We start from the raw sequence: 51,849 nt of genomic DNA, 5'->3' as shown, positions 1-51,849 counted from the left end.
ACCCACACGAATTGCTTGATTCGATTGTTAAAGAGCGATTTGGTTAAGAGCGTTGTCTCAACCGAGGCCGCGCATTCTACGCTTTCCTCAAAGTCTGTCAAGCGTTTATTTTGAAGTTTCTTACGAGAAAGTCGTTCAACTTCAACCGCTTAACGCGCTGCGATCTCTCGTAGCGGGAGGCGAATCATACAGCGTTAAAACCTGCTGTCAACTGCCTTTTTCACCGCTGCCGATCTGTGAGACCGAAGCCTTCCGATACCACCTGAACCGTTCAACTCATTGAATCTCAAGGAGTTTTGCGTTTCTACTGCATCGGAAGTGGGGCGCATTATAGGCCCCTGAAACGGCACGTCAACCGTTATTTTCAAAAAACTTCGATATTGCCGAAAAACAAAGCGGGGAGGCCTACCGGCCTCCCCGCTTCAACCCACTCTATTTAAAGACTAGGAAACGCAAACTGCGAAGCCTCATGGCTCGCCCGCTGCGGCCAGCGCTGGGTAATGGCCTTGCGACGGGTATAGAAGCGCACCCCGTCCGGGCCATAGGCATGCAGGTCGCCAAACAACGAACGTTTCCAACCACCGAAGCTGTGGTAGGCCACCGGCACCGGCAGCGGCACGTTGACACCCACCATGCCCACCTCGATCTCATCGCAGAACAGGCGCGCTGCCTCACCGTCACGGGTGAAGATGCAAGTGCCGTTGCCGTACTCATGCTCGTTGATCAGGCGCATGGCATCTTCCAGGCTGTTCACACGCACCACGCACAGCACCGGGCCGAAGATCTCTTCTTTATAGATGCGCATTTGCGGGGTGACATGGTCGAACAGAGTGCCGCCAACGAAGTAGCCGTCCTCATGACCGCTCACGCGCAGGCCACGACCGTCGACCACCAGCTTGGCACCAGCAGCCACACCGTCATCGATATAGCCCACCACCTTGTCACGGGCTGCAGCAGTCACCAACGGGCCCATGTCCAGGCCACAGGAAGTACCGGCACCGATCTTCAGTGCCTTGATCTGCGGCTCAAGCTTGGCGATCAGCGCATCGGCAACCTGGTCGCCCACGCACACTGCGACCGAAATAGCCATGCAGCGCTCGCCGCAGGAACCGTAGGCCGCGCCCATCAGCGCGCTGACCGCGTTGTCCAGGTCGGCGTCGGGCATCAGCACGGCATGGTTCTTCGCGCCCCCCAAAGCCTGCACACGCTTGCCGCGCTTGGTGCCTTCGGCATAGATGTATTCGGCGATCGGGGTCGACCCCACGAAGCTCAGGGCCTTGACCTCTGGCGCCTCGATCAATGCATCGACCGCTTCCTTGTCGCCATGCACAACGTTGAGGATGCCTTTGGGCAAGCCTGCTTCGTGGAGCAACTGGGCGATGAACAGGGTCGAGCTCGGGTCACGCTCGGACGGCTTGAGGATGAAGGCGTTGCCACAGGCAATGGCCAGCGGGTACATCCACAGCGGCACCATGGCCGGGAAGTTGAACGGGGTGATGCCGGCGACGATGCCCAACGGCTGGAAGTCGGACCAGGCGTCGATGTTCGGGCCAACGTTGCGGCTGTACTCACCCTTGAGCAGCTCCGGCGCGGCGCAGGCGAACTCGACGTTCTCGATGCCGCGCTTGAGTTCACCGGCAGCGTCTTCCAGGGTCTTGCCGTGCTCTTCGCTGATCAGTTGCGAAATACGCGCTTCGTTCTGCTCCAGCAGTTGCTTGAAGCGGAACATCACCTGGGCACGCTTGGCCGGCGGCATGTTACGCCAGGCCGGGAATGCAGCTTTGGCCGAATCGATGGCTTCCTGGACGGTGGCGCGGCTGGCCAGTTCGACCTTGCGGGTACTCTCGCCCGTGGACGGGTTGAAGACATCGGCGGTGCGCTCGCCCTTGGAAACCAGCTCGCCGTTGATCAGGTGCTGAACGATGCTCATGCAGTACTCCAGATAAGAAGGTAGAGGCAGGCGCGTAGGAACGCGCCTGTCGTCAGAGTCGGAAAAGATCAGTCGATCTGGTTCAGGGCTTCACCCACCGCATCGAACAGGCGGTCCAGTTCCTGCGGCTGGGTGTTGAAGGTTGGGCCGAACTGCAGGGTGTCGCCACCGAAGCGGACATAGAAGCCGGCCTTCCACAGCTTCATCGCCGCCTCGTAGGGACGCACGATGGCATCGCCGTCACGCGCAGCGATCTGGATGGCACCGGCCAGGCCATAGTTGCGGATGTCGATGACATTCTTGGTGCCCTTGATGTCGTGCAGCACCTTCTCGAAGTGCGGCGCCAGCTCGGCAGCCGACTGCACCAGGCTTTCTTTTTGCAGAAGGTCCAGCGCGGCGATGCCAGCGGCGCAGGCCACCGGGTGGGCCGAATAGGTATAGCCATGGGGGAATTCCACAGCGTATTCGGGCGTCGGCTGGTTCATGAAGGTTTGGTAGATCTCGCTGCTCGCGATCACCGCGCCCATGGGAATGGCGCCGTTGGTGACCTGCTTGGCGATGCACATCAGGTCAGGGGTCACGCCGAAGGCTTCGGAGCCGGTCATGGCGCCCATGCGGCCGAAGCCGGTGATCACTTCGTCGAAGATCAGCAGGATGTTGTGCTGGGTGCAGATCTCGCGCAGGCGCTTGAGGTAGCCCTTCGGCGGCGGCAGCACGCCCGCGGAACCGGCCAGTGGCTCGACGATGACGGCGGCGATGTTCGAGGCGTCATGCAGCTCGATCAGCTTGAGCATCTCGTCGGCCAGGGCGATACCGCCCTCTTCCGGCATGCCCTTGGTGAAAGCGTTGCCCGGCAGAAGAGTGTGGGGCAGGTGGTCGACATCCAGCAACTGGCCGAACAGCTTGCGGTTGCCATTGACCCCACCCAGGCTGGTACCGGCGATGTTCACGCCGTGATAGCCACGGGCACGACCGATGATCTTGGTCTTGGTCGCCTGGCCTTTCAGGCGCCAATAGGCACGCACCATCTTCAGTGCGGTGTCGCAGCACTCGGAACCGGAGTTGGTGAAGAACACATGGTTCAGGTCGCCCGGGGTCAGCTCGGTGATTTTCTCGGCCAACTGGAAGGCCAGCGGATGGCCGAACTGGAACGCCGGGGAATAGTCCAGCACACCGACCTGGCGCGCCACCGCTTCGGAGATTTCCTTACGGGTATGCCCGGCGCCGCAGGTCCACAGACCCGACAAGGCATCGAAGACCTTGCGCCCCTTGTCGTCGACCAGGTAGCTGCCTTCGGCCGCGACGATCAAGCGCGGGTCGCGCTGGAAGTTGCGGTTGGCGGTGTAGGGCATCCAGTGGGCATCCAGCTTGAGCTGGCTGGCAATGCCGGTGGCGGCGGTTTCGGGCATGTTCATCGGCGGTTCCTCGGAAGACGATTAGGCAACGATGGATGTTGTTGCAGCTAAGGTGGCATGGGGATAACGTAAGAAAAACTCTGCTTTTCTAATCTTTGGATATGCACCCACTAAACTTAAAGCCCCTTGCCGGAAACACCTTGCCAATCAATGAGCTGCCCGCGGGCTGCACGCTCGCAACCCTGCGACTGCATGGGATCGACTGTTTTATCCACAAGGTTTGGCTTTAAGGTTGTGCTCCCGTCCCACTCCAACGAAGGCCCATCGTGAAACGTCCACAGCCACTCGCCCAGGTCAGCGACTTCGATATCCGCCTGCTGAAGATCTACCGCAGCGTGGTGGAATGCGGAGGATTCTCGGCAGCCGAGAATGTCCTCGGCATCGGTCGCTCGGCCATCAGCCAGCAGATGAACGACCTGGAGCAGCGCCTCGGCCTGCGCCTGTGCCAACGGGGCCGGGCCGGTTTCTCGCTGACCGAGGAAGGTCGCGAGGTCTATCACTCGGCGCTGCAACTGCTCAGCGCCCTGGAAACCTTCCGCACCGAAGTCAACGGGTTGCACCAACACCTGCGCGGCGAGCTGAACATTGGCCTGACCGACAACCTGGTCACCCTGCCGCACATGCGTATCACCCACGCCTTGGCCGAACTCAAGGACCGCGGCCCCGACGTGCGCATCCAGATCCGCATGATCGCCCCCAGCCAGGTCGAGCAGGGCGTGCTGGACGGCAGCCTGCATGTGGGTGTGGTGCCCCAGACCAGCCCGCTCTCGGGCCTGGAATACCAGCCCCTGTACAGCGAACGCTCGCTGCTCTATTGCGCCGTAGGCCACCCGTTGTTCTATGCCGACGACCAGCAGGTCGACGACCGGCGTCTCAACAGCCAGGATGCGATCGCGCCGACCTTCCGCCTGCCCGCCGACATCCAGGCGCACTACCAGGCCCTGCATTGCACGGCCAGCGCGTCGGACCGCGAAGGCATGGCGTTCCTGATTCTAACTGGGCGCTATATCGGCTACCTGCCCGACCACTACGCGTCCTTCTGGGTACAGCAGGGCCGCCTGCGCGCCTTGAAGCCGGCCGAGCGCTTCTACGACCTGAGCCTGAGCTGGGTGACCCGCAAGGGCCGCCGACCGAACCTGGTGCTGGAAAGCTTCCTCGAAAGCCTGGCTGCGACACGCTGATGCCTATGCATGCCGCCAGTGCTTGTCACTTCGGCACAGGAAGGTAATCTTGTCCGACATCCGTTGCCACTGAACCGTACGGAACCGTCCATGACCCTTGAAGTCCCTGCGCACCTACCTTCCACCTCGGGCAAACCCGCCGGCCGCATTCGTCAGAAAAACGAACAAGCCATCATCCAGGCCGCCGAAGACGAGTTCGCCCGCCATGGTTTCAAGGGCACCAGCATGAACACCATCGCCCTGAAGGCCGGCTTGCCCAAGGCCAACCTGCATTACTACTTCACCAACAAGCTTGGCCTGTACATCGCCGTGCTGAGCAACATCATCGAACTGTGGGACAGCACCTTCAACGCCCTGAGCGTCGAGGACGACCCGGCCCAGGCGCTGAGCCACTACATCCGCACCAAGATGGAGTTCTCCCGGCGCAACCCGCAGGCCTCGCGGATCTTCGCCATGGAGGTGATCAGCGGCGGCCAGTGCCTGAGCGAGTACTTCAGTGCCGACTACCGCGACTGGTTCCGTGGCCGGGCGGCGGTATTCCAAGCCTGGATCGATGCTGGCAAGATGGACCCGGTCGACCCGGTGCACCTGATCTTCCTGCTGTGGGGCAGCACCCAGCACTATGCCGACTTCGCCACCCAGATCTGCCAAGTCACCGGCCGCAGCCGCCTGACCAAGCAAGACATGGAAGACGCCAGCAACAACCTTATCCACATCATTCTCAAAGGCTGTGGCATCACCCCGACAGCCTGACCCGGACCTATGCCTTCTACCCTGCTCGACCTCTGCGAATTCCGCGAGGAAATCCGCAAGAGCCGCTTCATCACCCTCGCCGCGCCGATCAGCAGCCCGGCCGAGGCGATGAGCTTCATCGAACGCCACAGCGACTTGGCCGCCACCCATAACTGCTGGGCCTGGAAACTGGGCGCTCAATACCGCAGCAGCGACGACGGCGAACCTGGCGGCACCGCCGGCCGACCGATCCTCGCAGCCATCGAGGCCCAGGATTGCGACCAGGTGGTGGTGCTGGTGATCCGTTGGTATGGCGGCATCCAGCTGGGCACCGGCGGGCTGGCCCGCGCATACGGCGGCGGCGCCAACAAATGCCTGCAACAAGCGCCCAAACGGGTGCTGGTGCAGCGCAGCGAATACCGCTGCAGCTGCAGCTTCAGCGAACTGGCACTGCTCAAGCTGCGCCTGGCGGACGTAGACGGCCTGGTGTTGGACGAACAGTTCACGGCCAATGGCGTGGACTTGCAGGTCGCCCTCGGCGAGGCCCATCTCGAAGGGCTGCAGCAACAGTTGGCTGACCTGAGTCGCGGGCGGATCCGGCTGGAGCCGTGCGAGCGCTGAGAAGCCTGCAGATTGCTCACAACAACTGTGGGCCCACCTGTGGATAAGCTTGGGGCATTCACGCCCAGGCCTTGAACTACAAGGCCTGGAAGGCATTGATCATATTTTGATCACATTTTCATGACAGCGTTGAAAGTACCCGAATAACAGCGAGTTATCCCCAACCCCTGAGTGCTGTGACACACCTGCGGCACAGGTTTCCCCGATAAAGGCTTGCTCACAGATAATGTGGAATGTGCTGTGGATAACCCGTGAACCCCTGAGCGTAACGCGCGAATTCAAAGGGCTTGGGGCAACTGATCATTTTTTGAACAACCTCTACCAGGCGGCCTGCCCGCTTCTGGCGTATGCTCTGGACCTCACCCTCGGATGTTCAAGGAGTCTCCGCCATGCCCACCTCTAAAACCGCCCTGATCATCGGAGCCTCTCGCGGGCTGGGTCTGGGCCTGGTGCAACGTTTGCATGAAGATGGCTGGAAGGTCATTGCCACCGTGCGTGACCTGCAGAAGGCCGATGCACTACGTGCGCTGCCCGGTGTGCGCATCGAAACCCTCGAGATGAACGACACCGCCCAACTGGACGCCCTTCGCGAGCGCCTGCAAGACGAAGTCCTCGACTTGCTGTTCATCAACGCCGGCGTGATGGGGCCGCTGCCACAAGACCCAGAAACCGTCCGCACCGAGGCGCTGGGCAATCTGTTCATGACCAACGCCGTGGCACCGATCCGTGTCGCCCGACGCCTGGCGGGGCAGGTCCGCGAGGGCACAGGTGTACTGGCCTTCATGAGTTCCATCCTGGGCAGCGTGACCATCCCCGATGGCGGCGAGATCTGCCTGTACAAGGCCAGCAAGGCCGCCCTCAACTCGATGATCAACAGTTTCGTGGTCGACCTGCAACGTCCCGACCTGTGCGTGCTGGCCATGCACCCCGGCTGGGTGAAAACCGAAATGGGTGGCGAAGGTGCCGACATCGACGTCCTTACCAGCACCCGCGGCATGCTTGAGCAGGTCAAGGCCCAAAGCGGCCGCGCCGGCCTGCACTTCATCAACTACAAAGGCGAAAGCCTCATCTGGTGAATTGAAAGCCACGTGGCGAGGCAGTAGACTCCAAGCCTCGCCCCGGCGAACCTGGATCAGCAGACAGGGCAACACTGAGCTGGCTAACCTGAACCCACTTTCAGAGGAGCCGGCACCATGCCTGCGACCCGCATCTGGTTGAAATCCCCTCTTGCCATCTTCACCGCCAACGGCGCCGACGCCCGTGGTGGCCTGGTCATCGAAGACGGCCGTATTACCCAACTGCTCGCCCTTGGCGAAAGCCCCAGCACGCCTTGCGACCACGTCTTCGACGCGCGCGAGCATGTAGTACTGCCAGGCCTGATCAACACCCACCACCATTTCTATCAGACCCTCACCCGCGCCTGGGCGCCGGTGGTCAACCAGCCGTTGTTCCCCTGGCTCAAGACCCTCTACCCGGTCTGGGCACGGCTCACCCCAGCCAAGTTGGAACTGGCCAGCCAGGTCGCCCTGGCGGAGCTGCTGCTGTCGGGCTGCACCACCGCAGCGGACCACCACTACCTGTTCCCGACCGGCCTGGACAACGCCATCGACGTGCAGGTCGAGGCCGTGCGCAAACTGGGCATGCGCGCCATGCTGACCCGCGGCTCCATGAGCCTGGGCGAAGCCGATGGCGGCCTGCCACCGCAACAGACGGTGCAGGAAGGCGAAGTGATCCTCGCCGACAGCCAACGGCTTATCCACAGCTACCACGAGCGCGGCGATGGCGCCCACATCCAGATCGCCCTGGCGCCCTGCTCGCCCTTCTCGGTCACGCCCGAGATCATGCGCGCCAGTGCCACCCTCGCCGAAGAACTCGACGTACGCCTGCATACCCACCTGGCCGAGACCCTCGATGAAGAGGACTTCTGCCTGCAGCGTTTCGGCCTGCGCACGGTGGACTACCTGGACAGCGTAGGCTGGCTCGGCCCACGCACCTGGCTGGCCCACGGCATTCATTTCAACCCCGAGGAAATCACCCGCCTGGGCCAGGCCGGAACCGGTATCTGCCACTGCCCGAGCTCGAACATGCGCCTGGCGTCGGGCATCTGTCCAACCGTGGAACTGGAAACGGCAGGCGCACCCGTGGGCCTGGGTGTCGACGGCTCGGCTTCCAACGATGCGTCGAACATGATCCTTGAGGCGCGCCAAGCCCTGTACCTGCAACGCCTGCGCTACGGTGCCGAGCAGATCACCCCTGAACGCGCCCTGGGCTGGGCCACCCGCGGTTCGGCACGCCTGCTGGGGCGCAGCGACATCGGCGAGCTGGCCGTCGGCAAACAGGCCGACCTAGCCCTGTTCAAGCTCGACGAACTACGCTTCTCAGGCAGCCATGATCCTCTTTCGGCCCTGTTGTTGTGCGGCGCCGACCGTGCCGACCGGGTCATGGTCGGCGGCCAGTGGCGTGTCATCGACGGGCAGATCGAAGGCTTGGACGTACAAGGCCTGATCGCCGACCACCGCCAGGCGGCGGCCCAGCTGATCGCCGGTTGATCCAAACAGGAAAGGGCTGCCCGGCAGCCCTTTTCCCATGCATCGGGCCAGCCCCTGTAGAATGTCGGTAACCGTACCTGACCGAGATTGCACACATGTATGACTGGCTCAACGCCTTGCCCAAGGCTGAACTGCACATGCACCTGGAAGGCTCCCTGGAGCCCGAGCTGCTGTTCGCCCTGGCCGAGCGCAACAAGATCGCCTTGCCCTGGGCGGACGTTGAAACCCTGCGCAGCGCCTACGCTTTCAACAACCTGCAGGAATTTCTCGACCTCTATTACCAAGGCGCCGATGTCCTGCGCACCGAGCAGGACTTCTACGACCTGACCTGGGCCTACCTGCAACGCTGCAAGGCCCAGAACGTCATTCATACCGAACCCTTCTTCGACCCACAGACCCACACCGACCGGGGCATCCCCTTCGAAGTGGTGCTCGACGGCATCCGCCAGGCCCTTAAGGATGGTCGCGAGCAACTGGGCATCGGCAGCGGGTTGATCCTGAGCTTCCTGCGCCACCTGAGCGAAGAAGAAGCGCAAAAGACCCTCGACCAGGCCCTGCCCTTCCGTGATGCCTTCGTCGCCGTGGGCCTGGACAGCTCCGAGAAAGGCCACCCGCCCAGCAAGTTCCAGCGCGTCTTCGATCGAGCCCGCAGCGAAGGCTTCCTGACCGTGGCCCACGCCGGCGAGGAAGGCCCGCCCGAGTACATCTGGGAGGCCATCGACCTGCTGAAGGTCCAGCGTATCGACCATGGCGTACGCGCCATCGAAGACGAACGCCTGATGCAACGCATCATCGACGAGCAGATCCCGCTGACTGTCTGCCCGCTCTCGAACACCAAGCTCTGCGTGTTCGAGCACATGGGCCAGCACAACATCCTCGACATGCTCGAGCGCGGCGTGAAGGTAACGGTCAACTCCGACGACCCTGCCTATTTCGGTGGCTACGTCACCGAGAACTTCCACGCCCTGCACACCCACCTGGGCATGACCCAGGACCAGGCCCGGCGCCTGGCACAAAACAGCCTGGACGCACGCCTAGTACGTTGATGATCGCCTATGGCACCTTGCAGGTTCGGCCTAGCCCACCTGCAAGGACGGCAGACGGGCAATGCGGTTGATATTTTGGATACCCATCGCGGAAATCTGCAAAGCCCGCGACGCTTCCTGTTCACGCAGCCACCCCGATTGCATGAACAACCTGAACAGTGCATTTCCCAGTTTGCCGCCCAGGTGCGGGCCCTGGTCGCTCCACTCGTTGCAATGGCAGATCGCGCAACCGTGTCGCTCCCCGGGCGCCAGCGCTTCGATGAAGACGCCGATGGCAGCCAGCTGCGCGCGCCCCTCTGCAGTGACCCGCGGATGCTCCTGGCTACCCTCCAGCCATCCTGCCACGATCAGGCGATGGTAGAGCTCGGCCGCCAGTTCGCCACCGAGGTGGTCGCCACAACGTCGAGCCCTGCGCATGGACAAGGGTACCTGCAGCGAAGTCGTCTGCCCGCTGCGCTGGCCCCGGCGCTCGAGTCGCACACTGGCCAGGGCCTCGACCGCCGCACCGACTTCCGGCGTAGCCAGGCGGAAGTAGCGTTTCCGGCCGCGCGACTCCAGCCTCAGCAGGCCGGCCGAGGACAGCAATGAAAGATGGGCACAAGCCGATGACGAGGTCAGCCCGGTCATCACGGCCAGCTCATCGGCCGGGCGAGGTATGCCATCGATCAACGCCCATAACATGGCGCTGCGCTTGGGGTCGGCCATCAGGCCGGCGATCTGGGCAATACTGCTGACTGCTTTCATTTCAACTCCCTGGATGATCACGTCTGGTTCCGTGGCCAACCGGCGCAGCGGGAATGCCCCTCGGAAATGGCGTAATTGGATTTCGGGCGCTGGTGTTCGCGATAGGCGAGGCATTCCAGTCACGCTCGAAGAAACTCCTCACTTGCCATTCCCTGGCAGGGAAGTATCTCTCGCTGGCATTGGCCGCGGCAGCCAGTATAAGGCGCTCTAGCCCGTGCGCCTGCGCCGCGGCGCGGCTTTACAGGCCAAGACAGGCCGGGGTTGGCTGACCCTCGCCCCACCATCAGGCCCAAGGCTTATCGGCAAGCAGCCCCGCCAACATCGCCGGGCCCCCCGGCGCCGCGAGACCGCACCACACCTGAATGCCCTCGTGAAAGCGAAGCGTCGGAGGACAATGCCGACACCAGCCTTCCTCAAATATGGCAAGCCAAAGCGAAGGTTTCGCCATCTCCTGCAACAGGGCCTTATCCACAGGCCGGAGGCAGGCGGACAGAAGGTACGACCGCCAGTCAGAACAGCTGCGCCAGCACATGGCGCAGGCAAAGGGTGGCGCTACACTTCAGCGGCTCCCACCCACCGGAGGAATGCCGCGATGAAGATTGTCGTCACTACGTCGAACCGCAATCCCAACTGCCCGTGGCAGGTCCGGCTCGACCAGCATGTGGTGAGTTTTCGCAGCGAAGCCGAGGCGCGCCTGTTCGTCGCCACGCTGGAAAGCCGCCTGCAGGCTCCCCATACCCTTACGCCGAACGCCTGGCCTGCAAGCGTCGAGTCAACATTGCCACACTGACCACCAGTGCGCCGCACAGGCTGATCACCAGGGCCATGGGCACTGCACTACCGTCGTGCAGCACACCCACCAGTGCCGCCGCGCCCGCCGCGACGCTGAACTGCAGGCAGCCCATCAATGCCGAGGCGCTGCCGGCGCGGCCGCCCTGACCGCTCATGGCGCAGGCCGACGCGTTGGGGATGATACAACCCAGGCTTGCGATGCACACGAACAGCGGCACCAGTAGCGGCCACAGCTGCGCTGGGCGTAGCGCCGCCATGGTCAGCAGCACAAGTGCTGCCGCCAGGTACAACCACACCGCCCGTGCCAGCAGGAAGGCCGGGCCGCGCTTGGCCAACAAACGTGCGTTGACCTGAGCCATGAGAATGAAGCCTGCGGCATTGGTGCCGAACAGCCAGCCATAGTGTTCAGCCGGCACGTCATACAGCTTGATGAACACGAAGGGCGAGCCGGCGATGTAGGCGAACATGCCCGCAATGGCGATGCCGCCGGTCAATGCATGGCCCAGGAAAACCCGGTCGCCCAGCAAGCGCAGGTACTGGCGCAAAGCACCGGACAGCGGTTGGCGTGGCGTGTCTGCCGGCAGGCTTTCCGGCAACCCGAGGCTCACGGCCAGCAGGCAGGCCGCGCTGAACAGGCCCAAGGCCAGGAAGATCGACTGCCAGCCCGCCAGGTTGACCAGCACCCCGCCCAGCATCGGCGCCAGGATCGGCGCGAGCCCCATCACCAGCATCAGTTGCGAGAACACCTTGGCCGATGCCACCGCGTCGCACTTGTCGCTGACAATGGCGCGCGACAGCACCATTCCTGCGCAGCCGCCCAACGCCTGCACGAAGCGCGCAAGGATCAGCGTATCGAGGTTCGGTGCATAGGCGCAGGCCAGCGAGGCCAGGGTAAAGAGGGTTATGCCGAATAGCAGGGGTTTGCGCCGGCCGAAACGGTCAGCCACCGGGCCATAGGCCAGTTGGCCCAGGGACAGGCCGAGGAAATAGGCGGCCAGGGTGGTCTGGACGTGTCGTTCGTCCGTGGCGAAGGCATGCGCCATGGCGGGGAAGGCAGGCAGGTAGAAGTCGATCGCCAAGGGCCCGAACGCACTGAGGGCGCCCAGGATCAACACAATTCGCAGGTTCATCAGAAATCCATAGCAGGCTAAGCAAATGCGTAAGTGTACCTGCACCGAACGCTGTCAGTATGAAAACCTTTGTAATAATTGCAGGCCCAAGCGCTAGCGGGAGATCACCCAGCCCTTGCCAGGCGATGGTGTCATCAGGCCCGGCCTAATCGCGGGACAAGCCCGCTCCCACTAGCCATTTATTCTCTGCACGACAGCGCAGCCCGAAAGCTTGGGTGCTCTGTGGGAGCGGGCTTGTCCCGCGATTGGGCGATCCTGCTGCCGCAACTCATGGCAAGGACTACGCCTCGACCTCAGGCCACCTCGGCCTGGTAGCCCTCTTCACGAATCGCCGCCACGATCTGCTCGGCCGCCAGGCGGCTGTGCACCCTCACTTGCCTCGCGGCCAGGTCGACATCCACCTGGGCAGCGCCGTCCTGCTCCTGCACCGCACGGGTCACCGCCTTGACGCAATGGCCGCAGGTCATGCCTTGAACGTTGAATACATGCATTGGGTCTTGCTCCATTCAGGGGAATTGGTAGCAGTCTCAAGCTTGCCATCATGGCAAGGTCAAGTATTGACCGAACCGGCCGGGGTGGAAATCCGCGCGCGGCTCGGCCAAGCTGCGCCTTTGACGATCTGGCAAGCAGGAGATTCTTCATGTTCAGGGCAGCATTGGGCCTGGTTGGGCTGCTGGGGGCATTGGCCGCGGTACCACCGGCCAGCGCCGAGGGCAATTCGGACTACAGCGTGCTGATCATTTCCCGGGAGCGCCTGGAAGTCGCCACCAATTGCGAAATAGGTATCTACCTCAACGACCAGCTCTCCGGTCGCCTGTTCCAGGAGCAAGCGACCTCGTTCAACCTGCCGCCAGGGCCGGTGGACGTACGCCTGCGCCTATTGCCCGGCCAGGTGCCAGGCTGCGCCCCGGGCATCGAAAACCAACGCAGCACCCGCCTGACCCTGCAAGCCGGGCAGATCAGCAAGTACCGCATTGCCATGGGCCATGATGGCCTCCAGCTCAAGCGCGCGGGTCTCGGCTATTGACCTTACCCACGTGGCAAGGTTGATGCTGAAGGCCTGTCCAAGGAGGAGAGCCCATGTCCGCACCTACCACGTTCGACCTGCCGATCTCCGGCATGACCTGCGCCAGCTGTGCTGGCCGCGTCGAGCGCGCCCTGCGCAAGGTCACCGGCGCTGAACAAGTCAGCGTCAACCTCGCCACCGAACAGGCCCGGGTCCAGGCCCCGGCCGACAGCCTGCCCGCCCTGGTCGATGCAGTCCGCGGGGCCGGCTACGGCGTCCCCACCCGCACCGTCGAGCTGCAGATCGGCGGCATGACCTGCGCCAGCTGCGTGGGCCGCGTCGAACGCGCCCTGGGCAAGCTGCCGGGGGTCGAGCAGGTCAGCGTCAACCTGGCCAGCGAACGCGCCCACCTCGACGTGCTAACGGCACTGGACGACAGCCTGCTGATCGCGGCGGTGGAAAAAGCCGGCTACAGCGCCAGCCTGCCCGAGGCCACCCGCGAGGACCAGACCGACGCCCAGCGCCGCCTGCGCAACGAGCGCCTGGCGGTCGGCGCAGCGCTGCTGTTGGCCCTGCCGCTGGTGCTGCCGATGATCGTCCAGCCGTTCGGCCTGCACTGGATGCTGCCGGCCTGGGTGCAGTTCCTGCTGGCCACGCCGGTGCAGTTCGTACTCGGTGCACGCTTCTACGTCGCCGCCTGGAAAGCCGTGCGCGCCGGTACCGGCAACATGGACCTGCTGGTCGCCCTGGGCACCAGCGCCGGTTACGGCCTGAGCCTGTATGAATGGGCCCGGGATTCGGCGGGCATGGCGCCGCACCTGTACTTCGAGGCCAGCGCAGTGGTCATCGCCCTGGTACTGCTGGGCAAGTACCTGGAAAGCCGGGCCAAGCGCCAGACCGCCAGCGCCATCCGCGCCCTCGAGGCACTGCGCCCCGAGCGTGCCCTGCGCATGGTCGACGGCCGCGAGGAAGACGTCGCGATCAGCCAGCTGCGCCTGGGCGACCTGGTCCTGGTCAAGCCTGGCGAACGCTTCCCGGTCGATGGCGAGGTGCTCGAAGGCAGCAGCCATGCCGACGAGGCGCTGATCAGCGGGGAAAGCCTGCCTGTGCCCAAGCACCCCGGCGACCCGGTCACCGGCGGGGCCATCAATGGCGAAGGTCGCCTGCTGGTGCGCACTCAGGCCCTGGGTACCGAAACCGTACTGGCGCGCATCATTCGCTTGGTCGAGGACGCCCAGGCGGCCAAGGCGCCGATTCAGAAACTGGTAGACCGGGTCAGCCAAGTGTTCGTCCCGGCGGTACTGGTGCTGGCCTTGGCCACCTTGCTCGGCTGGTGGCTGGCCGGGGCACCGCTTGAAACCGCCTTGATCAATGCCGTCGCCGTGCTAGTGATTGCCTGCCCTTGCGCGCTCGGCCTGGCGACCCCGGCGGCGATCATGGCCGGTACCGGTGTCGCCGCCCGCCACGGCATCCTGATCAAGGACGCCGAAGCGCTGGAGCGTGCCCATGCCGTCAACCGGGTGGTCTTCGACAAGACCGGTACCCTCACCTCCGGCAGCCCGCGGGTGGTACACAGCCAGGCGGTGGACGGCAACACGGGCGACCTGCATCGCCTCGCCGGGGCCTTGCAACGCGGCAGCGAACACCCCTTGGCCAAAGCCGTGCTCGACGCCTGCGCAGAGCAGGGCCTGCAGGTGCCGCAGGTAACCAACAGCCAGTCCCTCACTGGCCGTGGCATCGCCGGGCACGTCGAGGGTCGTGAACTGGCCCTGGGCAACCGTCGCCTGCTCGAGGAGAGCGGCCTGCAAGCGGGCGAGCTGGCCCGCTGGGCGCAAACCTGGGAGGCTGAAGGTCGCACCTTGTCGTGGCTGATCGAGCGCGCACCGCAACCGCAGGTGCTGGGCCTGTTCGCGTTCGGCGACAGCCTCAAGCCCGGTGCTGACCAAGCCATCGCCGCGTTGCACGCACAGCACATCAGCAGCCACCTGCTGACCGGCGACAACCGCGGCAGCGCCCAGGTCGTGGCCAATGCCCTGGGCATCGACGACGTACACGCCGAAGTGCTGCCCGCCGACAAGGCCGCCACCGTGGCCGCGCTCAAGCGCGACGGCGTGGTGGCCATGGTCGGCGATGGCATCAATGACGCTCCGGCGCTGGCCGCCGCCGATATCGGCATCGCCATGGGCTCGGGTACCGACGTGGCCATGCAGGCTGCCGGTATCACCCTGATGCGTGGCGACCCGCGCCTGGTACCCGCTGCGCTGGAAATCAGCCGCAAGACCTACGCCAAGATCCGCCAGAACCTGTTCTGGGCCTTCATCTACAACCTGATCGGCATCCCCCTGGCCGCCTTCGGCCTGCTCAACCCCGTGCTGGCCGGCGCTGCCATGGCCCTGTCCAGCGTCAGCGTGGTGAGCAATGCCCTGTGGCTGAAGACCTGGAAACCCACCGACCACCGGCAGGAGTATCCATGAACATCGGCCAGGCCGCCCGCCGCAGCGGGCTCAGCACCAAGATGATCCGTTACTACGAGTCCATCGGCCTGCTCAAGCCGGCCCTGCGTAGCGACAGCGGCTACCGCCTGTACCAGGCCGACGACCTGCATACCCTGGCGTTCATCAAGCGCTCGCGCGACCTGGGCTTTTCCCTGGAGGAAGTAGCCCGGCTGCTCACCCTTTGGCAGGACCGCCAACGTGCCAGCGCCGATGTGAAAGCGCTGGCCATGCAGCACATCGACGAGCTGAACCGGCGAATCGAGGAGCTGGTCAGCCTGCGCGACACCCTGGGGGAGCTGGTCGCCCACTGCCAGGGCGATGATCGGCCGGACTGCCCGATCCTCAAGGACCTGGCCGAAGGCAAGGGGTGTTGTCACTGAGCAGGCGCGAACCTATGCACCTGTCTTGTGCAGTCTGGGCGGGCCTAGTCGCCGACAAGCCGGCTCCCACCTGGACAGCGCACCCACAGCTGTCGGCGAAATCGCTGCCGGACACCACCAAACACGACCAACCCACCTCCAAACACGACTTCATGCCATAAATACGGGGCGTCGGCCTATAAAAAAACCCACCGCTGCCGATCTAAAGATCACCTGCCTCTAGCAACGAACAAGAACAAGATCGGGAGCGTGGATGAACATCAAGCAGAAACTGACCTGGGCCTTCGCCGTCATCGCCGGCCTGCCCATCGTCCTCGTAGCCACATTGGTAGTCCTCAACCTGCGCGGCGAAGCCCGCGAGGATTTCCTCGACAACAGCAGCCGGGAAATCCGCCAGGTCGCCAACGCGATGAACATCTTCTTCCAGGGCATCGACCAGAACCTGGACTATCTGGCTGCCCAGCCCCTGTTGGCCGCTGCAGACGGCACGCTCAACAAGTACATGGACGCCAATCCGAGCAGCTCCCTGGGCGAGCAGGACCAGCAGATCTTCGACTTCTTCGCTCGGCTGGCCGAGGCCCACCCCAACTACGCCTACGTCTCCTACGGCGTCAGCGACGGCGGCTATGTCGGTTGGCCCGCCGGCCAGAAGTTCGCCAACTACGACCCTCGCCAGCGCCCCTGGTACCAGTTGGCCCTGGCCAACCCGGGCAAGACCGTACGCACCAGCGCCTACTACTGGGCAGCGGACGACACGGTGCTGGTCGGCACGGTTCGCGCCATCGCCAACCAGCTCGGCAACCCCGGTGGCGTGGTCAGCATCGATGTTTCCCTCAACGGCCTTACCGAAATCGTCAAGAAGATCAAGCTCGGCGAAAGCGGCTACCTGATGCTGGTGGAAAACAACGGCAACGTGATGGTCGACCCCCGCGATGCCAGCCACAACTTCAAATCACTGGCCAGCTTCGGCGACGGCTACGCCGCCCTGGCCAAGGCCGGCAAGGGCCTGGTGGAAGTGGAGCTGGGCGGCGAACACTACATGGCCAACGTCTACCCGGACGAGCAACTGGGCTGGACCTTCATCGGCCTGATCCGCCATGACGAAGTGATGCAGACCACCACCCGCCTGAGCTGGCTGATCGGCGGCATCGCCCTGGCCCTGGCCGTGCTCTTCGCGGCCGTGGGCACCGCCTTCGCCAAGCTGATCGTACGCCCGATCAACAGCGTCACCAGCGGCCTGGAGGACATCGCCCAGGGCGAGGGCGACCTGACCCGCAGCCTGGAAGTCCGCGGGCGCGACGAAACCGCCCAGCTGGCCAGCTGGTTCAACCAATTCCTCGGAGCCATTCGCAACCTGATCCAGCACATCGGCACGGCCGCCGGGCAGATCCTGCACACCTCCAGCAGCTCGACCCGCGTGTCCGGCGACATGGCCGAAGCCGCCGGGCGTCAGCGCGAGGCGGTGGACATGGTTTCCACTGCCTTCCATGAGATGGTCGCCACCGCCAACGAAGTGGCCCGCTCGTGCAGCCAGGCCGCCGACTCTGCCGACAGCGGCCAGCAGCAGGCTCGCGAAGGCCAGCAGCAGATCGACGCGGCGGTACAGAGTGTCGACCGCCTGAGCCAGGAGATCGAACAGTCGGCTCTGTCGATCCAGCAGCTCGAACGCGACAGCAACGCCATCCAGTCCATCCTGGGCACCATCCGCTCGATCGCCGAGCAGACCAACCTGCTGGCCCTCAACGCCGCCATCGAGGCGGCCCGCGCCGGAGAGCAGGGCCGTGGGTTCGCGGTGGTGGCCGACGAGGTGCGTGCCCTGGCCAAGCGCACCGCCGACTCCACGGCAGAGATCGACGGCCTGCTGGGCAACCTGGCCTCACGCACCGCCCAGGTGGCCGAGCAGATGCATGCCAGCCTCGAGGTCTCGCAACAATCGGTCAGCCGCATTGGCCTGGCCCGTGACAGCTTCGGGCAGATCCGCGAGTCGGTGGACATCATCCGCGACATGAACACCCAGATCGCCACTGCCGCCGAGGAGCAGCACCAGGTGGCCGAGGACATCAACCGGCATATCAGCCAGATCCACGGCGACGCACAGCTGGTGGCCGAACTGGCCCAAGCCGCGCGTAAGGACTCCGAAAGCCTGGCGGGCCTGTCCAACGAGCTCGATGCCCTGGTGCGCAGGTTCCGTACCTGATCACATCCAGCACGACCGCCCCCACAGGCCCCCTGTCGTACCTGTGGGGGCCACTGTCTTGAATGGCTTGTCCCGGCCCAATCGCCGACAAGCCGGCTACCACAGGTACGGCGGTGCTCTGAAACAGCGCAGGCCTGGTGGGAGCCGGCTTGCCGGCGATAGAGACAGCCTCTAACGCTCGACGATGACCGTCACCCCCTGCCCACCCGCCGCGCAGATCGAGATCAGCCCCCGCCCCTTGCCCGCCTTGGCCAGCAACTTGGCCATGTTGGCCAGGATCCGCCCGCCGGTCGCCGCGAACGGGTGCCCAGCCGCCAGTGAACTGCCCTTCACATTGAGCTTGCTGCGGTCGATGCTACCCAGCGCCCCATCCAGCCCCAGGCGGTCACGGCAATAGGCCGCGTCTTCCCAGGCTTTGAGCGTACACAGCACCTGGGCGGCGAACGCTTCGTGGATTTCGTAGTAGTCGAAGTCCTGCAGGCTCAGGCCGTTGCGCGCCAACAGGCGCGGCACGGCATACACCGGGGCCATCAGCAACCCCTCCTGCCCGGTGACGAAATCCACCGCAGCGGTTTCGCCATCGACCAGATAGGCCAGCACAGGCAAACCTTGATCCTGCGCCCACTGCTCGCTGCCGAGCAGCACCACCGAGGCGCCATCGGTCAGCGGCGTGGAGTTGCCTGGCGTCAGGGTACCCAAGCCGCTGCGGTCGAACACCGGCTTGAGCTTGGCCAACTGCTCCAGGGTCAGGTCCGGGCGCAGGTTGTTGTCCCGCGCCAGCCCCAGGTAGGGCGTAAGCAGGTCGTCATGCCAGCCTTCGTTGAACGATGCCAGCAGCTGCCGATGGCTCTGCAGGGCCAGCTCGTCCTGCTCGAGGCGCTCGATCTGCCAGGCTTGGGCCATGCGCTCGCAATGCTCGCCCATGGACAGCCCCGTGCGCGGCTCCTCGTTGCGCGGCAGCTCGGGTTTCAAGTGTTTCGGGCGCAACTTGAGGAAAGGCTGCAGCCGCTGTATCAGGTGCTTGCCACGGTTGGCCCGCAGCAAAATGCGCCGCAACCCTTCATTGATGGCGATCGGGGCGTCGGACGTGGTGTCCACGCCCCCGGCTATGCCGCAATCGATCTGCCCAAGGGCGATCTTGTTGGCTACCAGCAGCGCCGCCTCCAAGCCTGTGCCGCAGGCCTGCTGGACGTCATAGGCCGGGGTTTGCGCCGAAAGCCGCGAACCCAGCACGCACTCGCGGGTCAGGTTCATGTCCCGGGCATGCTTGAGCACCGCGCCGGCAGCCACCTCGCCCAGGCGCAGGCCATGCAGGCGATAGCGCTCGATGAGGCCTTCGAGCGCGGCGGTGAGCATCGCCTGGTTGCTGGCGTTGGCGTAGGCGCTATTGGAGCGTGCGAAAGGGATCCGGTTACCGCCCAGGATCGCGACCCGGCGAGGTGAAGCCATGCCCATGTTCCTCCTGAAACAATTTGATCCGTACAGTCTAGTGTCCTGTCTCGGAAATAAGCTGTTCACTTTTGGCGGCGTCTTGGGCGCCCGGTCGGCGTTGCCACTGGCCAAAAGAGAACGCATTTCAAAGACACACACTAGGTGTTTTTACCGCGTTCGAACGACCCTGACATAAAGATGGTCCACACTGCATGCTTGCCTTCAGGGAGACCCGTACATGAGCGATCGCTATCTCGGCTTTGCCAACTCCACCTTGGGCCGGCGTCTCGTCGATACCCTGGGCCTGCCACGCCCGGTGCCACTGGAGCGTTGGCAGGCAGGCCGCCTGCGCCCGGTGGAAGGCGCCCTGGTGCTGGGCGGTGGGCCGTTGGCTGCCACGGTCGAGGCCATCGCACCCTGCCTGACCGACACCTTCTACAGCTTCAACGGCGACGGCCTGCAGGCCCAGCCCTGGGTCGCAGGCCTAGGCCCGAAGGTCAAGGCCGTGGTGTTCGACGCCAGTCACCTGTCCGACATCGATGCGCTGCGTCAGTTGCGTGAATTCTTCCAGCCGCTGCTGCGCAGCCTGGCACCGTGCGCCCATGTCGTCATCCTTGGCCGTGCTCCGGAAAAGCTCGACGACCCGCTGGCCAGCGTGGCCCAGCGCGCCCTGGAAGGCTTCAGCCGCTCGCTGGGCAAGGAGCTGCGCAACGGTGCCACCGTGCAGCTGCTGTATGTCGACGAGGGCGCCGAAAGCCAGCTCGAAGGCGCCTTGCGCTTCTTCCTGTCACCACGCAGCGCGTTCATCTCAGGCCAGGTGCTGCGCCTGACGCCCTGCGCCGCCCAGGTGCAGGACTGGACCCGCCCGCTGGCCGGGCGCCGCGCATTGGTCACCGGTGCCGCCCGCGGCATCGGTGCAGCCATCGCCGAAACCCTGGCCCGCGATGGCGCCGAGGTCACCCTGCTGGACGTACCGGCAGCGCAGAAAGACCTCGACGCCCTCGCCGCCCGCCTCGGTGGCCGTGCCCTGGCCCTGGACATCTGCGCAACCGATGCCCCGGCGCAGTTGCTCGAGGCCTTGCCTGACGGCATCGACATCGTGGTGCACAACGCCGGTATCACCCGGGACAAGACCCTGCCCAACATGACGCCCGACTATTGGGATGCGGTCATGGCCGTCAACCTCAAGGCGCCCCAGGTACTGACCCAGGCTCTGTTCGAGGCCGGCAAGCTGCATGACGCCGCCCGCATCACCCTGCTCGCCTCGGTCAGCGGCATCGCCGGCAACCGCGGCCAGGCCAACTACGCCGCGAGCAAGGCCGGCCTGATCGGCCTGGCTCAGGCCTGGGCGCCGAAGCTGGCCGAGCATGGCGGCAGCATCAACGCCGTGGCGCCCGGTTTCATCGAAACGCACATGACCGCAGCCATGCCCATGGGCCTGCGCGAGGCCGGGCGACGCCTGAGCTCCCTGGGCCAGGGCGGTATGCCGCAGGATGTCGCCGAGGCCGTGGCCTGGCTCAGCCAGCCCGGCACCGGCGCGGTCAACGGCCAGGTCCTGCGGGTCTGTGGCCAGGCACTGATGGGAGCATGACGATGACACGGCCGTGGCACGACCTGCACAGCCCCGATTCACGCGCCAGCCTCTACCTGCGAGCCTTGGCCAAGCGCAAGATCAGCGGCGAGCGCCTGCCCGAAGCCGGCCTGCGCTGCTTCCTACGGGTACAGCCCGACAACCTGTCTGCCTACCGTCGGTTGTGCCACTACCCCGACCACGGCCGCCTGCCGCCGACCTATCCCCATGTCATGGCCTTTACCCTGCAGCTGCAGTTGCTCACTGCACCTGACTTCCCCTTCCCGTTGCTCGGCCTGGTGCACTTGCATAATGAAACCCAGGTGCATCGCCCGCTGGGCGGGGTCGATGGCCTGCGTTTCTCGGTTCATGCCGACAACCTGCGCCCGCACCCCAAGGGTGGCACCTTCGACTTGGTGACCGAAGCGCAGGACGTGCTCGGCCCGCTGTGGCGTGAAACCAGCCGGATGCTGGTACGCGGCCTGCACCTTGAAGGGCAGGCCGAAGAAGACGTGGATCTCGAGCCCGGCAATCTGCCCGAAGTCACGCGCTGGTACGCCGATGGCGACATCGGCCGGCGCTACGCCAAGGTATGTGGCGACTACAACCCGATCCACCTCGGCGCGGCCAGCGCCCGGCTGTTTGGCTTCCCCGCGGCCATCGCCCATGGCCTGTGGACCCAGGCCATGGCGATGGCCGCGCTGCAGGGCCACCTGCCCACCAGCGGCTATGCCTTCGAGGTGGACTTCCGCAAACCGGTGCGCCTGCCGTCGGAGGTCGTGCTCAGTTCCAGCGAGGCCGGCCCTGCCGGGGTGCTACGCCTGGATGGTCATGGCGGGCTGCTGCACATGCTCGGCCAGTGGCGCCCCCTCGCCCCTCTGTAGGCGCGGACTTGCCCCACGATCGGCCGCAAAGCGGCCCATCCCCCTTGCTTTGCCCCCACGCTCACCCGAAGCTATACGCCATCAGGAGAGCCCCAATGAATCTGCAAGAACTGACCGACCGCCTGCACCGGATCCGCGACAACAACGACTGGCGCGGCTTCCACAGCCCGAAGAACCTGGCCATGGCCGCCAGCGTCGAGATGGCCGAACTGGTGGAGATCTTCCAATGGCTGACCGAGGACCAGTCGCGCCAGTTGCCCCCGGAAACACTCGCCCACGCCGGCCAGGAAGTCGGCGACATCGTCCTGTACCTGTTGCTGCTGTGCAGCGAGTTGGGCCTGGACATGAACGAAGTGGTACGTGCCAAACTGGCCGACAGCGAGAGGCGTTTCGCCAAATGAACGACCGTCATTTCGATGAGCTGGCCACCCGCTTCGCCGAGAAGATCTACGGCGGAGCCAAGGGTGCGATCCGTCTGGCGGTGCTCCAGGCCGATCTCGCCGAAGCCCTGCCCGACCGCCCCCTGCGCGTGCTCGATATCGGCGCGGGCCTGGGCCACATGGCCCTGTGGCTGGCCGAACGCGGCCACCAGCTGACCCTGGCCGAACCGGCCGCGCCCATGCTCGAAGGCGCCCGCGCACGCTTTGCCGAGGCCGGCCAAGCGGCCACCTTCATCCAGGCGCCCTGGCAGTCCTTGCTCGGCCAGCTGACCGAGCCGTTCGACGTGGTGCTGTGCCACGCCGTGCTGGAATGGCTGGCAGAGCCCGAGAGCATCCTGCCAGTGCTGCACCAACTGACGGCCCCCGGTGGCTGGTTGTCGCTGGCCTTCTACAACCGCGATGCGCTGGTCTACCGCAACTTGCTCAAGGGCCATTTCCGCAAGCTGCGCAGCAACCGCCTGGCGGGCGAGAAACAGAGCCTGACCCCGCAAAAACCGCTTGATCCACGGGACCTCAAGGCGCAACTTGAACCCATGTGGCAGGTCGAAAGCGAAAGTGGCGTACGGGTGTTCCACGACTATATGCCCAAGGAATTCCAAGCCAAGGCCGAGCTGCTCGATTTGCTGGAAATGGAACTGGCGCACCGCCGTCACCCCAGTTTCGCCGGCCTGGGCCGCTACCTGCATTGGATCTGTCGCCCGCACTGACACCGCTTACCGGGAGGACCGCATGCCGTACCCGCAACTGTGCCTGGCACTGTTCACCCTGGCCTTGGCCGCGTGCCAGGGCAGCAACCCCTATGTCGCCAGCAGCCGGCCGCTGCCGCCTGCGCCGCCCCAGGCCGCGACCACGTTCGACGCCAGCGCCTACCCCACCGCCCCGCGCGACTATGGCCGCTATCGCAGCTGGAGCTGGCGCAACGGCCAGTTGCCCCACGCCAGCGCCAGCACCGACCCGGCGCAACTGGCCGACGCCATCAGCGGCGCCCTCGACCAGCACGGCCTGCGCCCGGCCCACAACGCCAGCGCCGACCTGCTGGTCAGCGCCGACGTACGCCTGGAACGGCGCTTGCGCCAGGTGCGCGACTACGATTACTACGACCCCTATTACGGCCCATACCCTTATGGAAGTGCCGGGTTTGGCGGCTACCACAATGGCTACGGTGCCTACGGCAGCGTGCCGGTGGTACGCACCTACGAAGTGGAAGTGATGGTAGTGCGCATCGACCTGTTCGATGCCCGCAACGGCCAGCCGGTGTGGAGCGCCAGTGCCGAAAGTGACAGCGGCAAGGACTCGCCACGGGCCCGTGAAGACGCCTTGCGCGCATCGGTGAGCAAGGCGCTCAGCGGCTATCCTCCCAGCTAGCGTTCAACGGAGAACCATCATGTTGCCCCGCCTCGCCCTGTTGTCTTTCACGTTGCTGCTCGCCGCGTGCGCCAACAACAACGTCACCCAGGACTTCGATGCCAGCCGCGATTTCGCCGCGTACCGCAGTTGGGCCTGGCAGGAGCCGGCGCTGCAGTACCGCCCGGATGACCCACGGATCAAGAGCGACCTGACCGAGCAGCGCATTCGCCAGGCCGTGGCCGGCCAGCTCGACCAGCGTGGCCTGCGCCCGGTACAGGGCACCGCGCGGCCTGATGTGCGGGTGCGCACCTATCTGATCGTCGAGGACCGCCAGCAGCAGATCACCACCCACTATGGCGGCGCCTGGGGTGGGTACTGGGGCGGCTATTGGGGCGGGCCGATGTACAACGAAACCCGCAGCGTCGACTACAAGGTGGCGACCATCCAGGTGGACCTGTTCGACGGCCGCGATGGCAAGCTGGTCTGGCGCGGCAGCGCCGAACAGATCATGAACAACTACCCACCCAGCCCGCAGGAGCGCAACGCCGCGATCCAGAAGACCGTCGCGCAGGTGATGGCCAACTATCCACCCCGCTGAGCAAGGGGCCGCTCCAGCAACCATCCACCACCAGACCAAGGCAATTCGCTATCACCTTTACTACACTCCTTTCACCGCCGCCGCGCTGCATGGCCCAAGGCCAGCAAAGGAGTGCTCCGTGGTTCCTCATTCCGCTACCCACCAACGCGGCGCGATCGGCCTGATGGCCGCCCTTACCCTGGGTTTGGCATTGCTGTTCATGTTGCTCGTGGTCGACAGCGGCAGGCTCTACCTGGAACAGCGCAAGTTGCAGCGGATTGCCGACATGGCGGCGTTGGAGGCCGCCGGGCAGAATGCCGTGTGCTCGGGTACCGGCCCCCAGGCCACCACCATCGCCCGCACCGCCGCCACGCGAAATGGCCACGATGCCGCCAATCCACTGGTGGCCAGTTGTGGATATGTGCAGACCGGTGCCGACCAGTTGCGAACGTTTACCGTTGATGCGTCGCGTAACGAGGCGATCAAGGTTGAAGTGGACAAGGCCGTTCCGGCTAGTGTCGCAGCGGGTGTATTCGCTTTGGTAGAAAGCGGCGACCTTTCCATGAAGACGACCTTGCGTGCCAGCGCAGTTGCATCCAAACCTCAGCCCCCTCAGGCCATGCTGAGCATCAAAAGCACGTTATTGACGCTCGACTCACGTCATTCCGCCTTGCTCAATGCCCTGTTACGAGCACTTGGCAGCGATGTGCAACTGGACCTGGCAAGCTGGCAAGGGATCGCCGATACGCAGATCAACGTGCTTGAGTATATGAAGCAACGCGCCATCGAGTTGAATGCGAACATTGGAAACTATCAGGAAGTTCTGAGCACCGATGCACAACTGTCCACCTTGTTGCACACGGCCGTGGAGGTATTGAAACAAAACAATGCTACAGCGAAAGTTACCGATGATTTGGGCCGCGTAGCAGCGACCCTCGATATACCTGGTCTGAACCTCGGAGACATACTCGCTATCCAGAATGGCACCGCCAGTGCAGGCCTGGATACGAGCGTGCAGCTACTTCAACTCGTTCAAAGCATGTTGTTGGCTGCCGCCAGCGAACACGCTTTGAGTATTGATCTTACAAGTGATGCACCCGGCCTGATCAATACACGTCTGCGGGTCAAAGTCATCGAGCCCCAACAGTTTTCCGCAATCGGCGATCCCCGAGTCGATGAAATAAAGATTCACACCGCTCAAATTCGGGCTCTCGTGTCTTTGGACCTGCCCCTGCTCAATCCAATTATCGGGCTCATCAATGCCGTGGCCGACCTTGCAGCGCCCCTGACCAATGTGCTCAACAATGTGCTGAAGCTAGACCTGCGCGGAACGATCACGTCATTGACCTGTGCGCTGGGCGTACCGTGCAAGGTAAGCGACATAAAGCTGGTTCCCGATCAATTGCATGTAGATATTGGTTTGCAAGTCGGGCAGGCAAGCAGCCGAGTCCTGACGCCACCCGATGGATTCAGCTGTGCCCCAAAACGATTAACGACCAGCAACCAGAGTTCGGCGGTAAAACTGGCGCTTGGCAAGATTCCAGAGGATTTTCTCAACGATGAGAACACTCCAGTGGATGCCCTGCGCTTGATTGATATCGGTACCAATATCTGTACCAGTATCCTTGGGCTGTTTCCAACGTGTGGGACTCGTGTTCCCAGCGTTGGTGGCGGCATTGGAGTACGCATCGATACCCAGATCTTGAGCGCAAGTCACGAAGGGACAATCTTGGATTTTACGGGGGCTTCGGTTCCCGACATCGGCCTCCCGCCTGCCTACAAAGCTATTCCGAACGTCAATGACCATATCGTCGCGAGTGTGAGCGAAACCCTGCAAGGTATTCATCTGGAGGCTTACAAACCCACCGTCAGCAATGGCCTGGGGGATATCCTGACAGGCGCTGCATCGCTGCTCGGTGGCGTCAGGGCCATCCTGGAGCCCATACTTCGCAACCTGCTGAGCCCGCTGGTCGATCCGCTGGTCAATAGTCTGCTCAAAATACTAGGCATCGACCTGGTCAACGCCGAAGTCGGCGCCAACCTCACCTGCTCCAGCGGCCACGCTCAACTGGTGATGTGAGTCGGCAAACAAACCTTGAAACACGCCCCTTCCGCCCCGTTAACCACACTCAAGCTCCCGCCCATCCCTTCGACAATCCCATAGCTCACCGACAACCCCAAGCCGGTCCCCACCCCTGCCGGCTTGGTGGTGAAGAACGGCTCGAAGATGCGGGTCAACAGCCGAGGGTCGATACCGCCGCCGTTGTCCTCTACCCATAGGCACAACTCCCCGGGCTGCACGGTCTGGCGAATGCTGATCCAGGCCTCGCCCCGGCGCTGTTCGAGCAACGCGTCGCGGGCATTGATCATCAGGTTGATCAGCACCTGCTCCAGCTGGTCCTGATGCCCGAGCACCGCAGGCTGCTCGTCGGGCACTTCGATGCGCAGCTCTACTCCCTTGCCTCGCAGGTTGTCCTGCAGCAGCGCCGCCGCCTCGGCCACTGCCCCCCAGGCGACGAAGCACTGGCGTTCGATCTCCGAGCGGCGACCGAACACGCGCATATGGTCCACCAGGCGTGCGGTGCGTTCGATCTGCGTCTCGATGCGGTGCAGCTTGTCTTGCAGATAAGCGGGCTCGGCCGTGCCGTTTTCCAGGCGCTTGAGCGCATTGGCGGTGGCCATGCGCATCACGTTGAGCGGCTGGTTGATCTCGTGCAGCAAGCCGGTGGTCAGCTCGCCCAGGGTGGCCATCTTGGCGCCTTGGAACAATTGCCGCTGGCTGCGCCGCACCTCGGTGTTGTCGCGGCCCACGGCCTGGATCTCCAACAACCGCCCCTGCTCGTCGAACAGCCCGCGGTCGGCCCAAACCCACCAGGCATGCTCGCGGCCGGGCAACTGCAGGCAGATCTCCGCGCTGCTCACCGGGTGCTCCGGGGTCAGCGCCGCAAGGCGTGCCAGGAATGCCTCGCGCTGCTCGTCCGACAGCCACTGGCCCAGGTTCATGCCCACCAGGTCGGCCGGTGCGCATTGCAGGTAATCGGCCAAGGGCCGATTGCCGAACACCAGGCCAAGGTCCGGGCGGTAGCGGCAGATCATCGCCGGGGAGTCCTCTACCAACACGCGATAGCGTTCCTCGCTCTGGCGCACCCGCTCGGCGGCCTCGGTCGCCTCAGTGACGTCCAGCCACAGGCCGACCACCTCCACCGGCTGGCCGAGGTCATTGCGCAACAGGCGCGCTTCGTCCAGCACCCAGTGATACCCGCCCAGGTTGTCGCACAGCCGGTAGCGGCAACGGGCCTGGCCGTCGCGCAGCAGGGTGCGGGTACGCTCGAGCCACAGCGGGCGGTCCTGCGGGTGAACCGCCAGGCCCGGCTGGCGGGCCTGCTCGCTGTCCATCGCCCAGCCGAGCAGAGGCATCAGGCTGGCGCTGAAGAATTCACTGTGCAGCGCGCCCTCGGCATAGCGCTGGATGTAGATCACCGCTGGCGAGCTGGCGATCAGGTTTTCCAGGCGTGCCCGGGCCGCGCCCGCCTGCAGCTCCTGGGCCTTGAGTGCGCTGATGTCGAGCAGAAAACCTTGCAGTTGGCGGTTCTGCCAACGCCCTACCCAATGGAACCAACTCACCGCCTGCTCGTCGCCTTGCGGTATTCGCACGCTCAGGCTCAGATCCGCACCGCTGCGGGCCTGCTCGAGGGCCAATTGCGCCGGCTCACGATCGGCCGGGTGCAGGCGAGCCAGCCAGTGTTCCAACCCAGCCTGGCTGGGCAGCTCGAAGCGCGATGCCAAGATCGGGTCCAGGTGCAGGCCACTTTCGGCCGACCATGCCCACCAACCGGCTCCCAACTGCTGCTGCAGCTCATCCAGGTAGTGGGCCTGGCGTTGCAACCGGGCAAGGCGGTAGCGGCTCAGCAACGTCTGCGCCAGGGCATGCCACACCCTGTTCGGGCCTTCGCCCCCGGGCATCGTACCGCCGGCACAGAGCAACCAGGCCTGGATATCCGGGCCTTCGCAAAACGGCAGGAGACTCAGCGAAACGCCGCCGCACAACGCCAGCAACTCAGGCGCAACGACACCGTCCAGGCGCGGAGCCGACAGCCAGGGTTGCAGGCGCGCATCCTCGGGCCAGGGCCAATCGCACGCATTGTCGGCGAAGCTGCGCCAACCTGCGGCTTCGTGCAACAGCACACGCAGCGCCCGCACCTGCCAACGCTCGGCCAGTTGTTGCAGTTGCTCGGTGACGCAGGGCACCAAGTGGTCTTCGCTACACTCCCGCACGGCACGGCCAATCTCCAGCGCCAGCTGAGCGTGCTCCTGGGCCTGCCTGGCGTGGGCACTTTCGAGCAGCAGGTCACCGATATCGAACAGCTGCAGCAACCAACCCTCGCCTTGGCGCATAAGCCAGCCTCGGGTGCGCAGCGGGTGGCCGGTGACTGTATGGAAATCCAAGTCCAGCGGTTGCCCTTGCCAGTCTGCGGGTTCCCCTTCGAGCACCAGCCAGCTGTGCCGCTCCAGGTAGTCGTGCACGCGGCCACCCCCTTTGAGCGGCAATGCCAGTAGCGTACGCAGGGGGCCGGACAACCGCAGCACGGCGCCCTGCGGGTCGAGCCACAGCTGCAGGCCGACCGCCGCGGGCACCTCGGGCTCGGATGCCGGCGGCGGCGTCCCCAGCCAGCGGTCGAACAGGCCCGTCACAGTTGCAGGCTCGCTTCGGCCTGCAAGTGCTCGGGCAATCGAGGTACTTCGCCTATCACAGGCAGCACCAGGACCGGCAGCACATTGGTCAATTGCTCTCGGGGGTAGTCGATCGAGACCGTCAGCAGATTGTCCACCAACGCCACCCGCGCATGGCTGGCGGCAGTGAAGCCCAGCGCCGCAGGCATCCACGCCAGTTGCTGGTCAATCACCTGGCGCGCCAGGGCCTCGTAGCCAGCGCTGCCGCTGCCCGGCTCCAGCGCCACGCAGCGGCGTACCGCCTCGCTGGTGGCCTGGTTGAACGACTGCAGCATGAGCATCGGCAGCGCGTAGCTGACCAATCCGTAGAACACTGCGAAGAACACCATGAAGACTGCGACAAACTCGATGGCTGCCGCGCCTTTTTGCCGTCTCGCCAGGCTTGCTTTCATGTTCGCGTCTACCCTGACTATGACACCTGCTGAAAGCATAGAACCGTTCAACGAATAGGGATGGCAATTTGCCAATGCAAAGCATTGTTCTCCTGATGTGGCTTGCCTTGTGCACCGAACAAGATCTCCGTGAACGCCAGCTTTCCAACACCCTCACCCTGGGTGTCGCAGCCTGTGCACTGGCCTGGCTGTTCGGCACCGGCCACAGCTGGATCGGCGCCGATGCCAGCGAGGCGGGCTGGGCGCTGGCCATCGTCATGCTGCTCACCCTGCCCGGCTACATGCTCGGCCGTTTCGGCGCCGGCGACGTCAAGCTGATGGGCGCCCTGGCCCTGGCCACCAGCCCGCAATATGTCCTGGGGACCTTCATAGGGGCCGGGCTGACCGTGGTCGCCTGGCTGCTGGGCCGGCGCAGGCTCTGGCTGCTGCTCAACCCCAAGGTGAAGAAGCGCCTGCAAGCCTTGGCCGAGGAAGTCGGCGACAAACAACCCTTCGCTCCGTACGTGTTGATGGGGTTCCTGTTGACTGCGGTATGGATTCAATAGTGACCTAGTGGTCATTTCGCTTGTACAACCCTTGTACATAATTGCAAAGTGCGACTACTTTCTTAGGCGGCCAAGGCACAGATGCGACGGCCGAAGCGAACAGGGAGTTGATCGTGAATAAGTACGCCAGCGCCGTAAAAATACTGGTTGTCGATGACGAGCCATTGGTTGTCGAAGAGTTATGCGAGTTTCTTGAAGGCAATGGCTACACCTGCATCCCGGCCCACTCAGCGATCGAGGCCATCGAAAGCTACCAGGCCGACGAGCAGATCGGCCTGGTACTCTGCGACCTGGACATGCCCGACATCGATGGCGTCGAGATGGTCCGTGCATTGAAAGGGATCAATGGCCGCCAGCGCGTGTTCGAGGCGATCATGCTGACGGGCCGCGCCGAGAAGCAGGACGTGATCCGCGCGCTGCGCGAAGGCTTTGCCGACTATTACCAAAAGCCCATCGACCTGAAGGAGCTGCTCGAAGGCGTGCGCCGCCAGGAGCAGGCGCTGGTCGAGCGGCGCCGCAACGTGCGGGAACTGGGCAACCTCAACCAGCGGCTGCAGGAGCTGGCCGAATCCATCGACGGGCTCTACCAGGACCTGGAAAAAGCCCGTGGGCAGGGCCTGCATCGGCGCGCGACGGATGTCGAGGAAGCCGAGCCCGAGCTGCCGCCGGCCTTCGAGAAGCTCTCGCCGCGTCAGTTGGAAGTCGCCAGGCTGGTGGGCAAGGGCAAGACCAACTACCAGATCGCCTGTGAACTGGGCATCACCGAGAACACCGTGAAGCTGTACGTCTCCCAGGTGCTACGCCTGACCCACATGCACAACCGCACGCAGCTGGCCCTGGCGCTAGCGCCACGCTCGTCGCCGGTGCACCAGCGTTTTACCGCCCATTAAACCGCCCCGTGGCCTGCGCCGCCCCTGTAAAAGCGCTGCATGGCACCGGCCACGCCGGTAATCGCGGGGCAAGCCCGCTCTCATAGAACAACGCATAACTATTTGATTTTGCGGGCCTTGTGGGAGCGGGCTTGTCCCGCGATTGGGCCGGGCCGGATATCACCGTCGCCCTTGATCGCGGGACAAGTCGGACCGCCGCACCGCCGCTCCCACAGGGGGGCGGCGCTAGCCGCTTGTTCTCTGCGCGACAGCGCAGCCCGAAGGGCTGGGTAATCTCCCACAAGAACCTGCTCGCGCCGCCCCTGTAGGAGCGGCCTTGTGCCGCGATGGGCTGCATCGCAGCCCCGACCATCCAACCCTGCAAGAACGGTTTACCCGCGAGTCATCCAATGCGCTGCATGGCACCGGCCACGCCGGTAATCGCGGGGCAAGCCCGCGCCTACAGAGGCCGGCGTGGCCTTCAATCATCCGACGAACTCACCTTCTGCCACCGGAATATCTCGGGGATTGGATACTTGTAGCTGTCCAGCCAACGTTGCATGGAGGCATCCCGCTCCGCCGCGGTCTGCACTTGCACCCTGGGCGAGGCCTGCTGGTTGCTCGCCTGCACACGCAACCAGGCTTCTGCAGCCGAATCCGGCGGCGCCTGGCGAAGGGGCTCGTCGGCCAGGGCCGGCAAGGGGCTGGCCACCAGGGCCAAGGTCATCAACAATTTGTACATGGCTACGCCCTCCTCGCCCTCAACCGACCGTGCCACGCCCGGTCGCCTTCAACTGCCTGGCCCGTGCCTGCGCCTCGGCGAACTGCTCCGGCTTGAGCCGCAGCCGGGCCACCAGGTCGGTGGCCTGCTGCCAGTTGTCCTCGACCAGCGACAAGGTCACCAGGTTGACCGCCGGCAATGGGTTGTCGTCCTTGAGTTCGATCGCTGTAAGAAACTCGAACCGCGCCTGCTCGTGATTGCCCAGGTTCATCAGCACCACGCCCAGGTCGTTGCGCACCTTCTCGTCGGTCGGCGCCAGGCGCACGGCCCGTTGCAGGTTGCGCAAGGCCTGCACATCGTCGCCACGGGCCGAGGCAAGCTGCCCCAGGCCATGCTCGCCTTCTGCCGCCAGGCAGCCGCCCAACAGGCTGCGGTACAACGGCTCGGCCTCGCTGCGCCCCAACAAACGCAGCACGCGCGCCTTGCGCAGGCGCACCTGATCGAGGTCGTCCGGCAACTGCTGCAAGTGCGCAAGGCTGGCATGCGGGCGGCCATCGTTGAGCACCTCGTCGGCCAGGTTCAGGGCCAACTGCTGATCAGCGTTGGGCTTGCCGCACGCGGGCGTTCCCAGCAACCGGGCGATGCCTTCAGGTGGTTGGCCCGCGCAGCCGCCAAGCAGCAACAGGCCGGTGAACAACAGGATCGCTTTCATTCACTTCCCCTCCCCTCAGGACGCCAAGGCCCGCGTCAGTGCGGTGAACCCCGGCCCGGCCAGGACAATGAGCAAGGCCGGGAACAAGAACATCATCATCACGGCCGACATCTTCGCCGACATCTTCGAGACCCGTTCCTGCAAACGGGTCAGGCGCCGGTCGTCGAGCAGGGCCTTGAGCGCCTGCAGCGACTTCATCGCGCCGCTGCCCTGCACCAGCAACTGGCGCAGGATCACGCAGGTGTCGATGAACTCGTCCACCGCCAGAAGCTGGGCGGTCTTTTCCAGCTCCGGGCCCAAAGCCAGGCCCGAGTCCACCCGTTGCAGGACCAAACGCAGCTCCTCGCTGATTTCCGGCACTAGGGTGCGGCCCTCATGGCTGAGTACTCGCAGCGCCTGCTCCACCGCAAGGCCAGTCTCGAACAGGATGCGCAACAGCGGAATCAACAGGCTCACCTCCAGGGCGATGCGCTGCTGGCGCCGCAACGCCGCCACCGCCAATACACGCTTGGGCAACAGGTAGCCGATGCACAGGGCACACAAGGGCAGAACCAGCCAGTGACCGACACGGCCGCCGGCAAGGCCATGCTGCAGCAACAGCGCCAAGGCCACCGCCACCACCGGCAGCCCCAATTGCAGGGCGGCGAACAAGGCTCGCTGGCGGCTGCGGCGCCAGCCCACCCGGTCCAGCAGGGCCTGGGTTTCGCCATCGAGCTGCTGCAGACGCTGGCCCAGCGAGGTACTGCCCAACCAATGCAGCCAGTCCCCAAGGCGTTCCTCACGCACCAACCGCCCCTGCAGGCGGCGGGCGACCAGCTGCCGTGCACGCAACTGGCGCAGGGCCTGGACGCCGAACAGAACGGACGCCGCGAACAGGCACAAGGCACAGAGCAGCAAGGCCATGGTCACAGGCTCCTCATCATGCGCCAGAGCACCAGGCAACCGACCGCCTGCAACACGAAGGCGAACAACAACATCATCTGCCCATGGCTGTCGCGCCACATGGCCAGCAGGTAGCCCGGATTGCCCAACAGGAAGTAGCCGACCATCGCCAGCGGCAGTGCGCCGAGAATCCATGCCGTGACCCGTGTCTCACCGGTCATGGCCTTGAGCTGACGCGCCCCCTGTTCACGTTCGCGAATCAGCTTGATCAGGTTCTCCAGCAGCTCGCTGGCGTTACCGCCATAGTGCTGGTTGATGCGCAGCCCCAGGGCGAACAGGCGCAGCTCGTCCTGCTCGTACAACTCTGCCAGTTCGCTCACCGCCTCTTCCAGGGGCACGCCCAGCTGTACATTGCGCCGCACCCGGCCCATGGCCGAACGCAAAGGCTCGCGGGTGCCGTCGATGCCACCGAGCACCGCGTCGCTCAAGGTACGCCCGGCCTTGAGGCTGCGCACGCTGTAGTCCAGCAAGCCAGGTAACTGGGTGATGATCTGCGCCACCCGGCGGCGATAGCGCAGGCTCAGGTAGAGGTAGCCAAGCAGCGGCAGCCCCACCAGCAGCATCAGCGCCGCGACCCAGCCGGCCAGCCATGCGGCCAGTGCGACCACCACCAGCCAGCCGAGCAGCCATGGACGCAGGCTGAGCTCGCCCGGGGCCAGCCCCGCCCGTTGCAACAGCGGGTCGAGCCAATCGCGCCGGGCGTTACCCGTGCGCACCGCCTGGTAGGCACGCCCCAGGCGCTGGAGGATGCGCTCCTCGCCACGCTTGTGCAGGCCCAGGCGCCACAGCAGCAAGGCGATGCCCAGCAGCAGCGGCGACAACCCCAGCAACAGCGGGCCCATCACAACAGGCCCTCGTTGCGCAGCTTGGCGCCCGCCGGGTTCGGCGCCTCGCGCAGGAAACTGTCGCCGCCGCGTCGGTCAAGGCGGAACAAGGTGTTGGTGACATACACGTCATCGCGCACCCCGACGACCTCGAGCACTTCGCTGACACAGCGGCGCCCATCGGCCAGGCGGGTCAGCTGAATCACCACGTCGAGCGCCGCGCAGATCATCTGCCGCAGGGTCTTCTCGGCGATCTGCCGCCCGGTCAGGCCCACCAGGGTCTCCAGGCGCAGCAAGGCATCCTGGGCGGTGTTGGCGTGCACCGTACTCATCGACCCGTCGTGCCCGGTGTTCATCGCGGTGAGCACATCGAGCACCTCGGCGCCGCGGATCTCGCCGAGCAGGATGCGGTCCGGGCGCATACGCAACGCGTTGCGGATCAGCTCGCTGGCCTTGATCTCGCCATGCCCCTCGGCATTCGGTGGACGGGTTTCCAGTCGCACCACATGGGGGTGATGCAGTTGCAGTTCGGCCACGTCCTCGATGGTCACCAGACGCTCATGGGGCGCGATCATCTGGCTGAGGATGTTGAGCAGCGTGGTTTTGCCGGTGCCGGTGCCGCCGCTGACCAGGATGTTGCAACGGCGCCCCACGGCATTTTCGAAGAAATCGAATATCGCCTGGTCGATGGCCCGCGTAGCCAGCAGGTCGGCACTCTTGAGCATGTCCTGGCGGAACTTGCGGATCGACAGGCAGGGCCCGTCCAGCGCCACCGGCGGGATGATCGCATTGACCCGGCTGCCATCGGGCAGGCGCGCGTCGACCATTGGCGAAGACTCGTCCAGGCGCCGACCGAGCGGTGCGAGGATGCGTTGCATCACCCGCTCCACATGGTGCGCATCGATGAAGCGCAGGTCAGTGCGCTGCAGCAGCCCGCCCCGCTCGACGAATACCCGGTGCGGGCCGTTGACCAGGATCTCGGTGACGCTGGGATCGCGCAACAACACCTCCAACGGGCCGAAGCCGGTGAGCTCGTCTACCAGCTCCTCGGCCAGGCGCTCGGTCTCATAGCGCGACAGGGCCAGGTGCAGGCGCGCGATGTAGTCGCCCACCTGCTCCATGACGAACTGGGTCAGCGCCGGCCGTGCGCCTTCGAGCAGGTTGCGGCCGCTGTCCTCCAGGGCGTCGATGACGAAACGGTGCAGGGCTCGCTTGAGCGCCTGAGGGTCGGCCGTGGCATGGCGTGGGCCGCCAAAGGGTTCGTCGGCGCTCATTTGCTACCCCACAGCCGGCGCAGCCAGGTGAAGGTCGGTGTCGGGAGCTTCTCGGAACGCCGTGCCAGGCGCTCGCCCAGGCCTCGCAGGGCCTGGGTCAGGCTCTCGCGCGGAGCCAGCTCGAACAGGCTCAAGCCCTGGTTCTTGGCGTTCAGGCGCACTTCGGGGCTGTAGGGCAACGCCTTGAGCAGCGCCAGGCCATAGCGCTTGGCCAGGGCATCGGCGTCGGGCGCCACATTGCGCAGGTAGCGATCCACCAGCAGCACCGCGTGTTCGAGCTTGATACCGCGATCGCGCCATTGCTCGAGCACGTCCAAGGTGCGGCGGCAGTCGAGGATGTTCTGGTCGGTGTAGACGATCAGCTTGTCGCAATGGCTGACGATGGTGCGCAAGGCTTCGCTGTCGGCTTGCCCGGTGAGGTTGATCACGATGTGCTGGAAGTGCTGGCGCAAGGCGCTGAGCAACATGTACAGCTCGGCCGCGCTGGTCTGTTGCAGCGGATCGTCGCTGTCGGCGTAGGCCAGGATGCGCAGGCCGCCCTTGTCACGGGCGAACGCGCTGTCGATCAAGGTGGCGTCGAGCCTGCGCAGGTGGCGCAGGGCATCGCCGAAGTAGAACGACTCCTCCATCCCGAGCAAAGCCAGGCTGTCGCCGCGCGGCAGGCCGAGGTCGAGCAACAGGGTCTGCTGCCCGCTTTCCTGCACCACCCGCGCCAGGTGGGAGGTGAGCAGCGCACCGTCGGCACCAGGCTGGGCGCCATAGAGCACCGTGAGGCCGCCCAGGTTGGGGTTGCTGGCCACCGCCGGCAGGCGCTTGCCAAGCCGGCGTACCAACCCGGCCACTTCGCTGGCACGCGAGCCGTAGGCCACGAAGTCGCGGGCGCCAGCGCGCATGGCATGCAGCACCAACTGGTTGTCCATGCCATCGCCCAGGGCGACGATCGCCAGCATCGGCTTGGCCTCCAGCACACCTTCGATCAAGGCGCACTGGTTGACCAGCTGCTCGCGGTCCAGGCCGATGAACACCAGGTTGCTGAAGGTCACGTCGACCAGCGCCAGCAGCTCGTCGAGGCTGCCGCTGTTGGCGCCGATCACCTGGCCCAGCGGGGTCAGGGCACCTTGCAGCCACTGCAGGTCTTCTTCGTTGCGGGTAATGGCCAGGTAGGTCTGGTTCAGCTCGTTCATCGCGATAACCCGCTACGGCCTTCGAAATTGCCGTTTTCCAGGAAGAACAGCTGGCCCCAGCTGGGGTCGTAGGTGCGCAGACGCTCGCCCGGCAGCTCCGGCAGGCGCGCATTGGCGGCCAGCGGCTGGACCAGGTGCGGGGTGACGATCATCAAGAGCTCGGTGTCTTCGCGGTTGAGCGTCGACTGGCGGAAGAACGCGCCGAGGATCGGCAGGTTGCCAAGGCCGGGCAGCTTGTCCACGGCCGAACGCGTGTTGCTGCTGACCAGGCCGCTGATGATGAAGCTCTCGCCATCGGCCAGGGAAATGCTGGTGTCGGTGCGCCGCACCTTCAGGCCCGGTACCAGGGTGCCGGCGATGTTCACGGCGTTGCTGTAATCCAGTTCGCTGACTTCCGGTGCCACCTTCAGGGTGATGCGGTCGCGGCTGACCACCGTGGGGGTCAATGCCAGACGCACGCCGAATTCCTTGTATTCGATCGAGACGTTGTCGCTGCCGCTGCTGGGCACGGGGATGGGAATTTCACCGCCGGCCAGGAAGCTTGCGGTCAGGCCGCTGAGCACGGTCAGGCTGGGGCGCGCCAGGGTGTAGGCGAAGCCGCTGTTCTCCAGGGCGTTGATCGCGGCCAGGAAGCGGCTGCTGCCACCGCCCCAGACGATGTTGAACACGTTGTTGTCGAGCGGGATCACCGGGCGGTTGATCGGCACTTCGCCCGGGCTCACTCCGGTGACCGGCACGGTGCCAGGCGATCCGATCAGGCTGTTGTTGGACCCCTTGAAGAACAGCCGCGCCCCGGCCTCCTTGTACTTGACGCGCTGCACTTCGACGAAGCGGATATCGGCCTGCACCTGGCTGGGCAACTGCTCGTCCTGGGACGGCAGCAGCGCGCCTTCGGCCATATCCGCGCTGGCTCTGCCTTTGACGAACAACATGGCCCGGTGAGGCTGCGGGGCGCAGGCGGTCCACAGCATCAGGCTAGTGTTGCCCGGCCCCACCGCAGTCAATAGCACGGCACGCTCGCCGCTGGCCTGGACGTCTGCGACCTTGGGCTCGCCTATCGCCACCCGGGTGATGGTCACCGGCAGGCGCAGCTCCTGCTGCAGGCCCTGGTCCATCTCGATCACCGACGGCAACTCGCCGAACGCCGAGCAGCCATTGGCGGCCGCCTGGGCAAGGGGCACTGCCAGTATCAACGGCAGGGCCTGGCACAACTGTCTGAGTATCCGCTCGATACTACGCATGGCGGCGTCCTTGCTGGGTCACGGAGTCTTGGGAGTGTCGTCGGCCTGGGCGCCGCGGATGATCTGCATACCGGGCGCACTGTTGCCGGGCACCACCGCCTTGGCGATGGGTACCTGGGACAACTGGCTGAAGCGATAGAGTTCGCGGTTGGCGTTTTCCACCTGGGCAGCGCCCTGCGGGTCGGACCAGTAGCGCGCCAGCAACTGCTCGTCGGCGCTGCGCACCGCCAGGCGCAAGGTACCGGCCTGGGCCGCCAGCATCAGGCGGCTGGCCAAGGCCTGCGGCACGGCCAGGACCACGGTCTTGGTGGCGACACCCATCTGGCTGCGCTGCGCCTTCTGTTCGTCGGCGGTCTGCGCCGGGCGGCCATCGTTGGCCAGGCCCGTCTGCTCGCCGACACTGAGCACCCGCAGGGCCGGAAGCACGACCTGGGCGGAGGATTGCGGGTTGTTGTTCTCTTCACGCAGGAACAGCAGCACATCCACATAGTCGCCCGGGCGCACCTGCCCGGCGGCACCGGCCACATCGTCGACCGCCACGGCTACCGCACGCTCGTGGCGGCGGATCATCCGCGCCAACGGCCCACCAGCCTGGAAGCTGTATTCATCGAGCCAATTGCCTGCAGCCAAAGGGCGGCTGCTACTACGCCCCACGGCCTGTTCGATACGTTGGAAAGCACCGGCGGGCACCACCTGCAGGCGCTCGAGCAGCAGGTCGTCCGCGGTCAGGGGCGTATTGGCGGGGATGTCGCGGCGTACCACGACGATCTGCGAACGAGCGGGTTCTTCGACCTTGGCCGGTACCGGTGCGGCGACAGGCACCGTCCCTTGGGCCTGCGCGGGGGCCGGTTGCGCGACAGGCGCTGGAGGACGGCTGAGCACAAGGCCCCAGTATCCGGCCAGGATCGCCGCGACCAGAAACACGCCGGCGAGAACCATGGTCAAGCGACTACTCATATCCGCTAACCCCTTGCACCCACTGCCGAGAACAATGATGGCAAAAAGTAACCATCTTGCTAATGGAAGGTAGCCGAGGGCGTCTGTTTCGCCATTTTTTCAGACCACTATTTCGGGACGTAAAATTGACGCATAGGCAAAACAGCAGCTTAGCGCTCCTGTTTCAAATCAATACTTTAGGATTAATACCTTCTTACATTTGCAGGTTTTCTTGGGTTGGCGATTCTGTGATGGCAAAGGGGTATCACTCAGGCGAATCCCCCGCTACCGGCGCTTGATCGCGCAAGGAGTTGTGCCATGCTGCTGAAACTGTTTGTCCACTGCAAAGTCTTCCTGCAACGCAAGGATGGAGCGTCTGGTATCGAATATGCGTTGATCGCGGCGATGGTCGCGGTGGTGCTGGCGGGGTTCACGACGGACATTTCCGCCCAGGTCGACCGAATCATGGAAGCCATCAAGACGGGTATCACCCCTGCCACTCCTTGAATCCATGCCTGTTGTTTTCCTCTGGAAGGAACCCACCATGCCAACCTCTTCCTCGCGTCAACAGATTCTCCTGGTAGACGACGAGGAAGAGGCCCTGCTCGAACTCGCCGAACTGCTGGAAAACGAAGGCTTCATCTGCCACACCGCCAGCTCGGTCAAGGGCGCCCTACTCCAGCTCACCCGCCACCCGGACATGGCGCTGGTCATCACCGACCTGCGCATGCCCGAGGAGAGTGGCATCGGCCTGATCAAACGCCTGCGCGACCACACCGCCCGGCAGCATTTGCCGGTGATCGTCATGTCCGGCCACGCCGACATGGATGACATCAGCGACTTGCTGCGCCTGCAAGTGCTGGACCTGTTCCGCAAGCCGATCTACCACGCGCGCTTGCTGGAAACCTTGGACAACCTGTTCCCAAAGCCGCGGATGTTGGTGGCGGGCTGAAGCCATGATGTCAATCAGCGCTTTGGCCAACGACACCTGATAGATACGTGAGTTAAAACCCTCCAGCCTCCGCCATTACCCTCCTTTGCTCATTTTTTGCAAAGGAAAGAACAATGAAACATTGGCATTACCTCGGCGTTTTACTCACCCTCTGTCTATCTAGCACGGCTGTCTTGGCCAAAGACATGACGGTGACGATCAGCACGGTCATCAACAACAAAGTCGGCGAGGACCAGTGCATGGACCTGGCGTCCGACAAAACGAAAGTCATATTCAATCGCTGTGACACCTCGCCGACCCAGCAATGGGTCATGCAAAACTCCGGTGTTTTCAGCACCCTCAAGAACAGCACCCTGCCCGATGATATCTGCCTGTTCAGCACTACCAATGGGTCACGTGTGGACATGCGCCGATGCAACAGCGGCACCTATACCTCTCAAACGCTATGGCGTATGACCCCCAAGCCAAACGAGACATTCACGATCACCAGCAAAGTACAGAATGACTATGGCCGTAACGGTCAACTTTCCGTGGACGAAGATGGCAACCTGACGCTCAACGACCCGGCAGGAGCCGTGGGCAATTGGAAGGTGCCCCATTATGTTGCGCCAAAGCGAAACATGAAGGGCGTCGTAAAGGTGCTGTTGCTCAACACCCATTTCACCGGCACCCCCGAGCAACCGACGGAAAGAATCCGCAACGCCCTGTTCGGCGGCAATGGCCCCTACACGTCATTGAAGGAATACCTGAACCTGGCGTCCCGGGGGGCCTTGATACTCGAGGAAGGCAAGACCCTCGACGGCCTGGATATCGGCCCACGCGGTGACGGCTGCAATTACGGCGCCTACCGGAGCAAGGCCCTCGAACTGGCCAGGGCACGGGGTATCGACCCTGCCGAGTACGATGTCATCTACCTGGAACATACCCCCAACAGCAAGTGCAAATATGCGGGTATCGCCAACTATCCGACGCGCCTCGATGCGCCAGGAAAGTACATTACCTCCAACGCAGCCGGCCACAAGTATTGGATGTGGACACACGAGTTCGGCCATACGCTCGGTTTCAAGCATGGCCGCATGCTAGCAAAATGCGCGGCCACGTCGACAGGCGTAAAAATCGATGACAATTGCGTGCTCACGGGCGGGAGCGACAGTACCGATACCATGAGCGGCGGGGGCGGCAGGATGCTCCCGGTCAATTACATGCATGAGGCCGGCTGGCTAACGGACGAAGAACTGCCTGTCGTGGGCAATGGCACTTATACAATCGCTCCGCTGCTCAGTGAAAAAGAGGGCTATCCAGGCATTCGCATTGCCCGCAACGATGCCCACTTTCCTTATTTGGTACTCGAATTCCGCCAACCTACCCATTTCGATCAGGTTTGGCCAGCCGATTCGCCATTCATCAATGGCGTCGTCGTCAGGGCGATCAATCCTTCGGCTTTGACAAGTTCCAATGCCATCGTTAATACGGCACCCGGCTCGAGCGACAGCAAGACATCGCCATTGATGCCTGGAAAGACGCTGCACGATACGTATTCGGGCAAACTCATAACCGTCGACTCCGTGGGCCCTGAAGGCGCCGTAGTCACGATATCCGACGCAACGTAATAGCGCCCTGAAAGATATAGGAGTTAACGCCCCCGTGGCGACCACGTACGCTCACTGACTCATGTTTTTATTGAAGGATTCACACGATGAAATCAATGGGTTATCTCAGCATTTCGCTGGTCGCGGCTTTTCCCTATTTGTTCAATTACCTGTCCATCGACAACGACTTTTCCACAACCGAGCGCGGAGAAAAAGGCCTGGACACTCGCCAGGACCTCCCGTCCAGCGACGCTGCGAACCCCCGGAAACGGGAAGTCGCGGCAAGGAAGGACACAGATCGGAACAGCACTGATCGTCCCTTGCCAGGCGATGTCTGTCTTTTCTCTTCATTCAATGGCAATGAAATCCAGGCTCGTGAGTGCGGCAGTGGCCATTACTCATCGCAAGAACTGGGGGAATTGATAGGCGCAGACGACCGCCAACACGCCCTGCGCAGCACGGTTCAAGTCGAGCGGGCAAGAAGCGAGTCACTGGAGGTCTGCGAGGGCAGGCTCGCTTGAAATGCCACCAGGCTCATAGCGCAAAAGCAAAACGGATGGTCAAGCGCGGTTCTCGCCCCCGATTGTCCAGTGCCACATCCGCCAGCGGCTTGGCCATCTCCAGGGCAAGATTGGAACCCTGCCCATCCCCCAGGCGCAGGCCCACGGCAACGGACGCCATGCGCGCATCTTCCGTATCGAGGCCATTGGACCAGGCCCGGGCGGCATCGAGCACAACATATGGCTGCACCAGCCGCGCCCGTCGGGAGCCGGGGTGAAAGCTGCGGTTCAGCTCATACGCCATCCCCCATCCTTTGTCGCCCGACGCCTGATCGGCGGGGTATCCCCGGCCAAAATGCTGGCCGCCGAACAGCACGCGCTCGCTGTCAGGCAAGTCGTTCGCACTCCAGTAAAAAGCCGCCGAGGCCACCCCCTGCCAATTGCCCGGGAAGGAATCGCTCTGCAACGCACCCAGTCGCAGGCGCAGGAAATCCACATCGCGATCACTGTCGCTGCGCGCGCCCAGCTGATCCAGACCTTGATACACGCCCGCGCTGACGATGCGTAGCCGACCGGCATCCACCTTGCGCCAGTCGCCTTCGAAAGACACGACCCGGGCGTAGGTGTCGCGGTCGTCCAAACGCGCTCGGTAGCCGACATGATCGGTCGCCGTATAGAAACGCCCGACCACATCCAGCCACTCCCCGGGCTTGGCGATCAAGGCCTGGCTGATGCCGATGCCGAAACGCTCGTTCTCCCAGCGTTGGCGCACATCACCGCCATGGGCGAGGCGCATATAGGTACGCGGCTCGCTGCGATAGCGCGAAGCCCAGAGCAGCAACCGGCTGCCTTCGTCGTCCAGGTACTGGCTGTAGTCGAGCCGGTAGAAGCGTGCCTTGCCATCGCCCGGCGGCCACGACACACGCGCCGCCATTTGCTCGGCGAAGCGGGTCTGGGCATGGCTGGCGATGCCTGCCAAGGCCTGGACCGATTCGCGGCTGCCATCGGTCATCGTCAATTGGCCGGCAAACGCTTTGCGTGATACCCGCAATACCAGGCGCATGGCCCCTTCACGCCCCGTGCCTGGGGCCAGCTCGGCCTCGGCACTCACCCCTGGCATGCGATCGATCAGGCCGAGGTAACGCTCGAAGGATTCGCGCGTCAGCGGCCGCTCTGCCGTGAGCTTGCCCAGCAAACGCTCCACGTACGCCGCTGCGGGGCCGAGGTCGCCCTGCAACTGGTAATCACTGATGTAACCCTCCACCAGCACCACCTGCACACGGCCATCGGCAAAGTCCTGGGGGGGCAGGTAGGCGCGGGAGAGGATGTAGCCGTCCTGCCGGTAGCGCTGGGTCAGGCGCTCGGTCACCGCCAGCAGTTCGGCCAACGTCACCTCTCGCCCCACCAGCGGCTGGTAATGCTCGCGCAGTTCGCTCAGCAGGTACACGGTACCGCCTTCGAAGCGCACCTTGTGCACGGGTATCGGCGCGTTCAAGGTCATGAGGCCGTGCTGCTGGCTGGCCTGTGTCGGCACCGGCACACCGTACAAGGCAGGGCGGTAGGCATCCGCCGGCAGGTTCGGCACAGGCAGGCGGCCTGCGACCGCGTCGCTGTCGAGGGCGGGCGGCAGAGGGCCGGCACGGCAGGTCAAGGACAGCATCAGCAGGGTGATGGCCAGAGAACGCATGGAACGCTCCGTGATCCAGCGAAGACGGGGCGCGTCGACACCGCCCTCGGGCTCAAGCTTAGGTGCTGGCATGACGGTCGTCGAACATTTGACTGGCTAGGGCGAAGCCTTTGCCAGGCGACGGTGATATCGGGTCCGGCCCAATCGCGGGACAAGCCCCACCCACCAGGCCTGCGCTGTTTTCAGAGACACCGCCGTACCTGTGGGAGCTGGCTTGCCAGCGATAGGACCGGGGCAAGCCACTCAAGACAGTTGGCTCCCACAAGGGACCCTATGAGAGCGGGCTCGTCCCGCGAAAGGGCTGCAAAATGGCCCCCGGGCGTTCCGGTCACTCGCTGACCTGAAACTCCACCCGCGCCGTCTCGCCACTTTCATCCAGGGCGCTGAGCTCGATGCGCCCGGCCTGCTCGAAACGCACCAGCAGGCTGTCCTGGCCACGGGTTTCGCCCAGAGGCCGACCATTGAGGAACCACCAGCGCTGCCCACCGCCGCCCAGCGCAGAGACATACAGCTGCAACGGCTCGCGGCTGGTGGCCGGACGGCGCAGGTTATCGCCGGGCCGCACGCCGACGATCGACAGGGGTGGCGCACGGGTTGGTGTCTGCGGCGGGCAAGCGTCATCTACCGCAGGCAGGCGCGCGGCACGCCGTTCGACGCGGGGCAACCAAGGCTCCAGGGGCGCCGGCCACAGCGCCACGTCCCGAGCCTTGGCACCGGGGCATCCGGCATCCACGCGCAAACCCCGGTCATTGACCCAGATGGCCTCGCGCAGGCCCAGCCCCAGGGGTTGGTCGGCGGCCTGCAGCGTCGGCGGCGTGGTCCCGTCCAAAGTCCATGCAAAGCGCTGGCGCCGGCAATTCGGGTCTTGTCGGTTCATCGGCTGGCCCAGAGGCCAGCACACAGCCGCCACGCCGACACTCGCCGGCACCCGCGCCACCGGAGCGCCGATGCCTCGCTGGTTGTCACGGTTGCTCAACAGATCGTGCACCTGCAGCATCAACGGCGCCGCCGAGGCCAGGCCGAACTGCCCCGGCACCGGCGTGCCGTCCGGGCGGCCGATCCATACCCCGATCAGGTAGCGCGGCCCGACGCCCACCGACCAGGCATCGCGAAAGCCATAGCTGGTACCGGTCTTCCAGGCCAGTTGCGGACGCTGCACCAGCTCGGCATGGGGGTCGCGGTCCGGGCGGGCCTGGCCGCTGAGGATACGCCGCACGATCCAGGCCGCCCCGGGCGAGAGCAGCCTGCGCTCCACCAGCGGGTCCGTCGGCTGCATGCGGATCCGCGCACTCTTGCCGTCACGGGCGAAAGCCGCATAGCCCCCGACCAGGTCCTCCAGGCGGCTGCCGGCTCCGCCCAGGATCAACGACAGGTTCGGCTCGGCGAGCGGCGGCAGCACCAGCGGCATGCCACCCATGCGCATCTGCGCGGCAAAGCGTTTCGGCCCGTAGGCTTCCAGCAGCTGCACCGCCGGCAGGTTCAGCGACAGGGCCAGGGCAGCGCTGGCCGAGACCGGGCCGCTGAAGCCCATCGAGAAGTTGCCGGGGCGGTAGTCGCCATAACGGCGCGGCACATCCTGTAGCAGCGACTCGGAGTGGATCAGGCCATCGTCCATGGCCATGGCGTAGAGGAACGGCTTGAGGGTCGAGCCTGGCGAGCGCAGGGCATGGATCATGTCGACATGGCCGAAGCGACGCGCATCGCTCAGGTCGATCGAGCCCAGGTAGGCGCGCACCGCCATGGTCTGTGCCTCCACCACCAGCACCGCTGCCGAGGTGCGCTCCGGCAGGCGGGCGCGCCAGCCCAGCAGCAGGTCTTCCAGGCGCCGTTGCAATGCTGCATCGAGGGTGGTGCGAATCAGCGGCGGGCTGTCGGCAGTGTTCAAACGCCGGGCCAGCAACGGTGCCAGCGCAGGCTCCTGACGCGGCGCCAGCAACAAGGCCTCCTCCCGTGCTTCCTGGATGCGCTGGGCCGGCCAGACCTGGTAGTCGGCCAGGCGCTGCAGCACCTTGTCCCGTGCCCGCTGGGCGCGCTCGGGGTGCCGGTCAGGGCGCAGGCGGCTGGGCGCCTGGGGCAGCACCGCGAGCAGCGCCGCCTCGGCCGGCGTGAGGTGCCTGGGCGACTTGCCGAGGTAGGCCCAACTGGCGGCTGCCACGCCTTGCAGCGTGCCACCGAAGGGGGCGCGGTTGAGGTAAAGCTGGAGAATCTCGCGCTTGGACAGGTGCCATTCCAGCTGCGCCGTGCGCCACAGTTGGCGCAGCTTGCCCGGTACGGTGCGGTCGTGTGGATCGAGCAACCGCGCCACCTGCATCGACAAGGTACTGCCCCCGGACACCACGCGCCCGCCTCGCAGGTTCAGCCAGGCGGCTCGTGCCAGGGCCAGCGGATTGACCCCCGGGTGGCTGTAGAACCAACGGTCCTCGTAGGTGAGCAGCGCCTCCAGGTACAGCGGCGAGACCTCGTCGGGGCTGACCGGATAACGCCACACGCCATCGGCATCGGCGAAGCGCCACAAGGGCGTGCCGTCCTCGGCCAACACCACCCGTGCCAGGTCATCGTCCGGCATGGGCAATGGCCACAGACGGTCGGCCAGCCACACGCCTCCCATCACCAGCAGGCCAGCGATGGCGATAATACGCAGGGCCCTTGCGGTACGCGTGGGCAGGCAGGCTAACATGAGCACCGGGAACCGACTGGGCCAGGTAATGGCCAAAGGCTAGGGAACGGTACCCACGCCGATTCGATCATCAGGAAGCAACTATGCATGTAGAAGGTTTTTTCGAGTGGCTGGGCCAGGCACTGGGTTCGTTGATCCGTTTCATCGTCGACGCATTGAGTGGTCTGTTCAACCTGCTGGCCAATGCGGGGGGCAATTTCATCGATGGCCTGGCACGCACCCTGGGCATGGACACCTCGCTGGTCAGCATCCTGGCCCTGGTGGTCGGCCTTATGCTGCTGTACTCGGCAATCCGCGCCTTCATGCGCGCCTCGGTCATCCTCGGGATCGTCTGGTTGCTGCTGGGGTTGTGGGTGTTGAGCTGGGTGGTTCACTGAAGTTCAGGTCTTGAGGTCGGTGGTGGCTTTGGAATCGAGCGCCGCGCGGGCGGCGCGCGATCTCACCAGCACCGAAGTTGCTGCGGCGGACTAACGCCCGCGCACCACCATTTCTCCCTGCCCTTCCCCAACCGCCTGCAGGTTCGGCCGGTACATCGACTCCACCTGCGGCGGCGGCACGCGATAGGTGCCCGGCGTCACCGCCCGGGCCAGGTACAGCAAGTGGCGAGTGCCATAGCCATCGAGCTTGAGCGCCGCCACGTACCGGTCATCACGGTACTCCTGGTGCACCAGGTTGGCGTTCTGCATCGACTCTCGCCACTCCTTCACGGCACTGCTGGCGCTCTCCAGGCTGGCCGCGCTCTGGGCCAGGTTCTGGTTCTCCAGCTCGAGGCCAGCTGGCAACAGGTCCACCACCAACGCATCCGGCACCTGGGTATCGGCCTTCAGCGCCAGGTGTACCAACACCAGATCGCCACTGCGCAGGTTGCGTACATCCAGCGGCTGGCCGTTCATGCCCAGGTACTCGCGGCGCACCTGCATGCCGTTGCCCCCCGCCGGCGGTGCCTGGCGTGGGTAGCCGGAGAGCGTCAGCTGTTGGTAGAGCGTCTCGCTGCCTTGGTTCTGCACGGTCAGCGGCGACCTCAACAGCGGCCCCGTAAGCGTCATGCCCGCCTCGGCATTATTGAACTGGCGAACCTCGCCGGCGCTGTCCAGGCGCGCCTGCCACTGGCCTTCCGGCTTGCCCAGCAAGCCGCGACCCGCCAGGAACAGGGCATTGCGCTCCTGGGTCGACAGCCAGCGGTTGGCGGCCAACTCATCCGAGAGGGCGAACAGGCGCTGGTCGACCTGGTTGCTGGCCAGCGTGTTCTCCTGCAGCAATGCCAGGATCAGCGCCTGGTCACGCAGCTCGCTGCCATAGTCGGCCAGCCAGCCTTCGCCACGGCCGATACCCAGGCCCGCCTGCAGGGCCTGCTGGGCACGTGGCTTATCGCCCATCTTGTCCAGCGCCACTGCCAGTTGCACCAGCGGCAGGCCGGAGCGGGCGTCGCTGCGGCGCTCGAACAGGCTACGCAACGCGCCCAACGGCGCCTGCTGGTTGCGCGACAGGACCAGGCCCGCGTAAGCCTGTACGGCGAAACGGGTGTGGTCGGCATTCTGGCTGTAGTCCACCTCGATCAGGTTGCGCTCCTGCAGGTAGCGCAGCAGGCGTTCGTTGGCCTTCTTCAACGCTTCGGCAGGCACGCCGAAGCCTTGCTCGCGGGCGCGCGACAGGAAGTCGGTGACATAGGCGGTAAGCCAGTATTCCTCTTCGCTGTCCGAACTCCATAGGCCGAAGCTGCCGTTATAGCGCTGCATGCCCAGCAGGTGCTCGATACCCATCTCGATCTTGCGCTTGCGCACCTCGGCCGGCTCGCCCTTGATCCCCAGGCGCTTCAGGCTTTCGACGTCGGCATAGAGCGACGGGTACAGGCCGCTGGTGGTCTGCTCCAGGCAGCCATACGGGTAGGCCTCGAGCGCGCGGATCTGCTCGGCCAGGTTCAGCGGTGGGCGGCTCGAGAGCACCAGGCTGGCCTCCAGGCCCGCAGGCTCGAATTCGGCCAACTCATGTTCCGGCAGGGTCCAGGGCTGGTCCTTCAAGGCGACCCGATAGTGCTTGAGCATCGCCGGGTACGCCGGGCGCACGCCCAGGGTCCATTCCCGCTCGAAGGCATTGCTCGGCTCGCCCGGCAACTGCAGGCCGTTGACCCGCACCACCACCTTGCCTTGACCAAGGCCACCTTGGGCCTGCACCGGGATCATCAAGGTCTTGCGCTGGCCCTCGGCCAGGTTGACGTTCTGCTGCCCCTCGCCGGCCAGGGCCAATTGGCCGGAGGCGCTGACCTGCACGTTCAGTTGCTGGGTACGGCCAGACAGGTTGGCCAGGTCCAGGGCCAGGCTGGTGCGGTCTCCACCAGCCAGGAAACGCGGTGCCGACAGCTCTGCGATCAACGGCGCGGCGACCACGGTCTTGCCTTCGGCCATGCCGAAGTGCTCGTCGGTCCAGGCCTGAGCCATCAGCCGCAGTTCGCCGTTGAAGTCAGGGATGTCGACGCTCGCCTCGCCCTCGCCCTGCTCGTTCAAGGTCACCGGCAGGCTTTGCTGGGCAACGATGGTTACCGTGGTGTTGGGGCGCTTTCCGCCCTTGGCCATGGCCGCGTCGCCACCGAAGGCCAGACTGGCCAGGCGGCCCTGGCCGGCCTCGATCAGTTGGCCGTAGATATCCAACTGGTCGGCGCCGTAGGCCTTGCGGCCGAACAGGCTGGCATACGGGTCCGGGGTCTTGAAGTCGGTGATGTTGAGGATACCTACGTCCACTGCCGACAGCAGAACATGCACCTGCTTCGGCACACTGCCGTCGGCGTTGGTCGCCTTGAACTTCACGGTCAATGGCTGCTTGGGTCGCATCTTCTCAGGCGCCTGCAGGGTCACGGCGAGCTTACGCTCGGCACGGTCCAACGGCAGGTGCAGCACACCCACGGCACGCTTGGGCGTGGCGTTGGCCTTACGCTCGCCGGGGCGTATCACCAGGGCGCTGATGTACAGGTCATGGCGTGCCCATTGCTCGTCCAGCTGCACATCGAAGGTCTTGCCCTCGGCGGGCACCTCGATCTCCTGCCACCACAACGGGCCGTCGCTGGACTCGATCATCAGGTAACCGCTGCCTGCGGCGGGTGGCGTGACCGTGACCTTGGCCGTGGCGCCGTCGGCGTAGGAGGGTTTGTTTAGCGCCAGCTTGACCTGGTCCGGGCGCACCGCGCCGCCCTCGGCGTTGTCCTGGGCGCGGTAGCCGGCCCAGAAGCGTTGGCTGGATACCAGCCCGGTCTGCGGGTCCTCCACCTCGACACGGTAGGGCCCCCACTCCACTTGGAAATTCAGCTTGGCCGTGGCGCCGGCCTGGACGCTGACCGTTTCCTCGCTCTGGGTGAGGAATTTTTCGTTGTAGTTGTAGCTCCAGCCATCGCTCTCGGAGTAGTTCCAGTAATAGTCGCGACGCTCGCGCACCAGGCGCACCTTGAGGTCGTCGGCGGCCAGCTTGTGGCCTTCGCGGTCGGCCACCAGCACTTCGAATGTCACCGGGCCGTCGCTGTCGGTTTCCTCACCCTCGAACAGACCGCGCAGCCCCGGCAGGCGCTCGGCAGGCCAGATCGGCTGCTCCAGGCGCCGGGTGATCGGCCGACCACCGGACTCCTGCAGGCTGGCCTGTACGGTCAGTTGCAACGGCGAACGGGCCTCGGCCCAGCGGCTTTCGATTTCCAGGGTGGCCTTGCCGGCGTCGTCGAGGGTGACCTCGTCCAGCTCCAGGTCCTGGCTGAGTTCGGTCTCGGTGACCGAGCCGAACTGGTAGCCCGGCAGCGCCGGTACTGCCTCGCGCAGCGGGCGCAGGTAGGCCTGGCCACTGAGACGGTTGCCGGCGGCCGGGGCGCCATAGAGGTAGCGGCCGTTGACCTTGATGCGCGCGGTCTGCTCTGGCGAGAGCGGCGTGCTGCTGCCCTTGAGCTCCAGCGCCAGACGCTCGGGCAGGAAGTCTTCCACCAGGAATTCATGCACCTGCTTGCGCCCGCCGCCCAGGTCCATCAGCAGTTGCCAGCGACCGGTCGGAGCCTCGCTCGCCAGTTGCAGCTGGTACTGGAATAGGCCGTTACGGTCGGCCTCCCAGACGAACTTGCGGCTGACCTGCTCGTCTGGCCGACGCACTTCCACGGTCACCGGCTGGGCCTTGACAGGCTTGCCGTCCTGGTCGCGCAACAGGCCGTTGAGCAGCACGGTCTCGCCCGGGCGATACAAATCACGCGGACCGAAGACGAAGAACTGCAACGGGTTGGCTTGGGGGCCGGTGATGTCGAACTCGGCCAGGTCCAGGGCTGCGGTGTTCAGGCGCAGCAACGTCGTGTGCACGCCCTGGGTGGCGATCAGGGTGTCGGCCTTGGCGGTGATCGGCAGTTGCGCATGGCCCTGGCCGTCCGTTTCGGCCTGGGCCAGCAGCTTGCCCTTGTCGTCGTGCAATGCAAGGTTGACGCCCTTGAGTGCCTTGCCGCCCTCCAGGGCCTGGGCGAACACATCCAGGCGATCACGGTAGCGGTGGGCGGAGACGCCAATATCGCTGAGGGTGAACAGGGTCGCCGGCTGCGAATAGTCGTAGGTGCCCGAGGCACGCATCACCGCCAGGTACACGCCCGGCTCCTGCAGCGGCTTGATGCCGGCAATCGGCAGCAACACCGTCTCGCGGGTGTTGCGCGCCGGGTTCAAGTCGAAGCGGCCACTGTAGACCAGCTCGGCCATGTCCAGGGTTTCCTTGGACTGGTAGTAGTACAGGCTGCTGTTGCGCCCCCAGTTGACCAGGAAGCTGGAGAGCATGTCCGGCTTGATGCGGAAGAACTCCACATCGACCTTATTGACGTTCAGGGCGATCACCGGCAGGCCTTCGGCCAGGCGGGTGGGCAACAGCGAGCCGCGACTGGCGAAGCCCACGGTCGGTTGCATGTCGCGGGTTTCCAGGCGGCTAACCGACTCGGCCTCCAGGCGTTTGCCATTGACCGCCAGCAGGCCCTTGTCGACGGTGAGCACCAGCTTGCGCTGCGGCTCCAGGTGACGCAGGCGCAGTTCCATCTGATTGTCGGAAAGCTCCCAGGCACCATCGAGCTTACCTTTTACCGTGTCGACCAGGTGCACCTTGGCGGCGAAGTCCTGCTCGGCGTCCAGCGGCGCGGAGAAGCTGATCGACAAGGTGGCGGCGCCGTCGAGCTGGACTTCCGAGACATCCAGCACGGTAAGTTCGCGGTCGGCGTAGCGCTTGGCGAGTACCGCTGGGTCTTCGCGCTTGGGCGCCTTGGCTTCGGCAGGGGCCGACGCAGCCGGCTTCTCGGCGGGTGCGGGGGCATCCTTCGACGAGGAATCACAGGCACTGAGCAACGCCAGCGCGCAGGCCAGCAACAATCCTTTGTTGAGCATTTGAGAGAGAACTCTTCGGCAGCATGTACGTGAGGGAGGCAACTATAGCGCAACGGTTGGTCGCTTACCTGGCGATGCGCAGCTAATGGGACGCGATTCGCGCCGATCGGTCGCCTGCTCGGTACAATGGGCGCATTTGAGCTTGCAAGGGGCCGCGGGGGCGGCCCCGCCCCCCCGGGGCGGCGGGGCGGGCCCCGGGGGGGGGGGGGGGGGGGGGGGGCGGGGGGGGGGGGGGGG

Annotated in this window: 44 protein-coding genes and 1 pseudogene; 26 read left to right on the top strand and 19 right to left on the bottom strand. The window is 64.7% G+C overall.

The window, feature by feature from the left end; genetic code table 11:
- Positions 1-436: 436 nt before the first annotated feature.
- Together ACNFG0_RS17670 and ACNFG0_RS17665 are read right to left on the bottom strand one after the other, a co-directional pair.
- Positions 437-1,930: a CoA-acylating methylmalonate-semialdehyde dehydrogenase gene (locus tag ACNFG0_RS17670; protein ID WP_084858705.1), complete on the bottom strand. Its 1,494-nt coding sequence runs from the start codon at positions 1,928-1,930 to the stop codon at positions 437-439.
- A gap of 68 nt (positions 1,931-1,998) precedes the next feature.
- Positions 1,999-3,345 (bottom strand): aspartate aminotransferase family protein, encoded by a 1,347-nt coding sequence (locus ACNFG0_RS17665; protein WP_196146411.1) that lies wholly within the window; start codon positions 3,343-3,345, stop codon positions 1,999-2,001.
- A 263-nt stretch (positions 3,346-3,608) separates the two neighbouring features.
- Here ACNFG0_RS17665 and ACNFG0_RS17660 point away from each other — a divergent pair, with 263 nt between their 5' ends.
- The 6 genes from ACNFG0_RS17660 (at position 3,609) to ACNFG0_RS17635 (ending at position 9,474) form a co-directional block, all read left to right on the top strand.
- The gene (locus tag ACNFG0_RS17660; protein WP_416765838.1) at positions 3,609-4,526 is read left to right on the top strand and encodes a LysR family transcriptional regulator; all 918 of its coding nucleotides are present in this window, start codon (positions 3,609-3,611) and stop codon (positions 4,524-4,526) included.
- Positions 4,527-4,616: 90 nt separating this feature from the next.
- Positions 4,617-5,279 carry a TetR/AcrR family transcriptional regulator gene (locus ACNFG0_RS17655; RefSeq protein ID WP_084858707.1) on the top strand — a complete coding sequence of 221 codons (663 nt, stop codon included), beginning with the start codon at positions 4,617-4,619 and terminating at the stop codon, positions 5,277-5,279.
- A gap of 9 nt (positions 5,280-5,288) precedes the next feature.
- Positions 5,289-5,879, top strand: a complete 591-nt coding sequence (locus ACNFG0_RS17650) for an IMPACT family protein (protein WP_416765834.1) — start codon at positions 5,289-5,291, stop codon at positions 5,877-5,879.
- A gap of 389 nt (positions 5,880-6,268) precedes the next feature.
- Entirely contained in the window at positions 6,269-6,955 is a 687-nt protein-coding gene (locus ACNFG0_RS17645) for an SDR family oxidoreductase (protein ID WP_416765832.1), read from the top strand.
- 117 nt (positions 6,956-7,072) lie between these two features.
- Complete coding sequence (locus ACNFG0_RS17640; protein WP_196146408.1) at positions 7,073-8,428, top strand: 8-oxoguanine deaminase; 1,356 nt, start codon at positions 7,073-7,075, stop codon at positions 8,426-8,428.
- Between the two features lie 95 nt (positions 8,429-8,523).
- On the top strand, positions 8,524-9,474 hold the full coding sequence (locus ACNFG0_RS17635) for an adenosine deaminase (RefSeq protein WP_416765831.1): 951 nt from the start codon (positions 8,524-8,526) through the stop codon (positions 9,472-9,474).
- Between the two features lie 30 nt (positions 9,475-9,504).
- On the opposite strand, the gene ACNFG0_RS17630 is transcribed toward ACNFG0_RS17635, so the two are convergent.
- Positions 9,505-10,218 carry an ArsR/SmtB family transcription factor gene (locus tag ACNFG0_RS17630; protein ID WP_196154854.1) on the bottom strand — a complete coding sequence of 238 codons (714 nt, stop codon included), beginning with the start codon at positions 10,216-10,218 and terminating at the stop codon, positions 9,505-9,507.
- A gap of 592 nt (positions 10,219-10,810) precedes the next feature.
- Between ACNFG0_RS17630 and ACNFG0_RS17625 the strand changes: the two genes are divergently transcribed.
- The gene (locus ACNFG0_RS17625) at positions 10,811-11,008 is read left to right on the top strand and encodes a hypothetical protein (RefSeq protein ID WP_416765830.1); all 198 of its coding nucleotides are present in this window, start codon (positions 10,811-10,813) and stop codon (positions 11,006-11,008) included.
- On the opposite strand, the gene ACNFG0_RS17620 is transcribed toward ACNFG0_RS17625, so the two are convergent.
- Both ACNFG0_RS17620 and ACNFG0_RS17615 read right to left on the bottom strand, forming a co-directional pair.
- Positions 10,959-12,140: a multidrug effflux MFS transporter gene (locus ACNFG0_RS17620; protein ID WP_196146404.1), complete on the bottom strand. Its 1,182-nt coding sequence runs from the start codon at positions 12,138-12,140 to the stop codon at positions 10,959-10,961. The two genes, ACNFG0_RS17625 and ACNFG0_RS17620, sit on opposite strands and share 50 nt — an antisense overlap.
- A 293-nt stretch (positions 12,141-12,433) precedes the next feature.
- Positions 12,434-12,631 carry a heavy-metal-associated domain-containing protein gene (locus ACNFG0_RS17615; RefSeq protein ID WP_196146403.1) on the bottom strand — a complete coding sequence of 66 codons (198 nt, stop codon included), beginning with the start codon at positions 12,629-12,631 and terminating at the stop codon, positions 12,434-12,436.
- A gap of 149 nt (positions 12,632-12,780) precedes the next feature.
- On the opposite strand from ACNFG0_RS17615, the gene ACNFG0_RS17610 reads away from it, so the two are divergent.
- The 5 genes and pseudogenes from ACNFG0_RS17610 (at position 12,781) to ACNFG0_RS17590 (ending at position 18,218) form a co-directional block, all read left to right on the top strand.
- A complete protein-coding gene (locus ACNFG0_RS17610) occupies positions 12,781-13,167 on the top strand; it encodes a hypothetical protein (protein WP_196146402.1) in 387 nt (128 codons plus the stop codon).
- Between the two features lie 53 nt (positions 13,168-13,220).
- Positions 13,221-15,620, top strand: coding sequence for a heavy metal translocating P-type ATPase (locus tag ACNFG0_RS17605; protein WP_416765828.1), 2,400 nt, complete (start codon positions 13,221-13,223; stop codon positions 15,618-15,620).
- Complete coding sequence (gene cueR, locus ACNFG0_RS17600; RefSeq protein WP_196146400.1) at positions 15,617-16,021, top strand: Cu(I)-responsive transcriptional regulator; 405 nt, start codon at positions 15,617-15,619, stop codon at positions 16,019-16,021. Before ACNFG0_RS17605 ends, cueR begins: the two co-directional genes overlap by 4 nt.
- 253 nt (positions 16,022-16,274) lie before the next feature.
- A pseudogene (locus ACNFG0_RS17595) lies at positions 16,275-17,360 on the top strand (cache domain-containing protein); the annotation flags it as partial.
- A gap of 90 nt (positions 17,361-17,450) precedes the next feature.
- The gene (locus ACNFG0_RS17590) at positions 17,451-18,218 is read left to right on the top strand and encodes a methyl-accepting chemotaxis protein (RefSeq protein ID WP_416765836.1); all 768 of its coding nucleotides are present in this window, start codon (positions 17,451-17,453) and stop codon (positions 18,216-18,218) included.
- A gap of 171 nt (positions 18,219-18,389) precedes the next feature.
- Here ACNFG0_RS17590 and ACNFG0_RS17585 read toward each other — a convergent pair whose 3' ends face one another.
- On the bottom strand, positions 18,390-19,667 hold the full coding sequence (locus tag ACNFG0_RS17585; protein ID WP_416765826.1) for an acetyl-CoA C-acetyltransferase: 1,278 nt from the start codon (positions 19,665-19,667) through the stop codon (positions 18,390-18,392).
- A gap of 220 nt (positions 19,668-19,887) precedes the next feature.
- On the opposite strand from ACNFG0_RS17585, the gene ACNFG0_RS17580 reads away from it, so the two are divergent.
- The 7 genes from ACNFG0_RS17580 to ACNFG0_RS17550 all read left to right on the top strand — a co-directional run bounded on the left by ACNFG0_RS17580 (position 19,888) and on the right by ACNFG0_RS17550 (position 26,547).
- On the top strand, positions 19,888-21,240 hold the full coding sequence (locus ACNFG0_RS17580; protein ID WP_416765824.1) for a 3-oxoacyl-ACP reductase: 1,353 nt from the start codon (positions 19,888-19,890) through the stop codon (positions 21,238-21,240).
- 2 nt (positions 21,241-21,242) lie between these two features.
- Entirely contained in the window at positions 21,243-22,103 is an 861-nt protein-coding gene (locus ACNFG0_RS17575) for a MaoC family dehydratase (protein ID WP_416765823.1), read from the top strand.
- A 95-nt stretch (positions 22,104-22,198) separates the two neighbouring features.
- Positions 22,199-22,504 (top strand): MazG-like family protein, encoded by a 306-nt coding sequence (locus tag ACNFG0_RS17570; RefSeq protein ID WP_196146395.1) that lies wholly within the window; start codon positions 22,199-22,201, stop codon positions 22,502-22,504.
- Complete coding sequence (locus tag ACNFG0_RS17565; protein WP_196146394.1) at positions 22,501-23,250, top strand: methyltransferase domain-containing protein; 750 nt, start codon at positions 22,501-22,503, stop codon at positions 23,248-23,250. Before ACNFG0_RS17570 ends, ACNFG0_RS17565 begins: the two co-directional genes overlap by 4 nt.
- A gap of 22 nt (positions 23,251-23,272) precedes the next feature.
- Entirely contained in the window at positions 23,273-23,908 is a 636-nt protein-coding gene (locus ACNFG0_RS17560) for a DUF4136 domain-containing protein (RefSeq protein WP_416765821.1), read from the top strand.
- 19 nt (positions 23,909-23,927) lie between these two features.
- Complete coding sequence (locus tag ACNFG0_RS17555) at positions 23,928-24,488, top strand: DUF4136 domain-containing protein (RefSeq protein ID WP_416765819.1); 561 nt, start codon at positions 23,928-23,930, stop codon at positions 24,486-24,488.
- Between the two features lie 118 nt (positions 24,489-24,606).
- Entirely contained in the window at positions 24,607-26,547 is a 1,941-nt protein-coding gene (locus ACNFG0_RS17550; protein ID WP_416765818.1) for a pilus assembly protein TadG-related protein, read from the top strand.
- Here ACNFG0_RS17550 and ACNFG0_RS17545 read toward each other — a convergent pair.
- Both ACNFG0_RS17545 and ACNFG0_RS17540 read right to left on the bottom strand, forming a co-directional pair.
- The gene (locus ACNFG0_RS17545) at positions 26,532-29,159 is read right to left on the bottom strand and encodes an ATP-binding protein (RefSeq protein WP_416765816.1); all 2,628 of its coding nucleotides are present in this window, start codon (positions 29,157-29,159) and stop codon (positions 26,532-26,534) included. The two genes, ACNFG0_RS17550 and ACNFG0_RS17545, sit on opposite strands and share 16 nt — an antisense overlap.
- Positions 29,156-29,590: a TadE/TadG family type IV pilus assembly protein gene (locus ACNFG0_RS17540; RefSeq protein ID WP_196146390.1), complete on the bottom strand. Its 435-nt coding sequence runs from the start codon at positions 29,588-29,590 to the stop codon at positions 29,156-29,158. The genes ACNFG0_RS17545 and ACNFG0_RS17540 overlap by 4 nt, the downstream gene beginning before the upstream one ends.
- Positions 29,591-29,664: 74 nt before the next feature.
- On the opposite strand from ACNFG0_RS17540, the gene ACNFG0_RS17535 reads away from it, so the two are divergent.
- Together ACNFG0_RS17535 and ACNFG0_RS17530 are read left to right on the top strand one after the other, a co-directional pair.
- Entirely contained in the window at positions 29,665-30,135 is a 471-nt protein-coding gene (locus ACNFG0_RS17535) for a prepilin peptidase (RefSeq protein WP_196146389.1), read from the top strand.
- 113 nt (positions 30,136-30,248) lie between these two features.
- On the top strand, positions 30,249-31,025 hold the full coding sequence (locus ACNFG0_RS17530) for a response regulator (protein WP_416765814.1): 777 nt from the start codon (positions 30,249-30,251) through the stop codon (positions 31,023-31,025).
- Between the two features lie 460 nt (positions 31,026-31,485).
- Here ACNFG0_RS17530 and ACNFG0_RS17525 read toward each other — a convergent pair whose 3' ends face one another.
- Genes ACNFG0_RS17525 through cpaB form a run of 8 tightly spaced genes read right to left on the bottom strand, consistent with a single transcriptional unit; the run spans position 31,486 to position 38,859 of the window.
- Complete coding sequence (locus ACNFG0_RS17525) at positions 31,486-31,746, bottom strand: DUF3613 domain-containing protein (RefSeq protein ID WP_416765813.1); 261 nt, start codon at positions 31,744-31,746, stop codon at positions 31,486-31,488.
- 19 nt (positions 31,747-31,765) lie between these two features.
- Positions 31,766-32,437 carry a tetratricopeptide repeat protein gene (locus ACNFG0_RS17520; protein WP_196146386.1) on the bottom strand — a complete coding sequence of 224 codons (672 nt, stop codon included), beginning with the start codon at positions 32,435-32,437 and terminating at the stop codon, positions 31,766-31,768.
- A gap of 15 nt (positions 32,438-32,452) precedes the next feature.
- Positions 32,453-33,340 carry a type II secretion system F family protein gene (locus ACNFG0_RS17515; RefSeq protein WP_196154844.1) on the bottom strand — a complete coding sequence of 296 codons (888 nt, stop codon included), beginning with the start codon at positions 33,338-33,340 and terminating at the stop codon, positions 32,453-32,455.
- Positions 33,341-33,342: 2 nt separating this feature from the next.
- The gene (locus ACNFG0_RS17510; protein WP_196146384.1) at positions 33,343-34,224 is read right to left on the bottom strand and encodes a type II secretion system F family protein; all 882 of its coding nucleotides are present in this window, start codon (positions 34,222-34,224) and stop codon (positions 33,343-33,345) included.
- Positions 34,221-35,477 carry a CpaF family protein gene (locus ACNFG0_RS17505; protein WP_416765810.1) on the bottom strand — a complete coding sequence of 419 codons (1,257 nt, stop codon included), beginning with the start codon at positions 35,475-35,477 and terminating at the stop codon, positions 34,221-34,223. Before ACNFG0_RS17505 ends, ACNFG0_RS17510 begins: the two co-directional genes overlap by 4 nt.
- Complete coding sequence (locus ACNFG0_RS17500; protein ID WP_196154841.1) at positions 35,474-36,661, bottom strand: pilus assembly protein; 1,188 nt, start codon at positions 36,659-36,661, stop codon at positions 35,474-35,476. Before ACNFG0_RS17500 ends, ACNFG0_RS17505 begins: the two co-directional genes overlap by 4 nt.
- A complete protein-coding gene (locus ACNFG0_RS17495; RefSeq protein WP_416765808.1) occupies positions 36,658-37,902 on the bottom strand; it encodes a type II and III secretion system protein family protein in 1,245 nt (414 codons plus the stop codon). The genes ACNFG0_RS17500 and ACNFG0_RS17495 overlap by 4 nt, the downstream gene beginning before the upstream one ends.
- An 18-nt stretch (positions 37,903-37,920) precedes the next feature.
- Positions 37,921-38,859 (bottom strand): Flp pilus assembly protein CpaB, encoded by a 939-nt coding sequence (gene cpaB, locus ACNFG0_RS17490; protein WP_416765807.1) that lies wholly within the window; start codon positions 38,857-38,859, stop codon positions 37,921-37,923.
- Between the two features lie 297 nt (positions 38,860-39,156).
- Between cpaB and ACNFG0_RS17485 the strand changes: the two genes are divergently transcribed.
- The 4 genes from ACNFG0_RS17485 to ACNFG0_RS17470 all read left to right on the top strand — a co-directional run bounded on the left by ACNFG0_RS17485 (position 39,157) and on the right by ACNFG0_RS17470 (position 41,900).
- A complete protein-coding gene (locus tag ACNFG0_RS17485; RefSeq protein WP_416765805.1) occupies positions 39,157-39,345 on the top strand; it encodes a Flp family type IVb pilin in 189 nt (62 codons plus the stop codon).
- 37 nt (positions 39,346-39,382) lie between these two features.
- The gene (locus ACNFG0_RS17480) at positions 39,383-39,790 is read left to right on the top strand and encodes a response regulator (protein WP_196146378.1); all 408 of its coding nucleotides are present in this window, start codon (positions 39,383-39,385) and stop codon (positions 39,788-39,790) included.
- A 113-nt stretch (positions 39,791-39,903) separates the two neighbouring features.
- Positions 39,904-41,400: a ricin-type beta-trefoil lectin domain protein gene (locus tag ACNFG0_RS17475; RefSeq protein WP_416765804.1), complete on the top strand. Its 1,497-nt coding sequence runs from the start codon at positions 39,904-39,906 to the stop codon at positions 41,398-41,400.
- 86 nt (positions 41,401-41,486) lie between these two features.
- Positions 41,487-41,900, top strand: a complete 414-nt coding sequence (locus ACNFG0_RS17470; protein ID WP_416765803.1) for a hypothetical protein — start codon at positions 41,487-41,489, stop codon at positions 41,898-41,900.
- Between the two features lie 13 nt (positions 41,901-41,913).
- Here ACNFG0_RS17470 and ACNFG0_RS17465 read toward each other — a convergent pair whose 3' ends face one another.
- Complete coding sequence (locus ACNFG0_RS17465; protein WP_416765802.1) at positions 41,914-43,566, bottom strand: ShlB/FhaC/HecB family hemolysin secretion/activation protein; 1,653 nt, start codon at positions 43,564-43,566, stop codon at positions 41,914-41,916.
- A 328-nt stretch (positions 43,567-43,894) separates the two neighbouring features.
- The gene (gene pbpC, locus ACNFG0_RS17460) at positions 43,895-46,243 is read right to left on the bottom strand and encodes a peptidoglycan glycosyltransferase PbpC (protein WP_416765800.1); all 2,349 of its coding nucleotides are present in this window, start codon (positions 46,241-46,243) and stop codon (positions 43,895-43,897) included.
- An 83-nt stretch (positions 46,244-46,326) separates the two neighbouring features.
- Between pbpC and ACNFG0_RS17455 the strand changes: the two genes are divergently transcribed.
- Positions 46,327-46,620 carry a hypothetical protein gene (locus ACNFG0_RS17455; protein WP_196146373.1) on the top strand — a complete coding sequence of 98 codons (294 nt, stop codon included), beginning with the start codon at positions 46,327-46,329 and terminating at the stop codon, positions 46,618-46,620.
- A gap of 90 nt (positions 46,621-46,710) precedes the next feature.
- On the opposite strand, the gene ACNFG0_RS17450 is transcribed toward ACNFG0_RS17455, so the two are convergent.
- On the bottom strand, positions 46,711-51,612 hold the full coding sequence (locus tag ACNFG0_RS17450; protein WP_416765798.1) for an alpha-2-macroglobulin family protein: 4,902 nt from the start codon (positions 51,610-51,612) through the stop codon (positions 46,711-46,713).
- Between the last annotated feature and the right edge of the window lie 237 nt (positions 51,613-51,849).

Origin of the sequence: Pseudomonas sp. NY15372 (assembly GCF_048068215.1) — a bacterium.
Taxonomy (GTDB): Bacteria; Pseudomonadota; Gammaproteobacteria; order Pseudomonadales; family Pseudomonadaceae; genus Aquipseudomonas; species Aquipseudomonas guariconensis_A.
Note: the sequence above shows the minus strand (reverse complement) of the source record. Positions and strands in the feature narration are given on the sequence as shown.

What these genes read in the sequence shown, in the direction of transcription:
- ACNFG0_RS17670 (WP_084858705.1), bottom strand. Translation starts at nt 1,930, where the DNA reads ATGAGCATCGTTCAGCACCTGATCAACGGCGAGCTGGTTTCCAAGGGC.
- ACNFG0_RS17665 (WP_196146411.1), bottom strand. Translation starts at nt 3,345, where the DNA reads ATGAACATGCCCGAAACCGCCGCCACCGGCATTGCCAGCCAGCTCAAG.
- ACNFG0_RS17655 (WP_084858707.1), top strand. Translation starts at nt 4,617, where the DNA reads ATGACCCTTGAAGTCCCTGCGCACCTACCTTCCACCTCGGGCAAACCC.
- ACNFG0_RS17650 (WP_416765834.1), top strand. Translation starts at nt 5,289, where the DNA reads ATGCCTTCTACCCTGCTCGACCTCTGCGAATTCCGCGAGGAAATCCGC.
- ACNFG0_RS17645 (WP_416765832.1), top strand. Translation starts at nt 6,269, where the DNA reads ATGCCCACCTCTAAAACCGCCCTGATCATCGGAGCCTCTCGCGGGCTG.
- ACNFG0_RS17640 (WP_196146408.1), top strand. Translation starts at nt 7,073, where the DNA reads ATGCCTGCGACCCGCATCTGGTTGAAATCCCCTCTTGCCATCTTCACC.
- ACNFG0_RS17635 (WP_416765831.1), top strand. Translation starts at nt 8,524, where the DNA reads ATGTATGACTGGCTCAACGCCTTGCCCAAGGCTGAACTGCACATGCAC.
- ACNFG0_RS17630 (WP_196154854.1), bottom strand. Translation starts at nt 10,218, where the DNA reads ATGAAAGCAGTCAGCAGTATTGCCCAGATCGCCGGCCTGATGGCCGAC.
- ACNFG0_RS17625 (WP_416765830.1), top strand. Translation starts at nt 10,811, where the DNA reads ATGAAGATTGTCGTCACTACGTCGAACCGCAATCCCAACTGCCCGTGG.
- ACNFG0_RS17620 (WP_196146404.1), bottom strand. Translation starts at nt 12,140, where the DNA reads ATGAACCTGCGAATTGTGTTGATCCTGGGCGCCCTCAGTGCGTTCGGG.
- ACNFG0_RS17615 (WP_196146403.1), bottom strand. Translation starts at nt 12,631, where the DNA reads ATGCATGTATTCAACGTTCAAGGCATGACCTGCGGCCATTGCGTCAAG.
- ACNFG0_RS17610 (WP_196146402.1), top strand. Translation starts at nt 12,781, where the DNA reads ATGTTCAGGGCAGCATTGGGCCTGGTTGGGCTGCTGGGGGCATTGGCC.
- ACNFG0_RS17605 (WP_416765828.1), top strand. Translation starts at nt 13,221, where the DNA reads ATGTCCGCACCTACCACGTTCGACCTGCCGATCTCCGGCATGACCTGC.
- cueR (WP_196146400.1), top strand. Translation starts at nt 15,617, where the DNA reads ATGAACATCGGCCAGGCCGCCCGCCGCAGCGGGCTCAGCACCAAGATG.
- ACNFG0_RS17590 (WP_416765836.1), top strand. Translation starts at nt 17,451, where the DNA reads ATGGCCGAAGCCGCCGGGCGTCAGCGCGAGGCGGTGGACATGGTTTCC.
- ACNFG0_RS17585 (WP_416765826.1), bottom strand. Translation starts at nt 19,667, where the DNA reads ATGGCTTCACCTCGCCGGGTCGCGATCCTGGGCGGTAACCGGATCCCT.
- ACNFG0_RS17580 (WP_416765824.1), top strand. Translation starts at nt 19,888, where the DNA reads ATGAGCGATCGCTATCTCGGCTTTGCCAACTCCACCTTGGGCCGGCGT.
- ACNFG0_RS17575 (WP_416765823.1), top strand. Translation starts at nt 21,243, where the DNA reads ATGACACGGCCGTGGCACGACCTGCACAGCCCCGATTCACGCGCCAGC.
- ACNFG0_RS17570 (WP_196146395.1), top strand. Translation starts at nt 22,199, where the DNA reads ATGAATCTGCAAGAACTGACCGACCGCCTGCACCGGATCCGCGACAAC.
- ACNFG0_RS17565 (WP_196146394.1), top strand. Translation starts at nt 22,501, where the DNA reads ATGAACGACCGTCATTTCGATGAGCTGGCCACCCGCTTCGCCGAGAAG.
- ACNFG0_RS17560 (WP_416765821.1), top strand. Translation starts at nt 23,273, where the DNA reads ATGCCGTACCCGCAACTGTGCCTGGCACTGTTCACCCTGGCCTTGGCC.
- ACNFG0_RS17555 (WP_416765819.1), top strand. Translation starts at nt 23,928, where the DNA reads ATGTTGCCCCGCCTCGCCCTGTTGTCTTTCACGTTGCTGCTCGCCGCG.
- ACNFG0_RS17540 (WP_196146390.1), bottom strand. Translation starts at nt 29,590, where the DNA reads ATGAAAGCAAGCCTGGCGAGACGGCAAAAAGGCGCGGCAGCCATCGAG.
- ACNFG0_RS17535 (WP_196146389.1), top strand. Translation starts at nt 29,665, where the DNA reads ATGCAAAGCATTGTTCTCCTGATGTGGCTTGCCTTGTGCACCGAACAA.
- ACNFG0_RS17525 (WP_416765813.1), bottom strand. Translation starts at nt 31,746, where the DNA reads ATGTACAAATTGTTGATGACCTTGGCCCTGGTGGCCAGCCCCTTGCCG.
- ACNFG0_RS17520 (WP_196146386.1), bottom strand. Translation starts at nt 32,437, where the DNA reads ATGAAAGCGATCCTGTTGTTCACCGGCCTGTTGCTGCTTGGCGGCTGC.
- ACNFG0_RS17515 (WP_196154844.1), bottom strand. Translation starts at nt 33,340, where the DNA reads ATGGCCTTGCTGCTCTGTGCCTTGTGCCTGTTCGCGGCGTCCGTTCTG.
- ACNFG0_RS17505 (WP_416765810.1), bottom strand. Translation starts at nt 35,477, where the DNA reads ATGAGCGCCGACGAACCCTTTGGCGGCCCACGCCATGCCACGGCCGAC.
- ACNFG0_RS17500 (WP_196154841.1), bottom strand. Translation starts at nt 36,661, where the DNA reads ATGAACGAGCTGAACCAGACCTACCTGGCCATTACCCGCAACGAAGAA.
- ACNFG0_RS17495 (WP_416765808.1), bottom strand. Translation starts at nt 37,902, where the DNA reads ATGCGTAGTATCGAGCGGATACTCAGACAGTTGTGCCAGGCCCTGCCG.
- cpaB (WP_416765807.1), bottom strand. Translation starts at nt 38,859, where the DNA reads ATGAGTAGTCGCTTGACCATGGTTCTCGCCGGCGTGTTTCTGGTCGCG.
- ACNFG0_RS17485 (WP_416765805.1), top strand. Translation starts at nt 39,157, where the DNA reads ATGCTGCTGAAACTGTTTGTCCACTGCAAAGTCTTCCTGCAACGCAAG.
- ACNFG0_RS17480 (WP_196146378.1), top strand. Translation starts at nt 39,383, where the DNA reads ATGCCAACCTCTTCCTCGCGTCAACAGATTCTCCTGGTAGACGACGAG.
- ACNFG0_RS17475 (WP_416765804.1), top strand. Translation starts at nt 39,904, where the DNA reads ATGAAACATTGGCATTACCTCGGCGTTTTACTCACCCTCTGTCTATCT.
- ACNFG0_RS17470 (WP_416765803.1), top strand. Translation starts at nt 41,487, where the DNA reads ATGAAATCAATGGGTTATCTCAGCATTTCGCTGGTCGCGGCTTTTCCC.
- ACNFG0_RS17465 (WP_416765802.1), bottom strand. Translation starts at nt 43,566, where the DNA reads ATGCGTTCTCTGGCCATCACCCTGCTGATGCTGTCCTTGACCTGCCGT.
- pbpC (WP_416765800.1), bottom strand. Translation starts at nt 46,243, where the DNA reads ATGTTAGCCTGCCTGCCCACGCGTACCGCAAGGGCCCTGCGTATTATC.
- ACNFG0_RS17455 (WP_196146373.1), top strand. Translation starts at nt 46,327, where the DNA reads ATGCATGTAGAAGGTTTTTTCGAGTGGCTGGGCCAGGCACTGGGTTCG.
- ACNFG0_RS17450 (WP_416765798.1), bottom strand. Translation starts at nt 51,612, where the DNA reads ATGCTCAACAAAGGATTGTTGCTGGCCTGCGCGCTGGCGTTGCTCAGT.